This is a genomic window from Lentzea sp. CC55 (genome assembly GCF_021056325.1).
In the GTDB taxonomy this organism is placed as follows: domain Bacteria; phylum Actinomycetota; class Actinomycetes; order Mycobacteriales; family Pseudonocardiaceae; genus Lentzea; species Lentzea jiangxiensis.
Window position 1 is genome coordinate 145,262 of record NZ_JAJCXE010000046.1, and the last position, 53,795, is coordinate 199,056.

Here is a 53,795-nt window from a genome sequence, read left to right on the forward strand (position 1 = left end):
TCCGGTAGGAGAGGAAATACGCCACCGGCGGCAGCACCAGCATGCCGATACGGCCCATCCACGTCGTCAAGTTCAACGAAATGTCGAACTGGTAGGCGAAGATGTCGTTCGCACCCATCAACAGCAGCACCATGAAGTACGTGATCGCCATCCAGCCCAGCGACGTGCGCACCGGCACATCACGCGGACGCTGCAACAGGTTGTGATGCGCGTAGTCCTTGGTCATCCTGCGCTCGATCCACGGATACGCCGCCGCGATACCGGTCAGCAACGGCAACCCCAGGATGAACGGCAAAAACGGCGCCGGAATCGTGTAGTTGCCCAGGTAGAACTCCCACGCCGGCCAGATCCGCACCAAACCGTCGGTCCAGCCCATGTACCAGTCCGGCTGCGAACCCGCCGACACCTGCGCGGGGTTGTACGGGCCGATGTTCCAGATCGGGTTGATCTGGAACACCCCACCCATGACCGCGATCACCCCCACCACGATCGCGAAGAACCCGCCACCCTTGGCCGCGAACACCGGCATGATCCGCACACCGACCACGTTGGTCTCCTTGCGGCCCACCCCCGGGAACTGCGTGTGCTTCTGATACCACACCAACGCCAAGTGCGCCGCGATCAACCCCAGGATGATCGCCGGAATGATCAGGATGTGCGCCGTGTACAGCATCGGGATGATGTCCGTGCCCGGGAACTCCCCGCCGAACATCAACCAGTTCAACCACGTACCGATCACCGGGAACGAGATCAGCAACGCCGCCATCACCCGCAGACCCGTACCCGAGAGCAGGTCATCGGGCAGCGAGTAACCCAGGAAACCCTCGATCGCACCCAGCATGAACAACACGATGCCGATGACCCAGTTGATCTCACGCGGCTTGCGGAACGCACCGGTGAAGAAGATCCGGAACATGTGCACCACGATCGCCGCCATGAACAGCAACGCCGCCCAGTGGTGCACCTGACGCACGAACAACCCACCACGGGTCTCGAACGAGATGTCCAACGTGGACGCGAACGCCCGCGACATCTCGATCCCGCGCAGATTCTCGAACGCACCGTTGTAGGTGACCTCCGTCATCGACGGATCGAAGAACAACGCCAGATACGTACCCGACAACAACAACACGATGAAGCTGTACAACGCGATCTCACCGAGCAAGAACGACCAATGCGTCGGAAAGACCTTGTTCAACTGCTTGCGCAACCCCGAGGCCGCGTGCAAGCGCTCGTCGGCAGCGTTGGCCGCCGCCCCTGCGACGCGCGCGGCCGCGTTGGCCGGCTTCGTCGGCGTGGTGATGGCACTCATGACTTCCGCTCCCAGAACGCCGGTCCCACAGCCTCGATGAAGTCGCTGCGGGCTACCAAGTATCCGTCTTCGTCCACAGTGATCGGAAGCTGCGGCAGAGGACGGGTTGCCGGACCGAACCGCGGCTTGGCGTATTCGAAGACGTCGAACTGCGACTGGTGGCACGGGCAGAGCAGCAGACCGGTCTGCTGCTCGAACAGCGACGTGGGGCACCCGAGGTGCGTGCAGATCTTCGAGTACGCGTAGAGGTCGCCGTAGTTGAAGTCCTCCTGGCCCGCGCGCTTGGTGATCGCCTGGTTCGGGCGCATGCGGATGAGCATGACCGGGGCGTCGGCCCGCTTGAGGGCCGCGACCAGGGCGTGCTCGTCGTCGCGCTCGGACTCGCGGAACGGGAAGACGGTCTCGAAGCCGCCGGGCTCGACGTCCTCGGGACGCACGAGGGAGACCTCGTGGAAGTTGCCGGTGTGGCGGCGCAGGTAGACCTTCTCGCCCTTTTCGGCCTTCCAGCCGGTGTGCCACAGCGAGTTCTTGGTCTCGCTGTCCGAGTGCGGGTTCTTGACGAGCGCGCCCAGCGGAACGGCGGCGACGCCCAGACCCAGCACGCCGGCGCCGAGGCCCGCGGTGCGCTTGATCAGGCTGCGGCGCGCGATGCCGCTGCGGTCACCCGCGTCGGCGAGCTCCGCGACGAGGGTGGCGCGGTCGACCTGGGTCGACGGGCCGTCGTGGCGCTGCTGCACCGCGAGCTCGTCCGGCAGGAACTTCTTCGTGTAGAGCAGCGCGCCGACGCCCAGCCCCAGCACCGACAGGCCGAGGAACAGGCCGATCAGCGGGTTGTAGAGGTTGTGCAGGAAGTGCGCGGTCTCGTTCGACGGGGACTCGTACTCCCACGGCCAGAAGAGGAAAACGCCGAGGAAGGCGATGCCCGACAGCGCGGAGACGAGGAACCACGCGGCCACCGAACGCTGAGCGCGACGCTCCGCGCGGGTGCCGGCGACCGGGAACTTCTCCTCGTAGTGGACGAGCTCGACGCCGTCCATCTTCGTGCCGAGCCTGACCAGCTCGTCCCGGCTCATCTCCGCGAGCTCTGCCTCGCTGGGCAGCTCGACCGGCTTGTCGCCGCTCATGCCTTGGCTCCGATCCAGAGGGTCACGCCGATGAGCGCGGCGATGCCCACGATGAACGCGATCAAGCCCTCGGACACGGGTCCGAACCCGCCCAGGGCGTTTCCGCCGGAGTTGTTCTTTCCGTCGGTGACCGACTTGACGTACGCGATGATGTCTTTCTTCTCTTCCGGCGTGAGCTGCCGCTCGCCGAACTTCGGCATGTTCTGCGGGCCGCTCAGCATCGCCGTGTAGATCTGCTCCTCGCTCACCCCGTCGAGGGCAGGGGCGAACTTGCCGGAGGACAGCGCGCCACCACGACCCGTGAAGTTGTGGCAGCTGGCGCAGTTGAGGCGGAAGAGCTCGCCACCACGGGCGGGGTTGTCGCCGCGCAGGGCCTCACCGGACTCGGAGGGCTTCTTCGGGCCCTCGCCACCGTTCGCGGTGATGTAGGCCATCAGCGCGTTGACCTGCTCGGGGGAGAGCTTCGCGGGCTTGCGGATGGCCTGCGCCTCCTGCCGCGCCATGGGCATGCGGCCGGAGGAAGTCTGGAAGTAGACCGCGGCGTCACCGACGCCGACGAGGCTCGGCCCGCGGCCCTCGACACCCTCCAGGGAGCTGCCGTGGCAGCTCAGGCAGGTGTTCAGGTAGATCTGCTCACCCTGGCGGACCAGGGCGTCCTGCTGCTGCGCCTGGGCGGTCTGCGCCTGGGGCGCGAAGGCGGCGAACAGCATGCCGGCGCTCAGCAGGCCGAAGCCCAGCGCGAGCAGTCCGGCGACCCGGCGGCGCAGCTTGGTGCGGGCGCCGCGGGGGCGTTTCGTCGTGGTGGTCATGGTGTGCGGCAACCCTTGCTGTCAGTTCGGGAGCTCGTGGCTTGGCTTCGTGCTGACCCAGGTCAGGGCACGATGTAGATGATGGCGAACAGGCCGATCCACACGACGTCGACGAAGTGCCAGTAGTACGACACGACGATCGCGGAGGTGGCCTGTGCCGGCGTGAACTTGCTGAGCTTCGTCCGGATCAACAGGTAGACGAACGCGATCAGGCCGCCGATGACGTGCAGGCCGTGGAAGCCGGTCGTCAGGTAGAAGACCGTGCCGTAGGCCGAGGACGGGATCGTCGTCCCGGCGTGGACCAGCTCGACGTACTCACCGGCCTGACCACCCACGAAGATCGCGCCCATGATCAGCGTCACGATGTACCAGCGACGCAGACCGAAGACATCACCCCGCTCCGCCGCGAAGACGCCCCACTGACAGGTGAAGGACGACGCGACCAGGATGATCGTGAAGACCGACGCGTAGGGGATGTTCAGGTGGGTGGGAGGCGGGGGCCAAGGTCCCTCGTTCTGGGCCTTCACCGTGAAGAACATGGCGAAGAGGCCAGCGAAGAACATGAGCTCGCTGGACAGCCAGACGATCGTGCCGACGCTGACCATGTTCGGGCGGTTCAGCGAGTGCACGCGCTGGCCGATTGAAGGCGCTGCCGTGGTCACGAGCAGCATTATTGCTTGCGCTATTTCCGTCCGCCCATCGGGTCCTGGGCAGATCATGGGTCGGCTGGGTCACACGCAGCTATCGCGAGGAGATGGACGAATGGGTTTGCTGAGCCGGTTGCGGGACGCGCTGCGGCGGGAGGCCGTGCCCGCGCTCTCGATGGACGACCCGTCGCTCGTCGTCGTGGTGGAGGCGTTCGACATCGCGGAGGCCGATTCGGCGGCTCTGGCGCGCTCCCCGCGGTGGCGCGCCGACGAGCCCGCCGTGCTCCGCCACCACGTGCGCATCCCCGCTGAGCAGGTAGAACGCGCGCGCGAACTGCTGGAGCCGGACGGCTGGGTCGTCGAGCCGGGCGAGGTGTCGCACATCAGCCGGGTGCAGAAGCTGGACGCGTTGCACTGCGCCCAGGAGCGGTCGCGGATGGCGTCGCTGGCGCAACGGCTCGGCGGCGACGCCCTGGGGTGGGACGCCCTGCAACCGGCCCGATAGCATCGCGGCGACCTTGGTCACTTTCTTCAGGACCGCAGTCGGCAGTCGCAGCGGAGGATCCAGAGATGAGCACGCAGACCACGAAGATCCTGGTGTTCAGCCACCGGCCCGAGGTGCGTGAGACGATCATCACTGCGGTCGGCCGCCGTCCCGCGCCGGACCTGCCGCGGGTCGACTTCGTCGAGGTGGGCACGATCGCGGACGTTCTCTACGAGGTGGACAACGGCACCGTCGACCTGCTGATCCTCGACGGCGAGGCGCAGCCGACCGGGGGCATGGGCCTGTCCCGCCAGCTCAAGGACGAGATCACCGACTGCCCGCCGATCGTCGTGGCGGTGCGCCGCAAGGACGACCGGTGGCTCGCGACCTGGTCGCAGGCGGACGCGGTGCTGGTGCACCCGCTCGACCCGCTGGCCGCCGCCGAGACCGTGGCCGAGGTGCTGCGGGGCTCGGCTGTTCCCGTCGTCAAGGGCTGATCGCCATGAGCCAGCGCACCTGGCCCTCGCTGCTCAACCGCCTGATCGACGGCGTCGACCTGACCGCCGACGACACCGCCTGGGGCATGGACCGGGTGATGTCGGGCGAGGCGTCCCCGGCGCAGATCGCGGCGTTCGTCGTCGCGTTGCGCGCGAAGGGCGAGACGCCGGAGGAGGTCGACGGCCTCGCGACGATGATGCTGAACCACGCCCGCCGTTTCACGGTGGACGTGCGGGCGGCCGACATCGTGGGCACCGGCGGCGATCATTCCGGTTCGGTGAACATCTCGACGATGGCCGCGATCGTCACGGCCGCGGCGGGTGTTCCGGTGGTCAAGCACGGCAACCGGGCGGCGTCGTCGCAGTGCGGCACGGCGGACGTGCTGGAGGCCTTGGGCGTCGCGATCGACCTGCCGCCGGAGGGCGTGCAGGCGACCGTGCGGGAGCTGGGCATCGGCTTCTGCTTCGCCCCGGTCTTCCACCCCGGCTTCCGGCACGCGGGTCCCGTGCGGCGCGAGATCGGCATCCCCACGTCGTTCAACCTGCTCGGCCCGCTGACGAACCCGGCGCAGCCCTCCGTCGGCCTGATCGGCTGCGCGCGGGCGTCCGCGGCGCCGCTGATCGCCGGCGTGTTCGCGCGGCGCCGCAACACCGCGCTGGTGGTGCGGGGTGACGACGGCCTCGACGAGATCACCACCACCACGACGACGTCCGCCTGGCTCGCGCAGGACGGCGTGGTGCGCACGGAGACGATCGACCCCGCGGTGCTCGGCGTGAAGCCGGCGCGCGAGGAGGACTTGAAGGGCGGCGACGCGTCCGTCAACGCCCAGGTGGTCCGCGACCTCGTGGGCGGCAGGACGGGGTCGGTGCGCGACGCGGTGCTCGTGAACGCGGCGGGTGCCATCGCGGCGCACGGCGGGTTCTCCGACGACCTGCACGCCGACCTGACGGCCTCGCTGAGCCGTGCGGCCGACGCCATCGACTCGGGCAAGGCGGCGACCCTGCTGAGCCGCTGGGTGGAGCTCTCAGCGTCGTTGAAGGGCTAGTCCTCGTCCCGGAGGCGGGCGGGCGCACAACCCGTGCGGCCGCCCGCCTCCGGTGTCACAGGGCGAGTTTCGTCACGCCTCGTCGCCGGTGCGTGACCCTGATCGCACGACCGCCGCACCGGCGTAGTCCGAGCGAGTGACGGGGCCGAGATGCGCGCCACGTGGTAACGCCGCGGCAACCCCCACCTGGAATGCTGGGGGTCATGGCCCTCCTCTACCCGGTGATGAAGCACGTCGTCGCGCGCACAGCCCGTCTTGTCTACCGCCCGGTGGTGGACGGTCTGGAGAACATCCCCACCGACGGCCCCGTCATCCTGGCGGCCAACCACCTCAGCTTCATCGACAGCGTCGTGATCCCGATGGTCGTCCCGCGCCGCGTGTCGTTCCTCGCGAAGGCGGAGTACTTCACGGGCACCGGCCTCAAGGGCTCGCTGTCGCGCTGGTTCTTCTCCTCGCTCGGCCACGTGCCGGTGCACCGCGGCAAGGGCCGCGACGCGCGAGCGGCGCTCGACACGGCCGCCGAGATCCTCGCCCGCGGCGACGCGTTCGCCATCTACCCGGAGGGCACCCGCTCGCTCGACGGCATGCTGCACCGCGGCCGCACGGGCGTGGCGCGCATGGCGCTCGAGTCCGGCGCCCCGGTCGTCCCGGTCGGCATCATCGGCACGGACAAGGTCCAGCCGGTCGGCAGCCGGTTCCCGAAGATCGTGCCGGTGACGGTCCGCTTCGGCGAGCCCCTCGACTTCAGCCGCTACGACGGCATGCAGGACTCGCTGCCGGTGCTGCGCAGCGTCACCGACGAGATCATCTACCGCATCCTGGACCTGAGCGGCCAGGAGTACGTGGACGCGTACCAGAAGACGCCGGTGCCCGTCGCCGCGTAGCCCTGAACGCACGAAAAGAGCCCTCCCGCCGGCAAATCGGCGGGAGGGCTCTTTTCGTGCGATATGCGATGTATCACATATGGGATATCAGCGCTGGAAACGACAGAGGCCCCCTCCGCGCACGGAGAGGGCCTCGGCGAAATCCGGTGTGTCGGAGGTCAGTCGTGGTTCGGGCCGGTGTGGTACTCGAACACCAGGCCGCCGACCGCGATCAGCACCATGACGATGGCGATCACGAGCAGCCACACGTGCCAGAACGCCACCGCGACACCCGTGGTCGCCGCCGCGGCGGCGAGACCGATCGGCCAGTACGAGCCGGGGCTGAAGAAGCCCAGCTCACCGGCACCGTCGGAGACCTCGGCGTCCGGGTTGTCCTCGGGCCGCACCTCGATGCGGCGGGCGACGAACCGGAAGTAGGTGCCGGTGATGAGGGCCAGGCCACCGGTCAGCGCGAGCGCCACCGTGCCGGTGGGCTCGACGTGGCCGGTCGCCAGGTGCGTCCAGTAGCCGTAGACGACGGCCATCAGGAACGAGAAGGCCATCACCAGGTCGAATACGCGAGCTTCGATCTTCATCGCGGAGCGTCCCTACTTCTGACCCGCGCCGGAGGCCTCGCGGGCCGTCCGGTCGGTGTTGAACGGGGTGGTCGTCGTGGCCAGCGGCGCGCACAGCTCACCGCAGTTGACCTGCGAGAGCGCCTCGGCCGTGGTGTACGGCTTGCCCGTCTTCTCGTTGACCTGCTTGCGCAGCTCGATGTACTTCTCGAAGTCGTCCTGCTCCAGGGCGCGGACCTCGAAGTTCATCACGGCGTGGTAGGAGCCGCAGAGCTCGGCGCACCGGCCGACGAACGCGCCGGGACGGTCGATCTGGTCGATCTGGAAGACGTTGTCCTGGTTGTTCTTCTCCGGCTGCGGGAAGACGTCCCGCTTGAAGTGGAACTCCGGCACGAAGAACGAGTGGATGACGTCCGTCGAGCGCAACGTGAACTGGATGCGCTTGCCGGCCGGCAGCACCATGACCGGGACCTCGCCCGAGGTGCCGACCGTGCTGACGACGCTGCCCTCTTCGGTCTTGTGGTCCGGGTACTGGAACTCCCAGTTCCACTGGAACGCGATGACGTCGACGTTCACGTCGGGCTTGCCCGACTTGTCCGTGACGTAGTTCTGCGTCACGGCGGTGAAGTAGAACAACACCGCCACGATCACCGTCGGCACGACGATGAGCACGATCTCCAGCGGGAGGTTGTACGCCGTCTGACGGGGCAGTTCCTCCGACTTCTTGCGGTGGAACACCACCGACCACGCGATCAGACCCCACACGATGACGCCGACGACGAGCGCGGCGATCACGGACCAGGTCCAGAGCTCCCGCATCGCTTCGGCCTGCGGCGTGACGGCCACCGGCCATCCGAAGCGCAGCACCTCGTCCGTGGAGCAACCGGTGGCCCCGATACCGACCAGGCCTACCAGCCCAGCGGTCTTCGCCAGCCGGGATGCCCTGGTGCCCTCCTTCAGGCCCACTGCTCGCCCGCCTCCTCGTTCCATGCCAACGGATCAAGCGGGAGCGTAGCCCAGCGCAACCGCGCTCACCCCTTGGGGGCACCGCCGCTGCGGTGCAGTTTCGGTCACACAGAGCCCCTTCGGCATACTGGGGACTTCCCCGTGGTCTTCCCCTTCATGTTTCTTGAGAGGTGCGAGAGCCTTGTGCGGCCTGGCAGGACTTGTTTGCCCCAGCGAGAACGAGGCCGAGAGCGCCCGCCCGGCGGTGGAGGCGGCGCTGCGCTGCATGCGGCACCGCGGGCCGGACGAGAGCGGCACCAGGCGGGTCGACGAGGTCGTGTTCGGCTTCAACCGCCTCTCCATCATCGACATCGAGCACTCGCACCAGCCCCTGACCTGGGGCCCGCCGGAGTCGCCGGGCCGGTACACGATCAACTTCAACGGTGAGATCTACAACTACCTGGAGCTGAGGGCGGAGCTGACCGAGTCGTTCGGCGCGGTCTTCCACACCGACGGCGACACCGAGACGATCGTCGCCGCGTACCACTACTACGGTCCCGCGGCGATCACGAAGCTGCGCGGCATGTTCGCGTTCATGATCTGGGACTCCGAGCGCGAGGTCGTCTTCGGCGGGCGCGACCCGTTCGGCATCAAGCCGCTGTACTGGGCGCAGGGCCAGGCGGGCGTCGCGTTCTCCAGCGAGAAGAAGATCCTGCTGGAGATCGCCTCCTCGATCGGCATCGTGCCGAAGATGAACGTCAAGGGCCTGCAGCACTACCTCACGCTGCAGTACGTGCCGGAGCCCGCCTCGCTGCACGACCACATCTTCCGCGTGGAGTCCGGGCACTCGTTCACGCTGGTCCCGGGCGAGTCGCCGAAGTTCGAGCGGTACTTCCCCGCGCACTTCAAGGTGCGCACGGTGCGCAGCGAGGGGGAGGCGAACGCCCTCTACGACGAGATCACGGCGGCGCTGCGCGACTCGGTCGCCAAGCACATGCGCGCGGACGTGACGGTCGGGTCGTTCCTGTCCGGCGGCATCGACTCGACGGTGGTCGCGGCGCTCGCCAAGGAGCACAACCCGGACCTGATCACGTTCACGACGGGCTTCGAGCGCCAGGGCTTCTCCGAGGTCGACGTGGCCGCGGAGTCGGCGGCGCTGATCGGCGTGAAGCACGTGGTCCGCACGGTCAGCGCGCAGGAGATGATGGACTCGCTGCCGCTGATCACGTGGTACCTCGACGACCCGGTGGCCGACCCGGCGCTGGTCCCGCTGTGGTTCATCGCCCGCGAGGCGCGCCGGCACGTGAAGGTCGTGCTGTCCGGTGAGGGCGCGGACGAGCTGTTCGGCGGGTACACGATCTACCGCGAGCCGTTGTCGCTGGCGGGCTTCGAGAAGGTGCCGGGCGCGCTGCGCAAGGCCATGGGCGTGGTCTCCACGAAGATCCCGCACGGCGTGCGCGGCAAGGACCTGCTGCGTCGCGGCGCCCTGACGCTGGAGGAGCGCTACTACGGCAACGCGCGCATCTTCCTCGACGACCACCTGCGCCAGGTGCTGAAGACGTACGACCCGTCGGTGTCGCACATGGACGTGACGGCCCAGCCGTACCGCGAGTCGCGCGACTGGGACCCGGTCACGCGCATGCAGCACGTCGACCTGTTCACGTGGCTGCGCGGCGACATTCTGGTCAAGGCCGACAAGATGACCATGGCGAACTCGCTGGAGCTGCGCGTCCCGTTCCTCGACCCCGAGGTCTTCAAGATCGCGTCGCAGATCCCCAGCGAGCTGAAGATCACCAAGGACACGACGAAGTTCGCGCTGCGCAAGGCGATCCGCGACATCGTGCCGGCGCACGTGCTCAACCGCCGCAAGCTGGGCTTCCCGGTGCCGATCCGGCACTGGCTCAAGGACGAGATGCACGACTGGGCCGTCGACGTCGTGCGTTCGTCGCAGACGGACCGGTACATCGACAAGAACGCGGTGCTGCGCCTGATCGAGGAGCACCGCTCCGGCGTGCTCGACCACAGCCGCCGCATCTGGGCGCTGCTGGTGTTCATGATCTGGCACGGCATCTTCGTCGAGGACCGCATCAAGCCGGTGGTGCCGGAACCGCAGTACCCGGTCAAGCTCTAGCGTCGAGGGCCCCTCCGCGGAGGGGCCCTCCCGCGTCAGCGGCGTCCCTGGGCGCTGCACATCGCATACGAGCTGACGACGGTCTCGGGCAAGGACATCAGCTCCAGGTAGCGGTCGAACTCGTCGTCGGTGAGCGGCAGCCTCGCGCGCACCAGGCGGGCGGTCGCGGCGAGCAGGCGGCAGCCGGCGGACCCGCCCTGCCACTCCCGCACCTCGCGGGAGCCGCTGACGTCGTGCAGGCCGGCGTCGAGGAGCGCCCTTTCGATGCGCGCGCCCCACGCCAGTTCGGCGCCCGCGTGTTCGAGCAGCGTCAGCAGGGCGTTCTTCACCCGCATGATCAGCTTCGCGTCGTCGGGGGCGGCGGAGAGGACCTCGAGCGGGAGGCAGTCGAACTCGTCGAGCACGAGCCAGCCGCCGGGGCGCAACGAGTCGCGCAGCTTGCGCAGGACGGCGTCGCGCTGGGGCAGGTGGAAGAGCACCAGGCGGGCGTGGACCAGGTCGAAGGCGTTGCCCGGCAAGACGTTGGACGCGACGTCGTGCTCGAGCACGGTGACGTTGTCGCGCTCCTCGAGCCGTGTGATGTCGATGTCGGTGACCGTCACGTGGCCGGACGGGGCGACGACGTCGGCGAGCCAGTTCGCGACCGAGCCACCCCCACCCCCGACCTCGAGGCAGCGCCAGCCGTCTGCGACGCCGAGCTGCTCGACGCGGGCGAACGTGCCCGCGTCGAGCAGGGAGCTCAGCGCGTCGAACTTCGGGTCGAGCGACTCACCGGAGTCGCCGAACAGGTACTTCCCCATTGTCCGATCATGGCAGGACGGGGGCGATCTCCTCAGCTGCTTCTTCGCCGAATGCACCGCGGATGCGGGCGAGGGCCGGGTCGCGCTCGAGGACCCACTCCTGCGTGCCGACGGTCTCGAGGACCTCGACGGCGATGAACGACCCCAGCTGAGCTGCGCGTTCGAGGCTCAGGCCGGACACCGTGCCGGCGAGGAAGCCCGCGCGGAAGCCGTCGCCGACGCCGGTGGGGTCGGTCTTCGCGATCTCGGGGACGGCGGGGACGTGCAGCGCGAAACCGTCGCGGTCGACGATCTCGACGCCCTTGGCGCCGAGCGTGGTGACGCGCCGGCCTACGCGGGCGAGGACGTCCGCCTCGGTCCAGCCGGTCTTCTGCAGCAGCAGTTCCCACTCGTAGTCGTTGCTGAACAGGTACTCGGCGCCCTCGACGAACGCGCGCGCCTGCTCCCCGTCCATGCGGGCGAGCTGCTGCGAGGGGTCGACGGCGAACCGGTAGCCGCGCTGACGGCACTCCTCGGCGTGGCGGAGCATGGCCGCGGGGTCGTCCGGGCTGATGACGACGAGCTCGAGGTTCTCGACGCGGCCGGCGATCGGCGAGAGCTCGATGTTGCGGGCCTCGGCCATCGCGCCGGCGTAGAAGGACGCGATCTGGCACATGTCGTCGTCCGTCGTGCAGACGAACCGCGCGGTGTGCGCGACCTCGGACACGTACACGCCGGACGTGTCGACGCCGTGCCGCTCGAGCCACGAGCGGTAGTCGTCGAAGTCCTTGCCGACGGCACCCACGAGCACCGGCCGCACCCCGAGCACGCCGAGCCCGAACGCGATGTTCGCGCCGATGCCACCGCGGCGGACCACGAGGTCGTCGACCAGGAAGCTCAGCGACACGCGGTCGAGACGCTCCGCGACCAACTGGTCCGCGAAACGACCCGGGAAGTGCATCAGGTGGTCGGTCGCGATGCTGCCGCACACGGCTAGGGGCACGTCGAGTCCTCATTTCTTGTTGCACTGGGTGACAGCTCACCCGGACGAGTGCAGCTGTGAAGACTACCGTTTGGTAGGGCTATCCCAGGTCAAGCCGTCCCAATACGGTCAGGGCGTGACGATCCCTGAGGCGACCACGATGAGTGAGCTGATCGAGGACTGCGCGCAGCTCCCCTTCGCTCTGACCCACCCCGAGCACCCCCTCCCCGCCCCGCGCGCGGCCGCGCCGTGGCAGGTCGACGAGCGGTGCGCCCACCAGGTCGAAGGTCTCGCCGAGTACGGCGTCTGATTCCTGGCCCACACACGCGTGAGGCCGCGTTCCCGTCGATGCGGGAACGCGGCCTCACGCGTTGTTCGCCTTAGTGGAACGAGTCGCCGCAGGCGCACGACCCGCCGGCGTTCGGGTTGTCGATCGTGAAGCCCTGCTTCTCGATCGTGTCCACGAAGTCGATGACAGCGCCTTCGACGTAGGGCGCGCTCATGCGGTCAACGGCGACCTTCATGCCGTTGAAGTCGACCAGCGCGTCACCGTCGAGCGAACGCTCGTCGAAGAACAGCTGGTAGCGCAGGCCCGCGCACCCGCCGGGCTGGACGGCGATGCGCAGGTGCATGTCGTCGCGGCCCTCCTGGTCGAGCAGCGCCTTGGCCTTGACGGCGGCCGCATCGGTCAGCGTCACGCCGTGGCTCGGCGCCTGGGAGGTCGAAGCGGCATCCTGAGCGGTCGTCATGGCTCTCCTAAGAGGTCCTCTGCGGGCGGTTCACCCATCAACAACACGGGCGTTCCCCGCCTTGTTCCGCCTCCCATGGTCCCACAACGGCACCCTTTGCCGCCCCGGGTGTCGACTGTCACGTAGACCACGCTCCGGCCAACCGATATATCAGTCGGTTCCCGCACTCAGCGCGACCACTGCCGCGCGACGTGCCCGGCCGTTGCAACGAGACTTTTGCGCGCGTCCGCAATCGACTTGTGCACGGAGCCGACGTGCTCGGAGACGGAGTAGGCGTCCTGGACGCCGGCGGCGCCCATCTCGCGGCGGCCGACGCTCACCTGGCCCGCGATGGCGATGCAGGGGATGCCGCGGTCGGCGGCGCCCGAGGCGACGGCGGTGATGAGCTTGCCGCGCAGCGACTGCCAGTCGAAGCTGCCCTCGCCGGTGATGACCAGGTCGGCGTCGTCGAGGGCGGCGTCGAGGCCGGTGAGCTCGCGGACCAGTCCCGCGCCCGACGTCACCGCCGCGCCCAGGGAGAGCAGTGCGGCGCCCAGGCCGCCCGCCGCCCCGGCGCCGGGCACGTCGGCGACGGCGTGGAGGACCTCCATGGCGGCGAGCTTCGCTTCGAGGCGTTCGACGGCTTCCGGCGAGGCGCCTTTCTGCGGACCGAACGTGCGCGCGGCGCCGTGCGGCCCGAGGAGCGGGTTCTCGACGTCGGAGGCCGCCACGAGCGATATATCAGTCAGGTCGACGCCCGCGTCGGCGAGTGCGGCGAGCATGCCGGCGCCACCGTCGGTCGTGCCGGAGCCGCCGAGACCGACCGTTATGACATCGTTGTCGGCCACGGCTGCCGCGATCAGCTCGCCGACGCCTCGCGTGGTGGCCGTCTCGCAGGACTCCGGGCGGACCTCGGCCGGGATGAGGTGGAGACCGCACGCTTCGGCGGACTCGATGTACGCGACGCGGCGGCCGTCGGTGCGCACGCTGCTGAGCCAGCGCGCTTCGACGGCGTCGCCGAGCGGGCCGGTGACGGTGATGTGCCGGACGTCGCCCTCCGTCGCGGCCCGCAGGACGTCGACGAAACCGGGGCCCCCGTCGGCGAGCGGGCGTTGGACGACGACGTCGCCGGGCTTGGCCTCGTGCCAGCCGGTGGCGATGGCGTCGGCGGCCTCGCGGGCGGTCCGGGTGCCGCCGAAGCAGTCCGGGGCGATGAGTACGCGCACCTCGCGAAAGGTACAGAAGGACCGCTGTCCTACCCTGTTGCCGTGAGGTTCCTGCGCCGCAACGCCGCCGACACCGAAGCCCCGGCCCCCGAGCCGGCCACCGAGGCCGAGTCCTCCCCCTCCGTGGGCAAGGGCCGGCCCACGCCCAAGCGGCGTGAGGCCCAGGCCAGGCGTTCCGGTCCCGTTCCGCCGCCTCCTCGCACGCAGCGCGAGGCGTTCAAGCGCATGCGCGGCAACAAGGTGAGCAAGGAAGAGCGCCGTGCCGCGGCCACCGAGCGCCGTCAGCGCATGATGGCGGGCGAGGACAAGTACCTGCTGCCGCGCGACCGCGGTCCGGTGAAGGCGTACATCCGCGACCTGGTCGACTCGCGCCGCAACCTCATGGGCCTGTTCATGCCGCTCGCGATCCTGGTGTTCGTGGCGCTGCTGACCCCGTCGCTGGCCGTGCAGCGGTACGCGACGCTGGCGACGACGTTCATGCTGATCGCGATGGTCATCGAGGGCCTCGTGCTCGGCAGGCTCGTCACGCGCAAGGTGCGGGCGAAGTTCCCGACCGAGCCGATCAAGGGCATCTCCATCGGCTGGTACTCGTTCATCCGCGCGAGCCAGCTGCGCCGCCTCCGCGTGCCCAAGCCGCGGGTGAAGCCGGGCGAGGCCGTCAAGTAGGTGCGCGGGAAGCCGCGCAAGTTCCAGCTGCTGGAGAGGCTGCGGTGGAACCACAACGAGTGGTACCGCCGCCGACTCCTCCGGCGGTTGCCGTCCGGGGCCGGGTCGGCGCTGGACGTCGGGTGCGGTCTCGGTGACCTGGCGCGGTCGATCAGGGCGGACGAGGTCACCGCGATCGACGCCAGCGCGCGCATGATCGAGCGCGCGAGCGCGACGAGCGACCGCGTGCGGTGGATCCACGGCGACGTGCTCACGCACGACCTTGGGCGGTACGACGTGGTCACCGCGGAGGCGAGCCTGCACGACCTGCCGTTGCGTGAAGGCCTCGCCAGGCTCGCGGCGCTGACGAAGCCGGGCGGCACGCTGGTCGTCGTCGGGTTGTACCTGACCGCCACGTGGGCGGACCGGGCGGTGGAGCTCGTGGCGTTGCCCGCGAACGCGGCCGTCGGCCTCGCGAAGGCCGTGCGGGGCACCGGCGGCTCGCCGCACGACCCCGAGATGCCGGTCGTGACGACAGCTCCGACGTTGCCGGAGATCCGCGCGGCGGCAGCGGAGATCGTGCCCGGCGCGCGGATCCGCAGGCACGTGTTCTGGCGGTATTCGCTGGTCTGGCGGGCACCCGAAGTTCATTAGCAGCACGAACGACTTCGGCTAAGCTCGGACGTATGAAGTTCCGTCGACTCGGCCGCAGCGGCCTGTCCATCAGTGAGATCTCGTACGGCAACTGGCTCACCCACGGGTCCCAGGTCGAGGAGGAGCAGGCCCACGCGTGCGTGAAGGCGGCGCTGGAGTCGGGGATCACGACCTTCGACACCGCCGACGTCTACGCCAACACCGCCGCGGAGTCGGTGCTCGGCCGCGCGCTCAAGGGTGAGCGGCGCGAGTCGCTCGAGATCCTCACCAAAATGTGCCGATTTGGCTAACCTGAGAAGGTCCAGCTAAGCGGGTCCAGGCGGTGCTGCGAACACCGGCCCTGGACCCTTGATCGGGAAAGGCCCCCGACCCATGCGAGAGCCTACTTTGGCGTGCCCAGACACGCCCACACCCACGCGCACGGAGCGCATCGAGCGCGGCGCGCAGGTCCTCATCCTCGGCGCGGTCGGCTGCGCCGCGGGCGCGGTCAGCTTCACGCACGTGCACGAGTGGTCGATGATCCACCTGCCGGCGGGCACGCCCAGCGCGTTCGGCTGGGTCAACGCCGCGGTGTCCGAGCTGGTGCCCATCGCGGCCCTGCTCACGATCAGGCAGCGGCGACGCAGTGGCCGCAGCGTGACGTACCCGCTCGCCATCCTCGTGGGCGCGAGCCTGCTCTCCCTCGCCGCTCAGCTCGCCGTCGCCACGCCGAGCCCTTCCGGGTGGCTGCTCTCCTCGGTGCCCACGCTCGCGTTCATGGCACTGACCAAGCTCGTCCTGTCCGAACTTCCGGCGACTCCTCGGGCCTCCAGTGTGGAACCTGAGATGAACGAGTTGCCGGAAGTTCCGGAGCCGTCTAAGGTTCGCCATGTTCCGGTGTCGCAAGTTCCACACAAGCGGGCACCGGAAGTTCCGGTCGTCGAGGCCGAGGCGGAAGTTCCGCCCCAGGTGCCGGCGACGGAAGCGGAGCGAGCAGAGCCGGAACTTCCGGCCGCGGACGTCGTGCCGATCAAGCAGGGCCAGGAGAGCAAGCGGAAGCGCGTGTCCTCCGACGTTCTGCGCGCGAGGGCGATGGAACTCCTCGACTCCCCGAGCAAGCCCACCAAGGCGGCCGTGGCCGCCGAGCTTGGCGTGTCCGACCGCAGGCTGCGCCAGGTCCTGAACGCGACGACTGGAGAGGAGAGCGTCGGTGCCTGAGCTGAACGCCCCTACGGCCCACGGACCCTCCCCGGTGGGGATCAAGCGGGCGGTCGTGTACTGCCGCGCCTCGCTCGACATCACGGGCGAGCAGAACTCGGTGACGCGCCAGGAGGAGGCTTGCCGAGCCCTGATCGTCGCCCGCGGCTGGTCGCTGGTCGACGTCGTGATCGACAACTCGGTCTCCGCCTACGGCAAGAAGGTCCGCAAGGGCTGGATGCAGATCAACCAGATGATCACGTCCGGCGCGGTCGATGTCGTGGTCGCCTGGCACCTGGACCGCATTACGCGGAACATGAACGACCTGGAGCAGTTGATCCTGCTCAGCGACAGGCACGGCGTGGGCGTGGCTACGGCCACGGGCGACATCGACCTCACCACGGACGTGGGCCGCATGGTCGCCCGCATCCTGGCGGCCGTCGCCCGCGCCGAGGTCGAGCGCAAGGGCGAGCGGCAGCGCTCCGGCAATCAGCAGCGAGCCGCGCGAGGAGGGCGCACGGTCGGCATGAGGCCGTTCGGGTACACGAGCGACCAGACCGACGTTGTGCCCGACGAGGCCGAGGCCATCCGCAAGGCGGCCGACGACCTGCTCAACGGGAACGCCTCGCTGGCGGGGATCGCGCGTGAGTGGGCGGCGAAGGGCTTCACCACCTCCCAGCGCCGGAACGGGAAGGTCACGACGTGGTCCTCCTCGGGCGTGAAGGTGGTGCTGACCAATCCGCGCTACATGGGCAAGCGGGTCTACCGCGGCGAGATCGTCGCCGACGCGAAGTGGCCGGCGATCCTCACCGAGGACGTGTTCAACTCCCTTCAGCACCTGCTGAAGATGCGGGGCAAGGACATGCGCCCGGCCGGGTTGCTCGCCAGCGGCATGAAGCCGCTGAACCTGCTGACCAAGATCGCGCTGTGCGGAGACTGCGGGGCGCCGATGCGAGCCACCACCCGCAAGGCGCGCAAGGACGCCGGGTGCACGACCAAGGTCTACGAGTGCAGCGCGTCGACCAAGTGCACGGTGATCGAGCGCCGCGACGTCGACACCTTCATCGAGCGCGTGGCGCTGCGTCGCCTCATGCAGGCCGACGCGCCGAGCCTGCTCGGCAAGAAGGAGGGCGGACGTCTGGAGGCGCTCCGCGATGAGCAGCTCGCCGCCAGCACGCGCCTCAAGGAGCTGAGCGAGGCGTTTGCCGGCGGGCTGATCACGCTCGCGCAGCTCACGTCCGGCTCGTCCGCGCTGAAGGCCCGCCTGGAGGTCATCCAGGGCGAGCTGGAGCAGATGAGCAGGTCGCAGGCGCTTGTCGAGCTGGCCGGCCGCGATGACGTCGAGCAGCGCTGGTACGGCACGGACGAGGACGACCAGCCGCTCCTGTCGATCGGGCGCAAGCGCGAGATCGTCAAGGCGCTGATGCAGGAGATCCGGGTCAAGACGCCGGGCCGGGGCCTCAAGCCCTTCCTCGGCATCGAGAACGTCGAGATCACCTGGGCCAACGCACCGAAGTAGCCCGGAAACGCAAAAAGCCCCTCCCGGATTCGGGAGGGGCTTTCTCGTGTCGCGAGGGCGACCTTGCCCGGCTGGACCAGGCAGCGCGTAACCGGCACATGGAGAAAGGCGGGACACCCGAGTCTGGATGCCCGCCTTCGCGTTCGGTGTTCGTTCAGGCCGAGGTCAGCTTGGCGACGTTGCCCGAGTAGGGGTGGATGACCAGCCCCCACGGGCCGCGCACCCAGACGACGTCGTGCTCCAACCAGACCTCGATGTACTTGCCGTCCGGCGCGTTCGGCCGGAACTTGACCCGAGGTTCCTTGCCCAGGCCGATCGGCACCTCGTCGCTGGCCGCGGTCAGGATCGCGTCGGACTCCGCGGGGAGGGTGGCGAGCCTGGCCTCCTCCGCCCGCCGGTCGGCGTACTCGACCTCGCGAGCTGCGATCCGGGCCGAGTCGCGCAGGCGCTCCAGCTTGTTCTGGACCCAGCGGGGCAGGCCGGCCTCGCGCGGGTCGGGCTCCAGTGCGCTGTCGAGCTGGCTCACGCGGCCATCCTCTCTTGCCCCGCTGGGCGGGGCGGCTCGGCGCTGAACAGGCGGCGCAGGTGCGCGACCTGGAGGTCATTCAGGGGCGGGGGCGGGTGCTCGGCGAGGTAGTCCTGCGCGAGCTGGTCCAGCTCGGCGAGTGTCACGCCTCGAACGCCCTGCCCTGGCGCAGTGCGCGCAGGAGATCCCGGTACCGGTCCTCCGCTTCCGCTTCGAGCGCCTTGTCCGCGTCCGCGAGGCGACCGTAGGCGTCCACGTGCACGACCATCTCGCCGAGACCGCGGGCGACCAGCTCGTGCAGCATGTCCTCAACGCGGTCGAAGCCGCGGAGGTTCTGCGCGTTGCTGGTGAAGTAGGCGCGGCGGAACCGCATGCCGCGCAGGCGGAACAGCAGGGGCGTCGAGGCCGCCATGACCTGCTGGTGACGGAACTGCGGGTAGTGGCGTCGCTCCTCGGGGAAGGCGACGATCAGGAGGTCGCCCTCGTGGGCAAGCTCGGGGGCCTTGCGGGTGATGGGGCCGGTGTTCACTGAGCTGTACCGTCCTTAATGGAGGGGGCAGTGCTGGTGGATTGGGGGTCGATCAGCTCCAGCGACCTCGCGATGACGAGGTGGAGCTCCAGGGCGAGGGCTTGCCCCACGAACGTCGAGCCGAAGGGGGTGGCCGCCATCTCGGCGGCCCAGTCGAGGACTTCACGGATCACGCGGGAGAACCGCAGCGTCGAGCCGTCCGGGTCGTCAGGCCACGGCGACAGCGCGGGCTCGCACGCCTCGTAGTGCGCGGCGGCGTGACGCTGGAGGGCGCCGATGACGTGCCGGCCGAGGTCCTCGAAGTCGGGTTCGGAACCAATCGGGCAGGTGCAGCGGATGGCCTCGAACCAGCCGTCCTCGGCGACGCCGGGCGACAACCAGGCCGCCCGGCACCCCTTGCAGTAGAGGATCACTGGCTGTGTTCCTCGGCGACCTGACGCTCGATCTCGTCTGCGGTGTCGCGCAGGATCGAGACCAGTGCGGCGTCCGTGTCGCGCGCCAGCTCGCGTTGGTCGACGTAGCCCACGAGCTGGGCGGGCGTGTCGCCGAGCGCGACGTAGAACGGCACGCGGCGGTGGGGCGGGATGCTCACCAGCCACGCTCGCGGAAGTCGACGTTCTCGAGAACCGCGCCCGGCGCGAAGCCGTCCGGCGGAAGTCCGCGGAGTTGCGCGTTCTGCCGGCGCAGGCTGTCGACCCCGTCCACGACCCGGCGCATGTTCGCCGGGCTCCAGGTCTGGCCGTCTGGCTGGTCCCTCGTGAGGTCGACCCCGACCAGGCGGCCGATCTCCATCAGGAGTCCGCGGGCCTCACCGCCGCGCTCGTTCTCGTCGTAGACGGCGTGCTCGACCGCCGCCAGGGCCGCCTGGAGGGCGCGACTCACGCGACCACCTCGCAGTACGCCTCGTGCTCGGCGAGCGTGTTCTTGGCGTCCTCGACCTTGGCCTGTGCGGCGGCGACGAGCGCGAGGTTGCGCGGGGACTCGTTGCGGACCGCCATGCGGACGAGGCGGCGCAGGCTGGAGTACTCGTGGCCGACGTTCAGGCGTCGGCTCTGGCAGGTCCGGCAGCTCACGCCGCCACCTCCGACCAGCGCTCAGCGCGGGAGTTGTGGACCCGGCGCGACTGCTCGGTGAGGTGGAGCAGACCCTCGGGGCACTCGTAGATGCGGTTCTCCCGCTTCATGCCTCGTCGAGAAGCCGGGTTGTTCTGGTCGGCCCAGCGCTCCCGACGAGCGCGTGCGCGGCCGAGGGCCTTCTCGGCGTCGTGCTCGTCCTCGAAGCCGCGCTTGTTGCAGGGCTCGCACCACACGTGGGAAACCGTCTTGAAGCTCACAACGTCACATCCAGAGGGGTTCTGCTCGGGCCGTCTCCGAAGCGGCCCGAGCGAGGGGGAGGGGGGAGGTGAACTACTGCTCGTCGTGTCCGCAGGCGCACCCGCGGGCCAGGCACTTGCCGCCGTAGCGGGGAAGTTCGTGGGCGCTCATGAGGTGGAAGCACTGGTCGCACGACGCGACCGGGACGCCCTTGTTCTTCTTCACGCGCTCGGTCATGGCGCCCGTGCTGCACAGGCGCAGCGACATGGACTCGCCGCCGAGCTTCGCCTGAGTGGCGAACTTGACGACCTCGTTGTCCGAGGTGAACGGCCCCCAGGCGAGTTGCAGCTCGCCGGGTCCGAATCGGTGCACCCAGGCGTAGAACTCGCGATCCGCGAGCACCTCGCCTACGCGCTTGATCACGGCTTTCGCGAGGGCTTCCGCGGAGTCGTGGCTGCCGTCTTCCAGCACTTCCACGATCGCCGCGACCTCGTGCTTGCGAGGGGTGATCCTCACCGGATGACCCGACCACTCAAGTTACCCACTCGGCCATGCCACCGCGTGGTGTGAATGACCTGAATGTCCTTGGGGTCAAAGGGGATGACGTGAGCCGACTCGGTCATGCGGACGTAGACCACGCCGCGGAAGATGTCGCTCACGGTGCCCGTCGATCCGACCGGCGCCCAGCCGGGGAACTTGGTGGACAGGATGAGCACCGCGTCCCCCGAGACGAGCAGGGGGGTGGGCTCCTCGGGCGTCGGTGCGGGCATGATGTCGGTCGCGCGGAGCAGGACCACGCCTCCACTCTCGGAGCGGCCGAAGTAGTGCTCCCCTGCAACGCTGGGGATCTCGGCTTTCCCGATGATGGAGAAGAGTTGGGACTCGGGGTGCGCGCGAAGGACGACGTCGTCCCCGTCCTCGAACTGCGGCCCCTGCGGGTCGGCGCCGGCCGCGCTCGCCGTGCTCTCGTTGATCACTGTTGCAGCTCCCTTGGTTCGTCTCTCAGGTTACACAATCGGGCAAGGATCGTGCAACCTGATTGACTAGGGTTACACATCGCCACGTCGGCGGACTCAGCCGAAGTTGTGGATCATTCCGTCTGCCTCGGCGACGATCTCGCCGAGGACCGCACGGAAGTCGAAGTCGGCGGCGGGAATCGAGGTGCACCAGGTGCCCCCGTTCTCGTCCTGACCCCAAATCTGCACCTGCGCCCGCGGGCTCTCGGCCTGCGAGCAGTAGCACAGCGAGTCGCGCTGACCGGGAGGGCAGCACTGCACGCCCTCGCTGAAGTCCATGTCGACCGACACCGTCTCCGGCGAGATCACGACCTCATAGCGGGTGTTGGCACGCTCGATCCGCCGAGCACCCCACGCCTTCAGGGCGTCCTCGTACTGCATCAGGTGCGACCAGGCGAGTCGAACCTGTCGTCCTCGCCGATGCCGCGGAGCTGGAAGCTCAGCAGCGCCAGGCAGTGCCAGGCGGCGTGCGCCAGGTGCGGCAGGCCGCTCTCCGGGTCCAGCTCCTCGCCGGCCCAGTGCGCCAGCAGGTGGCGCTGGCAGGCGTCGAAGCTCAAGCTCCAGGCGTAGCCGCGCAGGTAGTTGTGCTGCGAGTACTTCGCCGCACCGAATCCGGACGCCTCGGCGAGCACGAGCAGGGCCTTGGGGTCGAGGCTGCCCACCGAGGCCAGCTTCTTGCCCTTCTCCCCGCCGGTCGCCGACACCACGCGGACCTCCTCGCCACGCCTGAGCGGCGCGGCCGGCATGGGCGATTCGCCCGTGGCCGCCATCAGGCGGCCCTCAGCTCGCGCAGCTCGATGTACGGCGCCCACTCGGGGTGCCGGTTCACCAGCTCGCGGGCGTAGCGCGAGGTGTAGGCGTCGTTCAGGGCGAACGTGCCGGGCGCGGCGAGCTTGCTGCGCTCCCAGCGCATCGTCTCCCAGAGCATCTTCACCCCAAGCTTGCGCATCCCCGCCGAGAACCACTCGGCCGCGAGGCGCTCCAGCGTCTCGAAGACGTCGGGGTTGTCCATGTGGAACTGCTGGAAACGCGCCTGGATCGTGCCGTTCTGCACTCAAACCTCCTGGTGGCAGGCTCATCAGCGCAGGGATGCCAGCCCTGCGGACCCGGCGCCGGCCGGGTTTCGCCTCACTGCTTCGACTCGTTGAAGTGCCGAGCCCAGAAGTTCGTGATCGTCGCGTCGATCACCAGGTGCGGCACCTCGACGATGCGCGCAACGAGGTCGCGCACCAGCGCCCCGTCCCCCGCCGCACGCGCCAGGCGCGCAAAGTCCTGGTATGCGCGCTCCTTGCGCTCCAGTAGGGGTGCCGCGCGCTCGCGCAGCTCGTCGTAGGGCAGCGCCGCGACCTGGCGCACGTGGGCGCTCATCGCCTCGTCGTCCACCAGCCGCAGACGCCACACCTCCTGCGGAATGGCCGGGATCAGGATGTCGAGCGCGTTGAGGCACCCCTTGCACCGGTTGCGCTCGTTGCCCGCGTCGTAGATCGAGGACCCCATCGCCTCGGTCTCCGGGCAGCCCGGCGTGTAGCACAGGCCGCCGAAGTAGCCCCTCTTCTCGTTGGTCGTCGTCATCGCGCTCTCCTCTGTCGTGGCAGGCTCATCAGCGCAGGGATGCCAGCCCTGCGGACGCCTCACGGCGTTTCGCCTCGGTCATGCAAGGTGGTGAAGCGAGACCGCGTGCGGCTGCACCCGCCCGTTCGCGTAGTGCACGAAGACGTGCGCGCCCCTCAGTTCGTCGTCGCTCGCGTCGGGGACGAGTTCCCGAGCCGGCATGCAGCCGTCCTCGACGATCGGCTCGTCGTAGCCGCCGCTGCCGTCGTGGTCCTCTGCCAGAACCCACCGCCGACCGCAGCAGGCGTCCTCGTCGTCGAAGTCCAAGCCGATCTCGCGAGCCCGGTTGTTGGCTTCCTTCGCGGTCGCCGCCTCGATCACCACGTGCTTGGTGATCCCGCGCTCCGAGTCGTACACGAATCGACCGCGCACGTTGCACTGCCGAAACTCATAGAACTGCATCGGGATTCCTCCTGCTGGCAGGCTCATCAGCGCAGGGATGCCAGCCCCACGAACGCCTCACGGCGTTTCGCCTCGATCACCGGCTCGCGCCGACCGGCTTTCGCTCGGGCAGCTCGTCGAAGTGCTTGTCCCCCAGGTGCAGCGTCTCCGCGCGCCACCCGGAGCCGTAGTGCTCTCTCGCGTGCAGCGCGCAGATCGGCGTCAGCGCCCCCCGCTCCAGTCGCGTCGCGAGGCCGTCGCAGTAGTCACAGGTCGGCCGGCAGCCCCGCACCTCCGCGTCCGCGGTCCCGCCCCAGGTCCCCACGACCAGCCGGGCCAGCAGCTCGGCCTGCTCCGCGTCGTACGCGAGCGGGCGGATCGTCGTTCCGTTCTCGCCATCCCAAAGCCTGACGGCGAACTCCCTCAGTTGGCTCATTGTCCGCATTTCCTTTCGTGGCAGGCTCATCAGCGGCGGGACGCCAGCCCGCCGGACCGTCCGGACTGGACGGTTTCGCCTTCGGGTTCAGCGCGAGAGCGCCCGGCGCTCGCGCTCGATCCGCTTCTCGCCGACGTCGGCCTGCTCGCCGGCCTGACGTCCGGCCTGCAAGCCCTCGGCGGTCACCTGGGTCTTGACTCTGCGCGACTTGCCGACCTTGATCGTCCGATGCACGTGGAGCTCCACCCTCTTGGCCCGGTCGAGCAACACCAGCTCCGCTCCGCTTTCGGCTGCCTGGAGCGCCTCCTGCTGGCTGCGTCCCATGCGCTGGGCCGCGCCCAAGCCGAAGCCCACGAGGAAGGACTTGCGCTGCGCCGTCTTCTCCGCAGTCCCCCACCAGGACGGCTTGTAGAGGTCCCTCCACCACGTCGACATCGCGGAGATGGCCTGCATGTGCAGGCTGCGCACCAGCAGCTCGGCCTGCTCGACGTCGGAGCGGTAGCCCCAGAGGATCAGGGTCGAGTCCTTGCCCTTGAGCTGGAGCACGGTCAGGTTGCCGTAGGCCCGCGCGATGGAGATCCCCATCCGCAGCAGGCTCCGGCCGTAGGTTCCGGTGAAGATGATGTGCCGCTCCTCGATCGGCTCCTCCGCCTGGCGGCCACCGCGCGCAGCGAGCATGGCCCGGTCGATCCGGTACTTCTGCATCAGCCGCTCGGCGTGCGCGGTGAGCGCCTCGGCCTCCTCGGGCGTCGTGCTCTCGGCCTTGGCGAGCAGGCCCGCGATCTTGCCCTTGATCTTGTCGTTGGCGTCGTCCATCGGTGCACTCCCTTTCGCGGCAGGCTCATCAGCGGCGGAATGCCAGTCCGCCGGACCCCGTCAGGGGTTTCGCCGGCGGATTCAGTCCGCCATCTCGGGCGCGGCGGTCATCACCGCACCTGGCCGGGGAGCTTGCGCACGGTCGCGCTGACCGGCTCGCCGTCCTTGAACTGCACCAGGATCACGACGTCCGGATCGGACGGGTGCGGCAAGCCGCACACCTGGTTGCGGTGCGTCCGGCAGTTGAAGCCGGGGTCGTCCTCCGCAGGCTCGCCAGGGGTAAACAGGGCCAGGATCAGTGCGCCCGCCCCCAGGAACAGCCACCAGGCGGTGATGACTCCGGTCGCGCTCTTGAACATGGCGCTCTCCTCTTGTTCGGCAGGCTCGTCAGCCGAGGGATGCCAGCCCTCGGGACCGACCCCGCGATCAGCGGGGCACGGTTTCGCCGGTCATCTGAAAAACCACTGGTCTTGCCGAGGGGGGAGCATCAGTACTTGATCTCCCCGAAGAACGCGAACTGCGCGATCAGGTCACCCGAGACCGTGTCCAGGTACTGCGACTGGATTCCGTCCGCGTCCCTGTGCTCCCATGCCTTCTGGAAGTAGTGGGCCGAGCGGTCGTGGCCCATCTGCTGGTCGGGGTCCGCGAACACCAGGAAGGCTCGGCGGATCTCGTCGTGGTGCAGGTGGACGTTCCGGCCACTCACTCTGTCCAGCACGGTGAAGGCGGTCCGCTCCGGGTCCTCCGAGGCTTCCCATAGGTCCAGCGGGTCCATCCAGTGGTCGGCCCCGTCGTCCATTAGCCTCATGATGTCGCGGACGTTCTCGTTCGAGATCGCGCTGAGATCCTGGGCGAGCACCCACTCGCTCACCGTCCGAACCCGCAGGCGCCAGACGTCCGCGTAGCTCTCGGTCTCCCGACCGTTCAGGTCGCGGACCGACACCTTGGCGGTGCCGTTGTGCTCGACACCCCTCGTGACGCCCACGAAGACGCCGGGCTCGCCGCGGAAGTTGTCGATCAGGTCGTCCTTGCTGACCGTGAAGCCGTTCACGTTCGTCACCACGTACGGCATTTCGTTCCCCCTCTGTTTGGCAGGCTCATCAGCACGGGCATGCCAATCCCGTGGACCGTCCAGTCGGGACGGTTTCGCCTCAGATCGCCTCGAACTCGAGAATCAGCGCCTGCGCCGCGCGCAGGAACTCCTCGTAGCTCTGCGGGACCTCGGCCATGAAGCGCTGAGGGTTGCCGACGCGGACCGTCGACCACGCCCCCGTTTCGTCCGTGCGGGCGCCGAAGTCGAACCCCAGCTCGCCGACTTGGGTCGTGAGCCGGAACTGTGTCCGGCCGTCCCGCGACCACCACTCGACCGCGTACGCGCCCTCACTGCTCGCGTTGGTCATCACGGGGACGTAGGGCTCGCGACCCTCGTTGTTCTTGTCCATGCGCAATCCCTTGACTCTCGGCAGGCTCATCAGCGCAGGGATGCCACCCCCACGGACCCGGCGCCGGCCGGGTTTCGCCTCATCTCGGTTCGGACTCACGGCCCTGCGCGGCGTCGATCTCGCGCACCATGCGCACGGTGAGCCGGACGACCTCGTTGATCACGTTGCCGACATCCCAGGCCGAGTTGGTGCTCTCCACTGCGGCCACGACGCGCCGCAGGCTGGCGGGACCGGACGCGACCGCGTTCCACACCTCATCGGGCACCTCGTCGGGCACCTCGTCGTCGTCGCGCGCCTCGGCTTCCGCCATGTCGGAGATCAGGGCGTCGAGCGCCTGCTGCCCCTCCTCTTGGGCTTCCTTCTCGTCGTAGAAGCCCCAGGAGGCGTCGACCTGCTCCCAGGTCGCCCGCTCTCCACACTCGGGGTTGGTCCACGTGACCCGCTTCTCGATCACGTAGCCGACCACCTCACCGCGCGCCCACGTGCGGTACTCGGCGCGCTCGGCCTCCAGGACCTTCAGCCCGTACTCCTCGCGCCCTTCCGGCGCGTAGGCCAGGTTCAGGGCCTCCGGCATCGCGTACCAGATCGCGCGGGAGCCGTCCGGCGACGGGTAGTCGAGCAGCACGGCCGCGCCGTGAATGGTCCGCGCGTAGCGCTCGAAGATCCGCATCGCCATGCGCTTGTCGTAGCGGCTGTCGAGTCGCCGCCACTGGCCGCCAAGCGGGCCGGGCTTCTCGTCGATCGGGATGTACTGGCGCAGGTCGACCGTGATCACGTTCGCGGTCTGCTCGTACGTGGTGCGCGGGTTCGGCGCGTGGTCGTCCTGCTCGATCCTCACTCGGTAGGTCGGGGTCAAGGTGCTCGTCATGGGTCTCCCCTTCTCGTGGCGGGCTCATCAGCACAGGCATGCCAGTCCCGTGGACGGGAGCGGACTCCCGTTTCGCCGTTGTCAGTCAGAGCTGGCCGATCGCTTTCGCCAGCAGCGCCGCCAGTTCGGGATGGACCTCGACCTTGAACGTCACCGTGCCGCCGCGCGGGTCCACCTCGGCGCGCACGCGCTCGCTGCGCCAGGACCCGAAGGTCACCTCGTGGGGGTCTCGCGCGCTCTGGCTCACTCTCGCGTCGCCGCCGAAGGCCGCGCGGATCTCCTCCGCGAGTGCCGCGTGGCGGGCCTCGCGTTCGTCGTGTGCCCGCTTGCGCTCCTGTGTCGCCGCGAACACCAGAGCCGCCTTGGGCAGCAGACGGCTCTTGATGTCACCCGCGATCTGCTTGGGGGTCTTCTTGATGGAGACGTTGATGTTGTTCGAGACGGCGTCGTACGGCTTGAACTGGTGCAGCTCTCCCAGGTCGTCAGAGATCGCCATCTGGGTCTTGCTGGCGTAGGCGTTGAACCTCACGTGCAGGCGGAGACCGTCCGGCCCGTGCAGGTGGGCGTCCTCCCTGCTCTCCCAGTACCCCTTGGAGGCGGTCCAGCCCTCGCCCAGCTCCGCCGCGACACCCTCAGCGATTGCACGGACGTCGAGGCGAACTTCGGTCATCGTCATTTGGATCACTCCTATGCGGCAGGCTCATCAGCACGGACATGCCAGGTCCGTGGACCGTCCAGTCAGGACGGTTTCGCCATTCAGGCCGCGTACAGCGCGGCGTACTCGCGTCGCCAGTGCACCCACGTGGTCGCCTGCACTACTGCGGGCGACAGGTCGGTGCCGAACTCCCGCGACAGGATTCGAGCTGCGCGGCGGTAGGCGTCGCACACCTCGTCGTAGACGCCAGCGCGACCCAGGAGGACACCGCGCACCTTGTCGCCGAGCACGCGGCCTGTCGCGATGTCGATCGCGTGCCGGTCGATCACGACCGCACGGGGGTCGGTCGGGTCTGCGATGGTGCGCCAGAAGGCGCGCACCTTGGGGCCGCTCACGACGTCCTCGGGGTTCTCCCCCGCGAGGATTCGTCTCGCCTTCTCCGCGTTCAGCCCAAGGGTCTTGATTGGGCGTCCGGCGTAGGCGTTCTGCGCCTCGATCACGTTGCGCCGCCACGAAAGTTGCGGGGACAGCACCGCGATCACGGCCGCCGCCCGCACGGGGTCCTGAGGGTCCAGGCTTTCGGCGATCTCTCGTGCGGTTGCGTACCAGCCGCGCCCTTCCACCCGGTCATCCGTGGTGGCAGCGCGGTAAATCCGAGTGATGTTGCGGACGGACACCTTCACGTCGGGCATGGATGTTCCTTGGCTGTGCGCGGGGGGAGGGGGTCGTGCGATGCCTGGCGCGCTCGGATAGACCGGCGACAGCTCAGGTCGTGGCAGGCTCATCAGCACGGACATGCCAGGTCCGTGGACCGTCCAGACAGGACGGTTTCGCCGGTCAGGCCGCGTAGGCCCGTGCCGCTTCGAGGAAGTCCCCGAAGGTCTCGGGTGTCGCCCTCAGGAATCGGTCGGGGGCGATGACCGGTGTTGTCGACCAGGTCTTTGACCCCGACACCATCACCCCAAACAGCAGGGACGACGTACCCTTGGGGTTGACGAGCTGGTAGCGGGAGCCGTGGTTCCCGGCGGTCCACTCGACCCCGAACGCGGCCGGGTTCGAGACGTTCTTGAAGTTCGGTTCGCTCATGTCGTCAGCTCCAGTTGTTCCACCACGACAGGACCACGCTCGGGTCCAGTTGGTAGTTCTCTTCGATGGCCGAATCGAGGTCCGTATTCGGGTCCTCCAGCACGGACATGACCGCGTTCACGACCAGGTTCAGGAGGTCGTCGTCCCGGTCTCCCAGGTCGAGGGCAGTCCGCACGAGGTCCGATCCGTTGTTCACGGCGTCGCGGACCTGGTCTAGCGTGTAGGACATTCGTTCACCAATCCCTTGTGATGGCAGGCTCATCAGCACGGGCATGCCAATCCCGTGGACCGTCCACGTAGGACGGTTTCGCCGGTGTCTACAGGAAGTTCTCGTCCACGTACTCGGACGCCTTGCTCTCGGCGAGATCGCGGGATTCCTTCGATTCGTCGAAGTCCGCTACGCGCAGCTCCCCGTGGAGGTCGTACTCGTCCGTGTCGTTCTTGGCGTGCCCGAGCAGCCACGTCTCCGCCGCCTCCCGGAATCCGAGCAACACCAGTCCTCTTGCGATGGCGTCCGCCTCACGACAGGTGAAGCCCGAACCGCACTCGAAGGAGGTCGCGCCGTCGCCGAACACGGCGGCCATCTCTGCCAGCGCGCCAGGGTGAGTCGTCGTCGCAGTCACGTGCATTTCCTCTCTCACGGCAGGCTCATCAGCACGGGCATGCCAGTCCCGTGGACCCCTCGCGGGGGGTTTCGCCGGTTGGTCAGACGGGCAGGGGCAGGGCGAGCTGCGCAGGGTCGTAGACCCGCTTCCGCCACGCGGCCAGCACGGTGTGCTGGATGTGCTCGGTGATCTCGCCGAAGCTGGTGTTCGTGATGGACGTCGCGCTCTGGAACTCCCAGCAGGCAGGGATGTAGCCGTAGAACATCTCGCGCAGTTCGTCGTCGGAGACGCCGAAGTCCTCCCAGCCGTCCCCACCGGCCCACTTGTTCAATTCGCGGGTCAGGTCGCTGCACAGCCACTCGCCCCACGCGGCCTCACGCAGTTCCCGCTCGTACTCGTAGAGCTTTTCGTGGTCCAAGATCGGGTAATCGGCGATCCTGTCGACGCACTCGACGATGTGCGCCAACCACTCCAGGCACGTGTCGATGTCCTCGCCCAGGTCGCCCGGCAGTTCGCCGAGCTGGACCTGTGCGTGCCCCTCGCCCCCGCGCCCCTCGGTTTTGGTCTGCACGCCAGGGGTGTCTTCCAGGGCAAGCACGTTCGCCGCGTCGAACTCGCTCCCGTGGTGGTCGCTGTAGCTGACCAGGGTCACGGTCACGGCCTCGTAGTCGTACGTCTCCGCGCCGTCGCTCATGATGAGCTGGTGCAGGTGGTCGGGCTCGATCTTCTCGATGCCTCTCCCCCACTTGTCCCCGCTCAAGCTGACCACGTGGGAGTCCAGCAGGTTGCCCCACAACTCCACGGCCCGCTCGTACTGCGCCGGGGTGTAGGTCCGGTAGAAGCGCATGGTGGTGCCCATGAGTCCCCTTGTGTTGGATGGCAGGCTCGTCAGCGCGGGGATGCCGGCCCCGCGGACAGGGGTCTCCCCCTGTTTCGCCCGTTGGTTGGTCAGCTCTTGGCGTCCTGCCGAGCCCACTCCTGGCGCTTCTCGTCCAGGAAGTCGGAGATCCACCAGCCCTTTTGCTGGGCCTCGGCGATCAGCTCTGCCGACCGGGAGAAATCACCCCCGACCAGGGGTGCCAGTTCGTGCAGGAGGTCGTATCTGAAGCGGTCGGCCTGGTGGTCTTCCGCGTCCTTTGCGGCGACGTAGGCCGACAGGAGGCTGTCAGCGCGGCTGACGCGCTCCATTTCCTCGCGGTGCGCCCACTCCTGGCGCATTGCGGCCAGGTTGTAGGCGACGTCTTCCCCGTTGTCGCACAGGTGGTGGTGAATCCACTCCACCTGTTCCTCGTCGCCACGGCACAGCTCCCGCAGGGAGACCTGAAGGGCGTGCTGCACTGCCGCGTAGGGCTTCAGCACACGCCATCCGTGGGAGTCCGCCTGGTGCGAGTTGTCCCCGGCGTAGAAGCGGTTCACTGACTCGTTCGCCATGTTCAGCTCACGCAGGGTGGTCCAGAGCATCTCCGCCATGCGGATGTGCTCCGCCTCAGCGGCGGCGGAAAGCTGCGGACCGGTGGTGGTCGTGCTCATACTCGTCCTATCTCTCAGGTTACACATTCGGTCCGAAAAGATGGCCCACCAGTCCGATGGGCCTCCGACCTTGCGTCTGCCGCCGCTTCCGAGGCGTGACCATCCCGAAGATGGGTAGCGGCAGACTGGCCCCTCAGGTTACCCATTGAGGCCGAAGAATTCGGCAGCATCCTTCCTGCCTGGGCTCCGCACGTGATGTGTCGTCCACGCACTTCCCAGGGGTATCGGCTGGCCCATCCACGTGCCCCCCGAAGGGGGCTAACGGGCTGCCCGTATGCGATGCCGCATTACCGGTTACACGCTGTTGAGTTCTCAAGGAGCAAGCCTTTAGCGGCTAGCTGAGGGGCGTTCCGGACTTAGCAGCCCTTTCGGGCGACCAGTATCCGGCCCTCTCTGTCGTGCTGTGTCAAACCTTAGCAGGTCCGACCTGAATTCGCAAGTTACACACTCGGTAGTGCTTTACCTCAGTTGTCCCACCTATCGCGGGTGCCACGATGTTCGGACCGTTCCGCTTGTCTTTCCAGGTCAGCCGGTCAACCTAACCCCCGCCCGTTGCGGGGTGATCCAACCGACTTCACGACGGTCGCCCGTCGCGCTGGTCTAACTCGCGTCCCGTTCGCTCCCGTTGTGGCGGTCGCTTTCGGTGTTGGTGCAACCTTAGCAGTCGCCCGCCAGGTGTGCAACTTGCGTTTTCAGTTCTTAAGGACCAGGTGTGCAGGGAGTCCGTCCCCCGGTGTCCCGGTGGCCTTTCTCTCTGACACCGCAAACATTACTCAGGTTGCCCACCTGAGTCAAATCGGATGTGTTTCCGCAGGTAGGGCGTGGTTTAGGGCCGCCAACGGGCCTTCGGACAGGGCTCCAGTGGGCAACCTGGGATAGCGCCGTAATGGCCCCTCATTCGCCCGTAGCCGCGTTTTCTCGCCGGTCAGGTATAGCCACCTAGGGGCGTTCGCGATAGGCGCTCTGAGACATTTCCGCAGGTTACACACCCCGAAAATCGGCCCATTTCAAGCTTTCAAGATCCACTAGGGCACGGCCTGCCGCGCGCTGCCTGCCGTGCGCCTTGCCCGCTGTGACCTGGGTCACGCGATGACATGTCGCGTGCTGCCTGAAAAGGAATCGGGCGAGCGAGCGCGCGATCGTACACCATCCGTCAGCGCTGGGTACCCCCTGGGGGTATGGCCCCTTGCGAGCCCGAGCCGGCACCGCCATGTCTTAGCGCCTGAGGTTCTGCCACGGTTCCAAGGTCGATCGCAAGCTTACGAGCGGAGGCCACGCTCTGTGTCGCCGCTGCTCAGGGCTGAGATCGAGCCGACCTTGCCGGCCTCGGCGGCGGACAGAATCTGGGGATTTCCGGCTGGTGGGGCTGTCGCCCCGGCGGCGGTATGAACAAGCCTCCGCGCAGGCCCTCACCTGGTCAGACCTTGCCGGCAGGTGGAGCTCCAGCCCTGACCGCAGCTTGCCGGCCTCCGCGGAATCTGGCGTTTTCCGGCGCCGTCGACTGGCCGGCGATGGCTCCGTGGACCCCGGAGGGGTCCCAGCCTGACGCCTCGCTGGAGCTGTCTCAGGGTGCCCCTGCGGGGCACCAGCCTTCAGGCTGACGCCTTCGGGCGGAGCCCCATCATCTTGCCGCCGCTGCGTGCCCGGCAGGGCACCCGGCCTCCCCAGCGCCTCGCCGCTGCACAGCCTGACGGGTGTGACTCAGGTTACACACAGACCTGGTTCTACGACCATGATCAACAGCCGTATTACTAGTACAAGCCTGATGGGCTGGATAAAGCCTGAAGGCTTCAGCCTCTATCGAGGCTGACGGAGACAGCCCTTAGACAGAAGGCTTAGGCCCCTATCGGGGCCTCCTGGTCAAAGCCATCAGGCAAATCCGAAGCCTTCAGGCTTTATCCCTTCAGACCGCCTCGGGTCGGCAGCAGGTCCTCCTCTCCCTGCATTACGTCGTCGAGGCTTTTTTCTTCCACGTCGCGAAGGCGGTATTTCGCCATGCCCCAGTGGTCCGGTTCTGACCGGCGTAGTCGCCTCCCGGCCGACTGGGTTCGCATCCGCGCTCGCATCTTGAAGCGCGACGGTTATCGCTGCACGCACCTCGACGACCTCGGGGAGCGGTGCGCGGAACCGGCGAGCGACGTGGACCACGTTCTGCGCGGTGACGACCACCGAGACGTCAACCTCACCTCGCTCTGCGGGTGGCATCACCGACAGAAGTCCTCCAGGGAAGGCGCGGCGGCCAAGGCCGCCAACTGGAGGCGGAACAACAACAAGTTCCGGCGCACGGAGGAGCACCCCGGCCTCCTCTGAATCCGCGGGCGAGGTCATTCGGCCTCGCCCGCACTTGGGCGTGTAGCTCAGTGGCCAGAGCAGCGGTCTCCAAAGCCGTGTTGCGCAGGTTCGAATCCTGCCGCGCCTGCCACCTCGACTCCCACCAAAACCGATTGGAGTGGTGGCGTGGCAATTTGCCCATTCGCCCGATGGCGCCCCCTGCCTGAAGCATGGAGCCAGCCGGGTCGTTCCGGCCGCTTGGTGATCGCCCACGAGGCGGTTTCTCGAGCAGCCTCGCTGTTCGACTACTTCGCCCGCGGTGACGTGGTCGTCGAGTCGCACTTCTACGTCGCGTCGGACGGGTCGCTCGACCAGTACATCGACACCGACCGCACGGCGGACGCCAACATGGCCGCCAACCCCCGCGCGATCTCGATCGAGACGTGGGACAACGGCGGCGACATCCACGGGCGCTGGAACGAGGCGCAGCTCGTCACGCTGCGGCGGCTGTTCGCCTGGCTGCGCGACGTGCACGGCGTTCCCGCACAGGTTCCGCCCGGTCCGTACGCGGACGGCTTCGGCTGGCACAACCTGTTCTGGCGGGAGTGGGCGGGCGCCTACCGCGACTGCCCCGGCCCCAACCGGGCCGCGCAGGTCCGCGACGACCTGATCCCGTACGTCGGTCGCGGTGGCGGCTGGCGCGACGGAGCTGGCTCCCCCGGCCCGGTCCCGGCTCCGCAGCCGGCGGGCGAGTGGCCGCTTCCGGCGGGCCACTACTTCGGCGACATCAGCGGCCCCAACGAGTCGCGCGGCGGCATCTCGGCGCAGGAGCGCGTCTGGGTGCGCCAGATCCAAGAGGCCCTCCAGCGCGCCGGTAAGGCGCCTGGCGGCTCGGGCTGGGCTGACGGCGTGTGGGAGGCCCCGACCACCACGGCCGTGCGCGCCTGGCAGGCGTCGGTGGGTCGCGCCCAGACTGGCCGCGTTGAGCGCGCCGACTGGGACCGGCTGGTGCTCGGTCGCGGCGCTCCCGCTCCCGCTCCGGCCCCGGCGCCCGCGCCGGCCGCGCCCCCGTTCCCGATCTCGCGGAACGAGTGCTTCGGCCTGCGCAGTGACCCGCGCGCCTCGGTGCACGGCGGCTACCACGCCTGGGAGCGCCCGCACGTGCTGCGCATCCAGCAGGCGCTCCAGCGCTGGGGCTACGCCCCGAACGTGCCCGGCTGGGCTGACGGGCTGTACGACCAGCCCACGGTCGACGCCGTGGCGCGCTGGCAGCGCGACCACATGCCCGGAACCACGCTGTGGGGCCAGGTGTGGTGGGACGACTGGGCGAAGCTGCTCAGCCGGTAGTCCACCCGCAAAGCCACGCCCGCCCCGTCCCCTCTCCACGGGGCGGGCGTCCCCTACTTCGCGAGGAGGTGATCGAGATGCCCGGCCCCGTTCCCGAGCGTGAGGACAACCTCGCCCGGCCGCGCGAGCGGAAGGGTGGCGATGCCACGCCGGTTACCCGCGGAGTCCTGCGCTCGGTCACCGTCCCGCACCCGGACAAGAACTGGCACCCGATCGCGCTCCGCCTCTACAAGGCGTTGAAGACGTCGGGCCAAGCCGACTTCTACCAGGACAGCGACTGGGCCTTCGCCTACTCGCTGTGCGAGGACCTCTCGTACTACAAGAACGCGCCGGGCGGGAAGCGGTCGGGGCAGATGCTCCAGACCATCTACTCCGCGTTCGAGCGGCTGTTGGTCTCCGAAGGTGATCGCCGCCGCGTTCGCATCGAGCTGCACGAGCCGGAAGAGGAATCGACCCCGGCGTCCGTTACGGCCATCGCCGACTACCGCAAGGATCTTGGCCTCGTCTGAGCCCGATCTGCCTCCTCGCGGTCCCCCGCCCGAGGAGGCACACCGTGGCGTCTACGCCCTTGACCGCCGAGGAGATCGACGAGCTTGAGCCGTCGTTCCTCGGCCCCACCTGGATGCGCAATCCCCTTGGGGCGTGGCTGCTTCCGGACTTCACGCTCGGCTGGCAGATCGCCGGCTGGTGCGCGGAGTACCTGCGCGCCGAGGACGGCGGCCCCTGGAAGTTCACGCCGGAGCAGCTCCGGTTCGTCCTGTGGTGGTACGCGGTCGACAAGAACGGCCGCTTCATCTACCGCAAGGGCGTCCTCCAGCGCATGAAGGGCTGGGGCAAGGACCCCTTGCTCGCGGTGCTCTGCCTCGTCGAGCTGGTCGGCCCGTCGCGGTTCTCCCACTGGGACGCGAAGACGGGCGAGCCGGTCGGCGTTCCCCACCCGCAGGCGTGGGTGCAGGTGACCGCGGTCAACCAGTCGCAGACCACGAACACGATGGCGCTCATCCCTTCGCTGATGAGCGACCGCTTCAAGCAGGTCTACCGCATCAAGGACGGCGCGGAGCTGATCCGCGCCAACGGTGGCAAGGCCCGCCTTGAGGCCGTCACCTCGTCCTACCGCGCGATCGAGGGCAAGCGGACCACGTTCGTCCTGCTCAACGAGACGCACCACTGGGTGGCCGGCAACAACGGCCACAAGATGTACGAGACGATCGACGGCAACGCGACCAAGAAGGACTCGCGCTACCTCGCGATCACCAACGCCTACCTGCCCGGCGAGAACTCCGTCGCCGAGAAGATGCGCGCCGCGTTCGAGCAGGTTCTCGAAGGCCGTGCCGCGAAGATCAGCTACCTCTACGACTCGATCGAGGCTCACCCGAAGACCCCGCTGACGCCCGAGGCGCTGCGCATCGTCATCCCGAAGATCCGGGGCGACGCGGTGTGGCTCAACGTCGAGGCGATCATCGAGTCGGTCCTCGACCTGACGATCTCGGCCAGCCGGTCCCGCCGGATGTGGCTCAACCAGATCGTCGCCGAGGAAGACGCGCTGTACGGGCCTGCCGAGTGGAAAGCCTGCGAGCGCAACGACTTGGTGCTGCGTCCCGGCGACGAGATCGTCCTCGGGTTCGACGGCGGCAAGACCGACGACTCGACCGCCCTCGTGGCGATTCGGGTCGCGGACATGGCGGCGTTCGTGATCGACCTCTGGGAGAAGCCGGACGGCCCGCAGGGCGAGAACTGGGAGGTCAACCGCGAGCTGGTCGACAGCCGCGTGCACGAGACCTTCCAGCTCTACGACGTGAAGGCGTTCTACGCCGACGTCGCGCTGTGGGAGTCCTACATCACCGACTGGGCCGCTGCGTACGGCGAGGGTCTGGCCGTGAAGGCGCCTGGCACCAACGCCATCGCCTGGGACATGCGCGGTTCGGTCCAGCGCTCGACGCTGGCGCACGAGCGGCTCATGCGGTCGATCCTCGACGTGAAGCTGGTCCACAACGGGGACCTGGCGCTCAAGCGGCACGCCCTCAACGCGCGGCGCCGCACCAACAACTACGGCCTGTCCTTTGGCAAGGAGTCGGCCGATTCCCCGCGCAAGGTCGACCTCTACGCGGCGCTGATGCTCGCGCACGAGGCGCTCTACGACCTGCGCACCCGCGGCAAGAAGACCAAGAAGCGCACCGGGCGCGGCTACTTCATGTGAGGTGATTTCCCTTGTCCAGCACGAGTCCCGTGTCCCTCGCGAAGCAGCTCCTCGGCATCCTCTACAAGGACAAGCCGCGGCTGGAGCGGATCGACGACTACCTGCACGGTCGGCACGACGACCCGTACATGCCGGAGACGGCGGACGCGGAGTACAAGCTGCTGGCCCGGCGGTCGGTGTCCAACTGGATGCCGCTGCTCGTCGGCACTCCGGCGCAGGCGCTGTGCGTGGACGGGTTCCGGCGCGGTCGCCCCGGCGAGCTGCCCAAGGGCAACGACGGGGCCGCCCTGCCCGAGTGGGACCACTGGGAGCGCTCACGGCTGGGCGGCCGGCAGTCCGCGATCTACCGCGGCGCGCTGAGCTACGGCCACGCCTTCGCCCTGACCGAGAAGGTCAAGGGTCGCGTCCGCTCGAAGGGCCTGTCGGCCATGAAGACCGCGGCCCTGTTCGAGGACCCGGCCAACGACGAGGTCCCGTTCGCCGCGCTGACGATCGTCCAGTTCCCGCGCGGAGACGAGCGGGGCGTCGCCCGGCTGTGGGACTCGCGCAACGAGTACCGCGTGACCTTCAAGTCCCTGTCCGACCTGGACAGCGTGAAGGTCCAGAACGGCCGCCGTCACGGCGCGTCGGAGTGCCCGGTCACGAGGTTCGCCGCCCTGGTGGACCTGGAGGGCCGGACCATCGGCGTGATCGAGCCGATGATCGAGTTGCAGGACCGGATCAACCAGACGGTCTTCGACCTGCTCATCGCGCAGACGGGCGGCTCGTTCAAGGTCCGCTACGCCTCGGGCATGGCCCCGCCGGTCAAGCGGGACCCGGAGACGGGCGAGCCGATCCTCGACGAGAACGGCGCCCCGCAGCCGTTGCCGGTCAACCTCAACGCCAAGCGGTTCCTGTTCAGCGACGACGCGGACGTCAAGTTCGGGACGCTGGATGAGACCCCGCTCGGCGGGTTCATCGAGTCGATCGACATGAGCATCCGCCACCTGGCGGCCGTGTCGCAGACTCCCCCGCATCACCTGCTCGGGCAGATCGCGAACCTGTCGGCCGAAGCCCTGTTGGCCGCGGAGACCGCGCTGTCGCGCAAGATCGAGGAGTTCCGCAGGGTCTTCTCCGAGGCGTGGGAGCGGGTCTTCCGTCTCGCCGCCGAGCTGGCCGGCGACACCGTCTCGGCCGAGGACTGGCACGGCGAGGTGCTCTGGCGCGACATGGAGCAGCGCTCGCTGGCGCAGTCCGCGGACGCTCTCGGCAAGCTCGCCGATCAGCTCCACGTCCCCAAGCGCGGCCTGTGGCGGCGCATCCCCGGCGTCACGCAGAACGAGATCGACGACTGGGAGGACCTCCGCGAGCAGGAGGACGCCGAGCTGGTGCTCGCCGCCTCCGTCCGGCGCGCGACAGCTCCCCCGGCCCCGGTCGAGTTCTCCGACGTCCCGGCCGCCTGACTGAACGGGGGGTGACCCACTGACTGCCCCAGCGCAGCAGGCGTCGGAAGCCGACGCCGCAGCCATCGCCTACCACCTGGCCCTCAACCAGCTCGGTGTCGCCACGATCCAGGAGGCCCTGGAGCTGTGGTCGAGGGTTCCGCCGGCCAGGACTACCGCGCTCAGTGCGGCCTGGCTGGCGCGGGCGGTCCGGCTGGTGATGACCCGCAGGGGTCAGGCGCGCGACCTTGCGCTGGCCTACTACCGGCTCAGCCGCGCGCTGCGCACCGGCACCACCGTGGCCGACCCGCGACGCCCTGATCCGCCCTACGTCACCCTGTCCATGCTGCGCGCTGAGTTCGCCGCGCTGGCAGGCCCTCAGCCGTCCCAGGAGGACGTCGAGGAGCCCGCCGGCACAGCGAGCCGCCCGGCGCCGGACAGGGCCACAGAGGACGACTCAGGGGCGCGGGAGCGGCCCGCTGACCCCATCGAGGGTGACCGAGTCCCCGTCGAGACGATCGACGGCCTCGACCGCGAGCTGGAGCGCCTGGAGCGCGAGGCTGAGGCTGAGGCCCGCCTCGTGCTCGAAGCGCTGGGACTGGACAACCTCGACCGCAAGCTCGATGAGATCGACGACGAGCAGCCCGCGTCCACTGTGGACGTGCAGCGGGCGGAAGCACACCGCCAGGCCGGAGCCCGACAGGCAGCCGCAGCCGAGCGCGTCGCCATGAACGGTGCCAGGAGCACTGTCTGGGCGGCCGGTCAGCGCGACAGGCGAGTCCTGGGCTACGTCCGGCTCTCCCGCACAGGGACGCCGTGCGGCTGGTGCGCGATGCTCATCTCCCGTGGCGCCGTCTACAAGTCGGCCGAGGGGTCCAGCTCGGACGTCACGTTCGGCGATCTGGACAAGTACCACGACAACTGCCACTGCTACGCCGAGCCGATCTACGGCTTCGAGCAGTTCGAGCAGTCATCCCTGACCGCCCTGAATCGCCGCTACAAGGCCGAGTGGAAGACCCACATCGCCGACAAGGGGCTGAAGGGCAAGGCGGCGCTCACGGCGTGGCGTCGTCGCATCCGCCAGGAGCAGCGCGAAGCGCGCCTGGCAGCCCGCTCGCGTCCAGGTGACGCGGCGTGATCCATCCCGAGAGCGTCCAGGAGGCGTCCCGTGCAGCCCGAGTCCACCACCACGACCACCGAGGAGCCGAAGGCCGATGACCAGCAGGCCACGGGGAGCGCAACGACCCCCGAGGGCGGCGCGGTATCCGGCGACGGTTCAGCGGCCACCGAGGTAGACGGCGACGAGGGCCACGAGGGCGACCTGCCGGCCTGGGCGCGCAAGAAGCTCGAGAAGGCCAACGCGCAGGCCGCCAGCTACCGCACCCAGCTCCGCGAGGCCCAGACCTCCCTGGAGAACGCCAAGACCCCCGAGGAGGTCGCCGCCGCAACCGCGGCGCTGACCGAGAAGGTGCAGGAGCTGGAGCACCAGCTCGTGCGCGAGCAGGTCGCACGCAAGTACGAGCTGCCCGACGAACTGGCCGCGCTGCTCACGGGCAAGACGGCCGACGAGCTGGAGGCGGTCGCCAAGACCCTCCAGAAGTACGCCCCCGCGGGCGACCCCCTCGTGCTGGGTGGGGGCCTGACCCCCGACGACGGCGACGACGGCGAGATGGACCCGCGCAAGCTCGCCCGCCGCACCCGGCGCTAGCCCCGCGCTAGCCAGCACCACCCCCACCCACCCGTAGCCCCCGCGCCGATCCGGCCGGGGGCTTTGTCATGCCCGGAGGAGCCACACAGTGCCCACCCCTCAGCACCAGGTCGTCAAGCCGGAGAAGCTGGTCGCGACCGCCATCGGGATGCTGGAGCAGGAACTCGTCGTCCCGAACCTGTTCAAGAAGGAGTCCGTGGACGCCTTCAAGGGCGCCAAGGACGACACGATCTCGGTCAAGGTCGAGGGCGTGCTCCCGTTCCACGAGTACGCCTGGAGGAACGACCGCTCCAGCGGCATCGTCTTCGACGAGTACGCCGAGCGGAAGATCCCCGTCACCTTCGGTGGCAACTTCTACTCGGCGGTCAAGCTGACCGACGAGCAGAACGACTTCGACATCGACCAGTGGGGCAAGCTGCTGCGTCCGCAGGTCAAGGCGGTCGCCCGCGGCCTGGCGCGCAAGTGCGTGACCACGCTGACCGGCGCGGCCTACAACGTCGTGGTCGGCAACACCGCGCAGAACCTGCGCGGCGCGCTGATCGAGGCCCGCCGGGTCCTCAACAAGTTCCAGGTCCCCGAGGGCCAGCGCTACATGCTGGTCGGCTCGGACTTCGAGGCGGCCCTGCTGGGCGACGAGAAGCTCAACCTCGCGCAGTACGTCGGCGACGACACCGCCGAGAGCGCGCTGCGCCTGGCCTCGCTGGGCCAGAAGTTCGGCTTCAACTTCGTGGTCGACCAGACCATCGGCGCGACCGACGCCTACGCCTTCGCCGACACCGCCTTCATCATGGCGACCGCGGCGCCGTCCGTTCCGCAGTCCGTCCCGTACGGCGCGACCACGTCCTTCGAGGGCCTCGCGCTGCGCTGGGTGCGCGACTACGACTCCGAGCACATGCAGGACCGCTCGGTGGTCAACTGCTACGCGGGCGTGCGGGACGTCAAGGACGTCCTGGTCGGCTGGGACGACGTCGAGAAGTCCGAGGTCGTCTCGGCGTCGGAGTACTTCGTGCGCGGCATCAAGCTGACGCTCGACGGCTCCTCGAACTACCCGCCGGCCGCCTCGGAGCTGGCGACCATCACGGGCGTCAGCGACGCCAGCGTCTGGACGCCGACCGGCCGCACGCCGGAAGCCGACCCGGCCAACGCCTGATCCACCCCTGAGCACGGCGGCACGTCCACCACGGGCGTGCCGCCTGCCCCCGTGCGCATCGAGGAGGCATGAGCATGGAGCCCTTCGCCACGCTGGAGCAGCTCAAGGCCCGCCTGGACTGGACGCTCGACGAGGACGAGGAGCGCTCAGGCGCTGCCGCGCTCGAAGACCTGTCCGGCTGGGCCAGGTACTACGGCCGCCCCTGGCCTGACCCCCTGACTGCCCCGCAGCTCGTCCGCACGATGGTCCTGGGGGCCGCGGTGCGCTACATGCGCAACCCGGAGGGCTACACCCAGTCCCGCGCGGGCGACGAGACGCTGACGTGGAGCGAGCTTGGCGACCGCGCCGGGTCCGTCCACTTCAACCATGACGAGATCCGGGCGCTGACGTCGATGTCGGGCAAGACCTCGCTGCTGACCGCGGCCATCTCGACCTGGAACTCCCGGCCCAGGCCGGACGCCGGGTACGTCCCGGTAGCCGGCGGCGGCAAGCCGTTCCCGATGTTCTCCGACCCGGAGAGCCCCTGGTGAGCCACCAGCGCAAGCGCGGACAACCCGCCCGCATCTGGAAGACGGCCCAGGCCACCGACCGACGCGGCAACCACGTCGTCCGCGCCGAGCCGACCGGCCCGCACGAGGTGCGCGCCGCGTTCATCCCGCAGCGCTCCGCCCGCGCGGAAGTGCCCGGCCAGCAACAGATCAACGTGACCCGCATGATCGTGGACGCCGACCTGCCCGACGTGAATCTCTGGTCCCGCGTCGAGTGGAAGGGGCGGCAGTGGGACATCGTCTCGCCGCCGCAGTACCACCACGGCACGCGCCGCACCCGGCACTGGTCACTCGACATCCGAGAGAGGCCGTAGTGGCTGAGGTGTACCGGCGCGTTGGGCGCCACAAGATCGAGAAGCTCATCGCTCTGCATCGGACCGTGCAGGACGGCCTGGACGACGTCGCCCTGGAACGCGCTGGGCACGCCGAGGCCGCCCTCTCCGCGCACCGCCACGACGGCCACGCGCGCATCGACGTGGAGCAGGGCGACATCGACCGCTACGTGGTCCTCGACGACGAGCGCGGCCTCATGGCCGCCTTGAGCATCGAGTTCGGCCGCGCCCCGGTCCCGCCGACCGAGGACAACCCGGATGGCCGCGCCGGCATGGAGGGCCTCGGGGTCCTCCGCGACGCGATGAGCGTGCAGCGCAAGCCCCGCAGGGGCCGGCGATGATCGACCTCCCCGCCAGCGTCCTGGCCCTGGTCGAACTCACGCCGATCGAGGACATCTGCCTGCGCATCCTGCGCGAGGGCCTGCCGGACGTGCCGGTCGTCAGCCTCATCGCCGACGACGCGCCCGGCCTGTTCATCCTCGTGCGCCGCCTCCCGGCGCTGGGCGAGTGGAGGGGCGACCCGCGCTTCACCGACCAGGCCCGGTTCTCGATCAACGTCTTCACGCAGGACCCGGACGGCGACGAGAAGGGCGCGCTCGTGAGCGAGGCCGTGCGCGTGGTCATGCGCAACGCCTGGCTCGCACACGTCAACTACCCCAACCTGGGGTCGGTCATCTCGATCAGGATGCGCGGCGAGCCCTCCCGCAAGCCCGACTGGGCGACCTCCTCCGGCCCGGTCCAGTACGCCGACCTGCCCACCGGCATGTGGCGCTACGAGAGCACCTACGACCTGGAGATCCGCAAGCCGCGCAGGCGCTGATCCCCCTTCTCCCTCACCCCGCCCTCGTCGAGGAGCGGGGTCCTTGCTGACCCCTCGATCCCTTGGGAGGGAACGACTTTGGCACTCGACGACGGCGCCACTCTCGTCATCGACACCGGCAACTACCTGCTGGCCCCGACCGGCACGGAGATGCCCTCCGACCTGACCTCGCCCCCGGCCCCGTGGGACAACGTCGGCCACACCTCCTTGGAGGAGCTGCTCAGCATCACCTCCGAGGGCGGCGAGGCCACGGTGCTGGCGACGCTCCAGAACAAGACGCTGCGCACCCGCTACTCGGCGCGCACCGAGAGGATGTTGTTCACCCTCCAGCAGTTCGACGTCAAGGGCCTGCGCCTGTTCTACGGCGCGAACGCGCCCCTTCTGGCCAACGGCACGCTGGGCGTCCCGACCGACCCGAAGCCGACCGTGTGCGCGGTGCTGGTCGTGTTCGTGGACGGCGACAACCTCTTCGCCTTCTACGCGCCCAAGGCGGAAATCTACCGCGCGGACGACATGTCGCTTTCGGACACGGAGTCGCTCGCCGGCATGCCGATCGGTATCACCCCACTGGTGCACGGCACGAACACGTGGACCTACGCGGTGACCCCACTGGCGAGCACCCCGACCTCCGTGGTCGCCACAGGCGCGACGGCGGGCACGCCCGGCGCCTTCACCCCGACCGGGGCGGCGCTGCCCGCCGACCTCGCGGCGCTGCGCGCAGGCTCGATCACCGCCTCCCCGACCACCGCGTGGACCACCGGCCAGCACGTCGTGCTCGGCGACTCCTCGCAGGCCCACTGGGACGGCGACTCCTGGGAGTCCGGCGCGGCGGCCTGACCCGCGCGCTCCTCCTGACGTCCGGCGTGCACGTGCCTTGCGGACCCGCGTGCACGCCGGGCCACCCCTCGTGGTGGCACTTCCTCGGTCCGCTTCCCCTTGTCCTGCCCCGCTTCTGGAGGTCCGCAAACCGTGTCCAGCTTCTCCCTCGACGACATCCGCGCCGCCGCCGACCGCAAGTACGGCTCCACCGACATCACCGTGGGCGAGACGACCGTGCGCCTGCTCAACCCGCTGCGGATGAAGAAGGAGCAGCGCGACAGGCTCATCGGCATCCAGAAGCAGATGGAGGCCGAGGCGGGCGAGGACGAGGACGTCGACCAGACGGCGATCTTCCAGGAGGCGTTGCGCATCGTCGCCCAGACCCCCGCGCAGGCCAAGCTGCTCATCTCCGCGATCGGCGACGACCTCGGTGTGCTGGCCGAGGTGTTCGAGCGCTACACGGAGGGCCAGTCGGTGGGGGAAGCCTCGTCCTCTGTCGCCTGATCGACGACTACGGCCGGGGCCTGTACGCGGACCTGCGCTTCCACTACGGCATCGACCTGGTGGACGTGATCGAGTGCCGCGGACCGGCTCCGGCCCTTGTCCTCGCTCTGGTGCAGAGGCTTCCCGACACCTCCATGACCGCTGCCCTCGCCAACGGCGGGTTGCAGCACTTCGGCTGGGGCGTCGACCGGCACATGCGGGCCGACACCTACGACGCCATCAACCTGCAAACCCGCGCGACCGGCAACTGGGGCAAGAAGCCCCCGAGGTTCCCGGAGTGGCCGCGCCCCAACGACAAGCCGAAGGCCGCCGAGCCCGCGCCCAAGAAGCGCGTGAGCGTCGCGGATCTGCACGCGCGGTTCTCCCGGAGGTAGCCCATGCCCGGTACTCAGATCATCGGCCGCGTGGCGGTCAAGGTCCTGCCGAACACGGACGACTTCCGGCCCGACGCCGAGCGCCAGCTCAACGCCATCGAGAAGGCCCTGCGGGACGTCAAGGTCGTCATCAAGCCGAACCTCGACACGAGCGGCATGAAGGCGCAGGCGCGCAAGGTGCGCGAGACCGCGGCCAAGCAGCTCGACGCGATCACGCTGCGCGTGAAGATGGACGACCAGAGTTCGGTGCAGCGGGCCATCGCGCGCCTGCGCGCCGAGCTGGACGCGCTGGACGAGAAGGAAATCAAGGTCAAGCTCGACCGCGCTGACCTGACGAGCAAGCTGGGCGCGCTGGAGAAGCAGCTCGCGAACATCGCCACGCTGAACCTGAAGGTCCGGCCCGGCAGCGCGTCCTCCCTTCAGCGCGCCATCGCCAAGATCGACGCCGAGCTGGAGAAGCTCGAAGAGGTCGACCTCAAGGTCAAGATGGACAAGGCGTCGCTGGACAAGGCCCGCAAGGACCTCAAGGCCCAGCTCGACGCGACGTCCACTGTGGACATCCGGGTCAACGCGGGCAGCGCCTCCTCGCTCAAGTCCGCCATCTCGAAGATCGACGCCGAGCTGGAGAAGCTCCGCGAGGTCGAGATCAAGGTCAAGCCCGACCGCGCCTCCCTGGAGAAGGCCAAGGCCGACCTGGAGCGCAACCTCAAGATCCACTCGGATCTGGAGCTGGCGGTCAACTACGCCAAGGCGGACGAGATCCGCAAGCGCGTGCAGCAGCGCCTCGACGGCGTGAAGATCGCGCCGACCCTCGACCAGGCCGTGGTGCAGCGCACCATGCGCCAGATCGAGGCGCACGCCGAGAAGATCGAGCAGCTCAAGGCCCAGATCAAGCCCGAGCTGGACCCGGTCGCCCGGCGCAAGCTGGAACGCGAGATCGAGGAGATTGAGGACCGGATCGACGGCCTGACCGCCGAGATCCACACCGACGTCAACGCGCTCGCGCAGAAGGCGACCCAGGCCAAGCTGGCGGCGCTGACCCGTGCCCGCCGGGTGCAGATTTTCGTCGACATCAACAAGGCGTCGGCCGCGCGAGTGAGCGCCGTGCTCGCCTCGCTGTCCGGCGCCCGCGTCGCGGCGAACTGGATTCGCCAGCTCGGCGAGTCACTGTCCAACCTGGACAAGAACGTCCCGATCATCGGCTCGATCGCACTCGCCATCGCGGGCCTCGCCGGCTGGGCGCTCACTGCCGTGAGCAACCTCTTCACCCTGTCGGCGTCGCTGGCGCAGATCGGCGGAGCGGCACTCGCACTGCCCGGCATCTTCGGCGGCATCGCGGTCGGAGTGGGCATCGCCATCGCGGTGCTCAAGGACTTCAATGAGGTCCTCCCCGAGGTCAAGACGCGCCTGTCCAGCTTGCAGGACCAGCTCTCCGAGCGGTTCTGGAAGGTGGCCGAGGCGCCGATCCGCCGCCTGGTCAACGACCTCTTCCCCTCCCTGGAGAAGGGCGCCGGCCGAACCGCTGACGCGCTCGGCGGGTTCTTCGCCAACCTCTCGAACTCCCTGCGCAAGTCGCTCGGCCCCAGCGTCCTGGCCGGCATGTTCGACTCGCTGGTTGAGTCGATCAACCGCGCGGGCAAGGGCACCGACGCCTACGCCGGAATCCTCGCCAAGCTCGGCACGGTCGGCTCGTCCTACCTGCCCCGCCTGGCGCAGTGGTTCGTCGACATCTCCCGGCGCCTGGACGACTTCCTCGGGCAGGCGTCCGCGGACGGCCGACTCCAGACCTGGATCGACAACGGCATCCAGGCGCTCGCCGACCTCGGCACGATCATCGTCCAAATCGGACGGATCTTCAACGGGATGTTCAAGGCGGCCGAGGCCGCGGGTGGCTCCACGCTGGGATCGCTGGCCGACGCGCTGACCCGCATCGCGGACATCGTCAACGGCGAGCGCTTCCAGAGCGGCATGACCGACGTCTTCCGCGCGGCGCACCAGGCGATGGACCTCATCGCCTCGATCTCGGGTCCCGCGGTCGCGCGCCTGATGGAGACGCTGGGCCGGACCCTCACCGCCATCCTCCCGATGGTCGGCGAGGCCCTCGGCACGCTGCTCAACGACGTCGCTACGGCCCTGAGCCACCCCGCCTTCCAGGGCGGCCTGGTGCTCATGTTCGAGGCGCTGCGCGACGCCCTGGCCGCACTGGGACCCGCCTTCGGGCCGGTCGCTGTCGCCCTGGGCAAGCTCGCCATCCTCGTGGGCGAGTTCGCTCGCGTCCTCGGCCCGCTGGCGGCCGAGATCCTCGGGACCCTGGCCGAGGTCGTGATCCGGCTCGCGCCGAGCATCACTCGACTGGTCGGCGTCCTGGGCGACGGCCTGCTGCGCGTGGCCGAGGCGCTGTCCCCGGTCCTGCTGCGTGTCGCCGACGCGCTCGCGCGAGCGGCCGACACGGCACTGGTGCCGGCACTCACGACCGCGATCAACGGCTTGCTGCCGGTGCTGGAGCGCCTGCTCCCGCTCATCGGCGACGCGCTCGTCACCGCCCTTGACTCGCTGGTCACCAGCGGCCTGCTCCCCAAGCTGGCCGAGCTATTCGTGCAGATGGTCGGCGTGTGGGGTGGCATGGTCGAGCGCCTGCTGCCCGAGCTGGTCAAGCTGATCCCGCTCGTCGCCGACGCGCTCGCCCGGATCACCGAGGCGGTGACTCCGCTCCTGCCGAGCTTCGCCGAGCTGGCGACGCTGGCGAGCGAGACCCTCGTCCCGGCCTTCGTCGCTTTCGCGGAGGAGGCCCTGCCCCGCCTGGTCGACATGATCGTCAAGCTGGCCGAGGTCTTCGGCCCGATGATCACCGAGGCCGGCAAGGCGGCGGCCGTGTTCCGCGAGGACGTCCTCCCCGCGGCACGCCTGCTGGCGTCCTACCTCGGCGAGAACTTCGCGGAAGTCCTCAGTGGACTGGCCTCGGCCTTCTCGGGCGCTTTCGCTGCCATGAAGGGCTACTGGGACGTCTTCGCCGGGTTCTTCACGGCGGACTGGGGCCGAGTCTGGCGCGGGGTCAAGGAAATCGCCTCGGGAATCTGGTCCATGATCAGCGGCGCCTTCAGCATCTTCCTCGGCTCGAACATGGTGGCACCGCTGACGGAAAGCCTCGGGCAGATGCGCGAGCGCTGGTCGGCCGGATGGCAGGACTTGCAGTCGAAGTCCCGCAGCGCCATGCAGTTCATGTCCGACGCCGTCCGCGACGGCGTGAACGACGTCATCAACTGGGTCCGCGGCATCCCCGGCCGCATCGTCTCGTCGCTCGGCCCGCTGGGTCAGCTCCTCGTCGACGCTGGACGCCAGGTGATCGACGGGTTCCTCGCGGGAATCCGCAGCGCCTTCGGGCGGGTGCAGGCCGCGCTCTCCGAGCTGACCGCACTCCTGCCCGACTGGAAGGGACCGGCCCCTCGCGACCGGACCATCCTGCGCGGCGCCGGCCAGCTCGTCATCGACGGCTTCATCGACGGCCTCGAATCGCGCTACGACGCGGTGCGGAAGTCGTTGCGGGGCCTCACCGATGACGTTGCCGACACCGACTTCGCCCTCCCCGGAGTGGACGCTCCCAGCGTCACGCGGCGGGCGGCGGGGATGGCGGACGGCGCGCTGGCGAGCGGCAGGGACGGCACCCAGAAGGTTCTCAACTACTACGCGGCACCCGGTAGCAGCATCTCCTCCGAGGAGGACCTGTTTGCAGCCGCAGGCCGCGCAAGGATGGTGGGCTGGTAAGTGCCACGACTGCAACTCGAATCCGCGACCGACACCTTCGATCTCGACGACGTCCTGAAAAAGGGAAGGGGGGTGCAGGCCCTGTCCGGTGCAACCGGGCTCGGCCTGCCCCCCGTGTCGGTGCAGTGGCTCAGCGGCGCCGGAGACGGCGCTCGATACCGCGGCCGGCGAGTCCTTCCGCGCGACATCGACCTGCCCCTGCTGATCCAGGCGTCTGGCCGCGACGACCTTCAGCGCACGCTGTCCCGGCTGGCGATCATGCTGGCCGGGCCGTGCACCCTGCGGTTCGTCGAGGACGACGGAACCTCCTGGACTACCGAGGTGGTCCGCGTCGGCGGCGGCGACTACGTCTTCGGCGCGGACACCACGGGCGAGGACGACCTGCTCCTGATCCTCACCCTGCGGGCCGGGGACCCGTTCTTCACCGGCTCGGTGCCCACTCGCAAGGTCGTCGGCGAGCAGACCGGCGTCCGCGGCCTGCTGCCCAACCTGGCGAAGATGCCGGTTGTCAGCTCGCAGGCGATCGGACAAATCCAACTCGAGAACCTGGGCAACGCCGACGCCTTCCCGACCTGGGAAGTCACCGGCCCCGGCAGGGACTTCGAGGCGGTCTCGCCCGGCGGCGAACGGCTGCACTGGCGCGGCACCCTGGCCGCAGGCGAGCGCCTGATCATCGACACGCAGCGGGGAACGGTCGTCGACCACAACGGCGCCAACCGCTACGCCGAACTCGCTGCCGCGCCGCGCTTCTGGGCGATCCCGCCGGGCCTCAGCTCGGCGACCGCGGCCCTGTACGACATCTCACCCGGCACCATCGCCCCCGGCGCGGTGCAGCGCACCAACCTGTGCCCCAATCCGGTGCCGGCGACGCTGACCAACTGGCAGGCCACCGGCACGGAGACCCTCGTGGATGCCCCCTGGGGCGGCAAGGCGGTGCGCGCGGTGTCCTCGTCGGGCAACAGCCCCTTCATCTTCTCGGCCAGCTCGACCGCGGCCTTCGCGGCGGGGCAGACGGTGTCGGCGCGCTGCAAGGTGGCTTTCTCTGATGGTGCCACCCACTTCCGCGTGGCGATGCGGCAGCGCGACACGTCGACCTACCACTTCTTCGGACCGGTCCTGCCCGTGCCCACCGCGGCCTGGGCCGACGTCGCGGTGTCAGGTACGACAATCAACGCCGTCCCGGCCAACAACCTCGACGTGGTGGTGCTCTGGTACGGCAGCTCCGCTCGCGCCGCGCCCCCCGTGGGGTCGGTGGCGATGTGCGGCGACGTCCTGATCGAGGCGGCCGGCTCTGCGGGCGCCTACTTCGACGGCGGCCTGCCTGACTCGCAGATCAACATCTTCGAGTGGACGGGCGAGCCGCACGCCTCGGCGTCGGTGCAGCGCGGCGTCATCACGGTCGGCCGCTCGTCGATCATCTGCTCGTGGCGTCCCCGGAAGTGGCTGGTGGTCTGATGCGGCTCTCCGATCTCACGGTCGAGGTACGCGACCGTGACCTCAAGCGCCTGGGGCTGATCCGGCCCGACGAACTCAACCTGCACCTGAAGGGTGAGCACAACGGCGTCGGGTCTTGGAAGCTGGAGCTGGCCGCAGAGCATCCCCTCGCGGACGCCCTGCGCCAGCCCGGCTCCGGGGTCATCGTCACCGGCCCGCAGGACATCCTCATGTCCGGCCCCACAATCAGCCCGGTCGTGGTCACCTCCGCCAACGACACCGCCGGCATGGTCAGCTTCGAGGGCGTCTCGGACTCCGTCGTGCTGGCCGACATGCTGGCCTGGCCGCAACCGTCCAATCCGGACCCGACCACGCAGGCCGCCTCGCACGACGTGCGCCAGGGCGACGCCGAGAGCGTTATCCACGGCTTCGTCAACGCCAACTGCGGTCCGGGTGCACCGGCCGCACGCCGCAAGGCGAGGCTGCGCATGGGCACCAACCTGGCCCGTGGTCCGGTGGTCAAGAAGTCGGCCCGGTTCCCCGTGCTGGGCAGCCTGATTGCCGACGTCGCCGTGATGGCCGACCTCGGCTTCCGCGTGGTGCAGCGCAGCGACGAGCTGGTGTTCGAGACCTACCAGGTCCTCGACCGCTCGCTGGAGATCCGGCTCGACGTGCTGACCGGCACCCTGGCCTCCCAGTCCGTCGCCGTCGCCGCTCCTGGCGTCACGCGCGTCATCGTGGGCGGCCAGGGTGAGCTGGAGAACCGCGACTTCCTCGCGGCCACCACGCCCGAAGCTGTCGAGGCGGAACAGGACTGGGGTCGGCGGATCGAGCGGTTCGTCGACCAGCGCCAGACCGACGACCCCGAGGAGTACCAGCAGGCCGCGGACGAGGTCCTCGCCGAGGAGGGCTTCACGGCTGTCGCCATGCGCGCGGTCCCCACCGACGACAGCGCGATGCGCTTCGGCATCGACTGGTACCTGGGCGACCGCGTCTCGGCCGTCGTCGGCTCCGGTGAGCTGTCGGCCGTCGCAACCGGCTACGTGCTCACGGTCGGCGCGACCGGCGTGCAGCTCGGCGTCGTCCTCGGCGACCCGCGCCAGTTCGACCGCAGCGAGACGCTGAACCGGCGACTGGAGAACGCGCGCAAGCGCATCAGCGCCCTGGAGCGCAACGCAGAGATCGGAACGACGGCCGCGGACGACGCGGCGGTCATGAGCTTGATGGGGGCGTGGTAGCTCGTGGCGATGACGCCGAAGACCTTTGTCCGCACGGAACTCGGGAGCACGTACGGCGAGGTCGTCGCAACGGTGCCGGCGGGCAAGCGATGGGTGGTGACCAGCCTGCTCCTCTCCAACTACAGGACCGGGAGCGACTCCGAGAGCGCGAACTTCCTGAAGCTGGACGACGTGTTCGTGCTCCACGACGTCAAGCTCAGCCCCGGCGGCGTCTTCACGCTCGACTGCGCCCAGGTGCTCGAAGCGGGCCAGACCATTCAAGCCTGGGCTGACGGAACCTACGGCGCGGCGCTGCACGCCTGCGGCGTGGAGATGGAGGCTTGATGGGACACCAGTTCCTCAACAACGGCCCGGACCCAGCGCTGCACGCCATCAGGGTCCAATTCGGAATGACCGGCGGCGGCACCAAGACGGTGGCCTGGGACCGCAGTGTCCAGTGGTCGCACGACTTCCGGGTCTACGCCCACGGCTACCACCCGATGCTCGTGACCGACACGTCGTGGTGGATTCGAATGCCACCGGACGGCACGGTGATCCCCAACCCGGTTCCGGGCGGCGACAGCGTCACCGTGACCGGTGGCCGAATCCCGATGGGGTCCTACTCCACGCTCTGGTACGTGCTCCCCATCGGCACGAACGGCGACACCTACCCCAACAACTTCCGCATCACCAGCGCCGACGACAACGACGACATCCCGTGGGAGATCCCGTCCCACTGGGTCATGATCGTCACCCGCAACGACTCCGCCGGAGGAGCCCCTCGCGTCCGCTGGGGCACTGGCGAAGTCGACGACTGCTGGGAACCCCTCACGCTGCTGAACGGGTGGTCCAACTACGGCGAGGAGTGGGCGACCGCGCAGTGCCGCAAAGGCCCCAGCTCCCTGGTGGAGGTGCGCGGCCTTGTCCGTTTCGGCAGCGCCGGCCACATCACGACCCTCCCGGTCGGCTACCGCCCCGCGCAGACTCTCCTGACCGTTCAGAACATGGCCGACACCTTCAACCGTGTCGACTTCCGCGCCAACGGCGAGATCCACCGCATGGGCGGCGGAGACGCCTACCTGACGATCAACGCGACGTTCTTCGCCGACAAGTAGGAGGCGCTGGTGACCACCCCGAACGCGAGCGCCATCCTTGGCGTGTCGCTGCGGCTGCTCGGTTGGGAGTACGACGAGGCCGCGGACATGATCCTTGGCGTCTTCACCGACGCGCCCGCGCCGGACGACCCCAACCCGGCCGCCTTCCGGCCCGCACTGCGCTACGTCGTGGCTCTGGAGGTCATCGCCAGCGAGGTCCAGCCGATCGGCGGGCAGCCTCCTGAGCCCACGCCTGAGCCGACGCCCGAGCCCACGCCCGAGCCCACGCCTGAGCCCACGCCTGAGCCCACGCCTGAGCCCACGCCTGAGCCGACGCCCGAGCCCGAGCCCGAGCCCGAGCCCGCCTAGCCTCCCCGTTCCCCTGAAGCCCTCTGCGCCACGACCGCGCGGAGGGCTTCCCCATGCCCGCAGGAGGGCACCTTCGTGGCAGTCAGCTCCTACCCCTTTGACGACCAGTCCACCACCGAATCCCAGTACAGCGCGCTGTTCCGCGAGCTTCAGGACTCCGGCGTCGTGGACAGCGCGAGCGGCACGGCCTTCTCGGTCAGCGCCGACGCGGGCGGCATGTACGTGGACGTCCAGCCGGGCCTGGCAATCGTCCGCGGCCACGTCGTGCAGTCCACCGCCGTGGAACGGCTACCCATCCCGGCGGCCGAATCGCTCGCCCGCACTGACCGCGTCGTCCTGCGCCTGGACCCCTCGCAGAACAAGATCAGCCTGGAGGTGGTGAAGGGCGAGCCCGGCGCGGGCCTTCCGCCGCTCACCCAAACCGACTCCGGCATCTTCGAGACCCCACTCGGCAAGGTTCCCGTCCCGGTCGGCACGACCAACATCGGCACCGCAGCCCCGCAGGACGATCGCCGGTTCGTGGGTGGCCGCGTCCGCGTGTGGCGCACCGAGACCCGTCCGTCCACGCCTCGCGTGGGCGCACTGGGCCTGAACCTGTCCACTGGGCGCTGGGAGTGGTTCAACGGCACGGCCTGGGTTGACCTGGCCCCGGTCATCGTGTGGAACACGATCGAGGGCAAGCCGGCGACCTTCGCCCCGGCCCCGCACCGCCACCACTGGAACGACCTCGACGGCGTGCCCAGCTCGTTCACTCCGTCCGCGCACTCCCACACCTGGGACAGCGTCACCGGCAAGCCCAGCTCGTTCCCGCCCGCCGGCCACACGCACGGCAAGGGCGACATCTCCGGCCTTCAGGCCGACCTGGACTACCTGGTCAACCACAAGTCCTGGGCTGACCACGGACACGGCGACTACGCCGTCTGGGGTCACCGGCACGCCGGACACGAGATCGACGGCCACGTCAACCGCGCCTGGGGCACCGACCGCGTCCACACCAACGGTCCCGGCCCCGGCCCGTGGTACGCGGCGTGGGTCGACGGCAACCGCAACTTCTGCCAGAACACCTCGGCCCGGCGGTTCAAGGAGAACATCCGCGACTACTGGATCGAGCCGGAGCGCGTGCTCGCGCTGCGCCCGCGGGTCTACGACCGCAAGAACACCGACCACAAGGACGAGCTCGGCCTCATCGCCGAGGAGGTCGACCAGACGCTGCCGGAGATCGTCCAGCGCAACGAGGACGGCGTGATCATGTCCCTGCGCTACGACCTGCTCGGCGTCGCCCTCCTCCCGGTCGTCCAGGACCAGCAGAGCCGGATCGAGCGCCTGGAGCGGCTCGTCCACGACCTCATGGAGCGTGGCGCGTGAGCGACCCCGTACTCATCGCCCTGATCACCTCGGGCCTGGGCTTCCTCGGCGGCGTCCTCGGGCTGCTCAAGCGGCAGGACCGCAAGCTGTCCGAGGTCAAGGAGAAC

At 69.0% G+C, this 53,795-nt stretch carries 70 protein-coding genes, 1 tRNA gene, 8 other RNA genes and 1 pseudogene (1 of these 80 cut by a window edge); 35 read left to right on the top strand and 45 right to left on the bottom strand.

What is annotated here, in order from left to right:
* The 4 genes from L6E10_RS29710 to L6E10_RS29725 form a co-directional block, all read right to left on the bottom strand.
* Positions 1-1,312: cytochrome bc complex cytochrome b subunit (locus tag L6E10_RS29710; RefSeq protein WP_236223755.1), on the bottom strand; the 1,312-nt coding region annotated here is incomplete at its 3' end.
* Positions 1,309-2,436 (bottom strand): ubiquinol-cytochrome c reductase iron-sulfur subunit, encoded by a 1,128-nt coding sequence (locus tag L6E10_RS29715; RefSeq protein WP_236223464.1) that lies wholly within the window; start codon positions 2,434-2,436, stop codon positions 1,309-1,311. The genes L6E10_RS29710 and L6E10_RS29715, both read right to left, overlap by 4 nt.
* Positions 2,433-3,245 (bottom strand): c-type cytochrome, encoded by an 813-nt coding sequence (locus L6E10_RS29720; protein ID WP_090100804.1) that lies wholly within the window; start codon positions 3,243-3,245, stop codon positions 2,433-2,435. Before L6E10_RS29720 ends, L6E10_RS29715 begins: the two co-directional genes overlap by 4 nt.
* 62 nt (positions 3,246-3,307) lie before the next feature.
* Positions 3,308-3,916, bottom strand: coding sequence for a heme-copper oxidase subunit III (locus L6E10_RS29725; protein WP_236223465.1), 609 nt, complete (start codon positions 3,914-3,916; stop codon positions 3,308-3,310).
* 91 nt (positions 3,917-4,007) lie between these two features.
* Between L6E10_RS29725 and L6E10_RS29730 the strand changes: the two genes are divergently transcribed.
* From L6E10_RS29730 to L6E10_RS29745, 4 genes are all read left to right on the top strand, one after another.
* Positions 4,008-4,397, top strand: a complete 390-nt coding sequence (locus tag L6E10_RS29730) for a hypothetical protein (protein WP_236223466.1) — start codon at positions 4,008-4,010, stop codon at positions 4,395-4,397.
* A gap of 65 nt (positions 4,398-4,462) precedes the next feature.
* Complete coding sequence (locus L6E10_RS29735; protein WP_236223467.1) at positions 4,463-4,873, top strand: hypothetical protein; 411 nt, start codon at positions 4,463-4,465, stop codon at positions 4,871-4,873.
* 5 nt (positions 4,874-4,878) lie between these two features.
* Complete coding sequence (gene trpD / locus L6E10_RS29740; protein ID WP_236223468.1) at positions 4,879-5,919, top strand: anthranilate phosphoribosyltransferase; 1,041 nt, start codon at positions 4,879-4,881, stop codon at positions 5,917-5,919.
* Between the two features lie 203 nt (positions 5,920-6,122).
* Positions 6,123-6,803: a 1-acyl-sn-glycerol-3-phosphate acyltransferase gene (locus L6E10_RS29745; RefSeq protein ID WP_236223469.1), complete on the top strand. Its 681-nt coding sequence runs from the start codon at positions 6,123-6,125 to the stop codon at positions 6,801-6,803.
* A 158-nt stretch (positions 6,804-6,961) separates the two neighbouring features.
* Here L6E10_RS29745 and L6E10_RS29750 read toward each other — a convergent pair whose 3' ends face one another.
* Both L6E10_RS29750 and coxB read right to left on the bottom strand, forming a co-directional pair.
* Complete coding sequence (locus L6E10_RS29750; protein ID WP_236223470.1) at positions 6,962-7,378, bottom strand: cytochrome c oxidase subunit 4; 417 nt, start codon at positions 7,376-7,378, stop codon at positions 6,962-6,964.
* 12 nt (positions 7,379-7,390) lie between these two features.
* Positions 7,391-8,323 (bottom strand): cytochrome c oxidase subunit II, encoded by a 933-nt coding sequence (gene coxB, locus L6E10_RS29755; protein ID WP_236223471.1) that lies wholly within the window; start codon positions 8,321-8,323, stop codon positions 7,391-7,393.
* Between the two features lie 181 nt (positions 8,324-8,504).
* Between coxB and asnB the strand changes: the two genes are divergently transcribed.
* Complete coding sequence (gene asnB, locus L6E10_RS29760) at positions 8,505-10,433, top strand: asparagine synthase (glutamine-hydrolyzing) (RefSeq protein ID WP_236223472.1); 1,929 nt, start codon at positions 8,505-8,507, stop codon at positions 10,431-10,433.
* A 35-nt stretch (positions 10,434-10,468) separates the two neighbouring features.
* Here asnB and L6E10_RS29765 read toward each other — a convergent pair whose 3' ends face one another.
* Positions 10,469-11,233, bottom strand: coding sequence for a class I SAM-dependent methyltransferase (locus L6E10_RS29765; protein WP_236223473.1), 765 nt, complete (start codon positions 11,231-11,233; stop codon positions 10,469-10,471).
* Between the two features lie 7 nt (positions 11,234-11,240).
* Positions 11,241-12,173 (bottom strand): carbohydrate kinase family protein, encoded by a 933-nt coding sequence (locus tag L6E10_RS29770; RefSeq protein ID WP_236223756.1) that lies wholly within the window; start codon positions 12,171-12,173, stop codon positions 11,241-11,243.
* 157 nt (positions 12,174-12,330) lie between these two features.
* Between L6E10_RS29770 and L6E10_RS29775 the strand changes: the two genes are divergently transcribed.
* Positions 12,331-12,504: a hypothetical protein gene (locus L6E10_RS29775; RefSeq protein ID WP_157512842.1), complete on the top strand. Its 174-nt coding sequence runs from the start codon at positions 12,331-12,333 to the stop codon at positions 12,502-12,504.
* Between the two features lie 70 nt (positions 12,505-12,574).
* Here L6E10_RS29775 and L6E10_RS29780 read toward each other — a convergent pair whose 3' ends face one another.
* Together L6E10_RS29780 and L6E10_RS29785 are read right to left on the bottom strand one after the other, a co-directional pair.
* Complete coding sequence (locus tag L6E10_RS29780) at positions 12,575-12,943, bottom strand: iron-sulfur cluster assembly accessory protein (protein WP_236223474.1); 369 nt, start codon at positions 12,941-12,943, stop codon at positions 12,575-12,577.
* 167 nt (positions 12,944-13,110) lie between these two features.
* Positions 13,111-14,148 carry a glycerate kinase gene (locus tag L6E10_RS29785; protein WP_236223475.1) on the bottom strand — a complete coding sequence of 346 codons (1,038 nt, stop codon included), beginning with the start codon at positions 14,146-14,148 and terminating at the stop codon, positions 13,111-13,113.
* Between the two features lie 42 nt (positions 14,149-14,190).
* Here L6E10_RS29785 and L6E10_RS29790 point away from each other — a divergent pair, with 42 nt between their 5' ends.
* The 5 genes and pseudogenes from L6E10_RS29790 to L6E10_RS29810 all read left to right on the top strand — a co-directional run bounded on the left by L6E10_RS29790 (position 14,191) and on the right by L6E10_RS29810 (position 18,142).
* On the top strand, positions 14,191-14,814 hold the full coding sequence (locus L6E10_RS29790; RefSeq protein ID WP_236223476.1) for a DUF3043 domain-containing protein: 624 nt from the start codon (positions 14,191-14,193) through the stop codon (positions 14,812-14,814).
* Complete coding sequence (locus L6E10_RS29795; RefSeq protein WP_236223477.1) at positions 14,815-15,447, top strand: trans-aconitate 2-methyltransferase; 633 nt, start codon at positions 14,815-14,817, stop codon at positions 15,445-15,447.
* A gap of 32 nt (positions 15,448-15,479) precedes the next feature.
* A pseudogene (locus L6E10_RS29800) lies at positions 15,480-15,722 on the top strand (aldo/keto reductase); the annotation flags it as partial.
* Between the two features lie 112 nt (positions 15,723-15,834).
* Complete coding sequence (locus L6E10_RS29805) at positions 15,835-16,644, top strand: hypothetical protein (RefSeq protein ID WP_236223478.1); 810 nt, start codon at positions 15,835-15,837, stop codon at positions 16,642-16,644.
* Positions 16,645-16,678: 34 nt separating this feature from the next.
* Positions 16,679-18,142 carry a recombinase family protein gene (locus L6E10_RS29810; protein WP_236223479.1) on the top strand — a complete coding sequence of 488 codons (1,464 nt, stop codon included), beginning with the start codon at positions 16,679-16,681 and terminating at the stop codon, positions 18,140-18,142.
* A gap of 154 nt (positions 18,143-18,296) precedes the next feature.
* Here the strand turns inward: L6E10_RS29810 and L6E10_RS29815 are convergent, their stop codons facing one another.
* The 35 genes from L6E10_RS29815 to L6E10_RS29985 form a co-directional block, all read right to left on the bottom strand.
* The gene (locus L6E10_RS29815; protein ID WP_236223480.1) at positions 18,297-18,668 is read right to left on the bottom strand and encodes a hypothetical protein; all 372 of its coding nucleotides are present in this window, start codon (positions 18,666-18,668) and stop codon (positions 18,297-18,299) included.
* A 142-nt stretch (positions 18,669-18,810) separates the two neighbouring features.
* Positions 18,811-19,197 carry a hypothetical protein gene (locus L6E10_RS29820; RefSeq protein ID WP_236223481.1) on the bottom strand — a complete coding sequence of 129 codons (387 nt, stop codon included), beginning with the start codon at positions 19,195-19,197 and terminating at the stop codon, positions 18,811-18,813.
* Entirely contained in the window at positions 19,194-19,610 is a 417-nt protein-coding gene (locus L6E10_RS29825; protein WP_236223482.1) for a hypothetical protein, read from the bottom strand. Before L6E10_RS29825 ends, L6E10_RS29820 begins: the two co-directional genes overlap by 4 nt.
* The gene (locus L6E10_RS29830; protein ID WP_236223483.1) at positions 19,607-19,789 is read right to left on the bottom strand and encodes a hypothetical protein; all 183 of its coding nucleotides are present in this window, start codon (positions 19,787-19,789) and stop codon (positions 19,607-19,609) included. The genes L6E10_RS29825 and L6E10_RS29830 overlap by 4 nt, the downstream gene beginning before the upstream one ends.
* Entirely contained in the window at positions 19,786-20,079 is a 294-nt protein-coding gene (locus L6E10_RS29835; RefSeq protein ID WP_236223484.1) for a hypothetical protein, read from the bottom strand. The genes L6E10_RS29830 and L6E10_RS29835 overlap by 4 nt, the downstream gene beginning before the upstream one ends.
* Positions 20,076-20,270, bottom strand: a complete 195-nt coding sequence (locus L6E10_RS29840) for a hypothetical protein (RefSeq protein WP_236223485.1) — start codon at positions 20,268-20,270, stop codon at positions 20,076-20,078. The genes L6E10_RS29835 and L6E10_RS29840 overlap by 4 nt, the downstream gene beginning before the upstream one ends.
* Positions 20,267-20,530, bottom strand: coding sequence for a hypothetical protein (locus L6E10_RS29845; RefSeq protein ID WP_236223486.1), 264 nt, complete (start codon positions 20,528-20,530; stop codon positions 20,267-20,269). The genes L6E10_RS29840 and L6E10_RS29845 overlap by 4 nt, the downstream gene beginning before the upstream one ends.
* Positions 20,531-20,603: 73 nt before the next feature.
* On the bottom strand, positions 20,604-21,026 hold the full coding sequence (locus L6E10_RS29850; RefSeq protein ID WP_236223487.1) for a hypothetical protein: 423 nt from the start codon (positions 21,024-21,026) through the stop codon (positions 20,604-20,606).
* Positions 21,023-21,487 (bottom strand): hypothetical protein, encoded by a 465-nt coding sequence (locus tag L6E10_RS29855; protein WP_236223488.1) that lies wholly within the window; start codon positions 21,485-21,487, stop codon positions 21,023-21,025. The genes L6E10_RS29850 and L6E10_RS29855 overlap by 4 nt, the downstream gene beginning before the upstream one ends.
* 96 nt (positions 21,488-21,583) lie before the next feature.
* On the bottom strand, positions 21,584-21,907 hold the full coding sequence (locus L6E10_RS29860) for a hypothetical protein (protein WP_236223489.1): 324 nt from the start codon (positions 21,905-21,907) through the stop codon (positions 21,584-21,586).
* Positions 21,907-22,233: a dATP/dGTP diphosphohydrolase domain-containing protein gene (locus L6E10_RS29865; protein WP_236223490.1), complete on the bottom strand. Its 327-nt coding sequence runs from the start codon at positions 22,231-22,233 to the stop codon at positions 21,907-21,909. Before L6E10_RS29865 ends, L6E10_RS29860 begins: the two co-directional genes overlap by 1 nt.
* Positions 22,234-22,295: 62 nt before the next feature.
* A complete protein-coding gene (locus tag L6E10_RS29870; RefSeq protein WP_236223491.1) occupies positions 22,296-22,580 on the bottom strand; it encodes a hypothetical protein in 285 nt (94 codons plus the stop codon).
* Between the two features lie 10 nt (positions 22,581-22,590).
* Positions 22,591-22,655, bottom strand: an RNA gene (locus L6E10_RS29875) — hammerhead ribozyme type II.
* Positions 22,655-23,098, bottom strand: coding sequence for a hypothetical protein (locus L6E10_RS29880; protein ID WP_236223492.1), 444 nt, complete (start codon positions 23,096-23,098; stop codon positions 22,655-22,657). Before L6E10_RS29880 ends, L6E10_RS29875 begins: the two co-directional genes overlap by 1 nt.
* Before the next feature lie 14 nt (positions 23,099-23,112).
* Positions 23,113-23,173, bottom strand: an RNA gene (locus tag L6E10_RS29885) — hammerhead ribozyme type II.
* Between the two features lie 3 nt (positions 23,174-23,176).
* Entirely contained in the window at positions 23,177-23,539 is a 363-nt protein-coding gene (locus tag L6E10_RS29890; RefSeq protein WP_236223493.1) for a hypothetical protein, read from the bottom strand.
* Between the two features lie 76 nt (positions 23,540-23,615).
* A complete protein-coding gene (locus L6E10_RS29895) occupies positions 23,616-23,954 on the bottom strand; it encodes a hypothetical protein (protein ID WP_236223494.1) in 339 nt (112 codons plus the stop codon).
* A 15-nt stretch (positions 23,955-23,969) separates the two neighbouring features.
* Positions 23,970-24,035, bottom strand: an RNA gene (locus tag L6E10_RS29900) — hammerhead ribozyme type II.
* A 6-nt stretch (positions 24,036-24,041) separates the two neighbouring features.
* A complete protein-coding gene (locus L6E10_RS29905; RefSeq protein WP_236223495.1) occupies positions 24,042-24,770 on the bottom strand; it encodes a DUF2786 domain-containing protein in 729 nt (242 codons plus the stop codon).
* A 110-nt stretch (positions 24,771-24,880) separates the two neighbouring features.
* The gene (locus tag L6E10_RS29910) at positions 24,881-25,129 is read right to left on the bottom strand and encodes a hypothetical protein (RefSeq protein WP_236223496.1); all 249 of its coding nucleotides are present in this window, start codon (positions 25,127-25,129) and stop codon (positions 24,881-24,883) included.
* A 128-nt stretch (positions 25,130-25,257) separates the two neighbouring features.
* Positions 25,258-25,842, bottom strand: a complete 585-nt coding sequence (locus L6E10_RS29915; protein ID WP_236223497.1) for a hypothetical protein — start codon at positions 25,840-25,842, stop codon at positions 25,258-25,260.
* A gap of 14 nt (positions 25,843-25,856) precedes the next feature.
* Positions 25,857-25,922: hammerhead ribozyme type II (locus L6E10_RS29920), an RNA gene on the bottom strand.
* Positions 25,922-26,242, bottom strand: coding sequence for a hypothetical protein (locus L6E10_RS29925; protein ID WP_236223498.1), 321 nt, complete (start codon positions 26,240-26,242; stop codon positions 25,922-25,924). Before L6E10_RS29925 ends, L6E10_RS29920 begins: the two co-directional genes overlap by 1 nt.
* Positions 26,228-26,292: hammerhead ribozyme type II (locus L6E10_RS29930), an RNA gene on the bottom strand. Before L6E10_RS29930 ends, L6E10_RS29925 begins: the two co-directional genes overlap by 15 nt.
* The gene (locus L6E10_RS29935; RefSeq protein ID WP_236223499.1) at positions 26,292-27,080 is read right to left on the bottom strand and encodes a hypothetical protein; all 789 of its coding nucleotides are present in this window, start codon (positions 27,078-27,080) and stop codon (positions 26,292-26,294) included. Before L6E10_RS29935 ends, L6E10_RS29930 begins: the two co-directional genes overlap by 1 nt.
* 85 nt (positions 27,081-27,165) lie before the next feature.
* A complete protein-coding gene (locus L6E10_RS29940; RefSeq protein ID WP_236223500.1) occupies positions 27,166-27,756 on the bottom strand; it encodes a hypothetical protein in 591 nt (196 codons plus the stop codon).
* A gap of 10 nt (positions 27,757-27,766) precedes the next feature.
* An RNA gene (locus L6E10_RS29945) (hammerhead ribozyme type II) lies at positions 27,767-27,835 on the bottom strand.
* A 1-nt stretch (position 27,836) separates the two neighbouring features.
* Positions 27,837-28,427 carry a hypothetical protein gene (locus L6E10_RS29950; protein ID WP_236223501.1) on the bottom strand — a complete coding sequence of 197 codons (591 nt, stop codon included), beginning with the start codon at positions 28,425-28,427 and terminating at the stop codon, positions 27,837-27,839.
* Positions 28,428-28,505: 78 nt separating this feature from the next.
* An RNA gene (locus L6E10_RS29955) (hammerhead ribozyme type II) lies at positions 28,506-28,571 on the bottom strand.
* Position 28,572: 1 nt separating this feature from the next.
* The gene (locus L6E10_RS29960) at positions 28,573-28,821 is read right to left on the bottom strand and encodes a hypothetical protein (protein ID WP_236223502.1); all 249 of its coding nucleotides are present in this window, start codon (positions 28,819-28,821) and stop codon (positions 28,573-28,575) included.
* Positions 28,822-28,825: 4 nt separating this feature from the next.
* A complete protein-coding gene (locus L6E10_RS29965) occupies positions 28,826-29,050 on the bottom strand; it encodes a hypothetical protein (RefSeq protein WP_236223503.1) in 225 nt (74 codons plus the stop codon).
* Positions 29,051-29,068: 18 nt separating this feature from the next.
* Positions 29,069-29,134, bottom strand: an RNA gene (locus L6E10_RS29970) — hammerhead ribozyme type II.
* Between the two features lie 4 nt (positions 29,135-29,138).
* Positions 29,139-29,405, bottom strand: coding sequence for a hypothetical protein (locus tag L6E10_RS29975; protein ID WP_236223504.1), 267 nt, complete (start codon positions 29,403-29,405; stop codon positions 29,139-29,141).
* Positions 29,406-29,526: 121 nt separating this feature from the next.
* On the bottom strand, positions 29,527-30,285 hold the full coding sequence (locus L6E10_RS29980) for a hypothetical protein (RefSeq protein ID WP_236223505.1): 759 nt from the start codon (positions 30,283-30,285) through the stop codon (positions 29,527-29,529).
* Between the two features lie 89 nt (positions 30,286-30,374).
* Positions 30,375-30,956: a hypothetical protein gene (locus L6E10_RS29985; RefSeq protein ID WP_236223506.1), complete on the bottom strand. Its 582-nt coding sequence runs from the start codon at positions 30,954-30,956 to the stop codon at positions 30,375-30,377.
* A gap of 2,067 nt (positions 30,957-33,023) precedes the next feature.
* Here L6E10_RS29985 and L6E10_RS29990 point away from each other — a divergent pair.
* The 24 genes from L6E10_RS29990 to L6E10_RS30105 all read left to right on the top strand — a co-directional run.
* On the top strand, positions 33,024-33,266 hold the full coding sequence (locus L6E10_RS29990; RefSeq protein ID WP_236223507.1) for a hypothetical protein: 243 nt from the start codon (positions 33,024-33,026) through the stop codon (positions 33,264-33,266).
* A 36-nt stretch (positions 33,267-33,302) separates the two neighbouring features.
* A tRNA-Trp gene (locus L6E10_RS29995) sits at positions 33,303-33,378 on the top strand.
* A gap of 110 nt (positions 33,379-33,488) precedes the next feature.
* Positions 33,489-34,574 carry a peptidoglycan-binding protein gene (locus L6E10_RS30000; protein ID WP_236223508.1) on the top strand — a complete coding sequence of 362 codons (1,086 nt, stop codon included), beginning with the start codon at positions 33,489-33,491 and terminating at the stop codon, positions 34,572-34,574.
* A gap of 77 nt (positions 34,575-34,651) precedes the next feature.
* A complete protein-coding gene (locus L6E10_RS30005; RefSeq protein WP_236223509.1) occupies positions 34,652-35,083 on the top strand; it encodes a hypothetical protein in 432 nt (143 codons plus the stop codon).
* A 44-nt stretch (positions 35,084-35,127) separates the two neighbouring features.
* A complete protein-coding gene (locus L6E10_RS30010; protein ID WP_236223510.1) occupies positions 35,128-36,771 on the top strand; it encodes a hypothetical protein in 1,644 nt (547 codons plus the stop codon).
* Between the two features lie 11 nt (positions 36,772-36,782).
* Positions 36,783-38,213, top strand: a complete 1,431-nt coding sequence (locus L6E10_RS30015) for a phage portal protein (RefSeq protein ID WP_236223511.1) — start codon at positions 36,783-36,785, stop codon at positions 38,211-38,213.
* 199 nt (positions 38,214-38,412) lie between these two features.
* Positions 38,413-39,330 (top strand): hypothetical protein, encoded by a 918-nt coding sequence (locus L6E10_RS30020; protein ID WP_236223512.1) that lies wholly within the window; start codon positions 38,413-38,415, stop codon positions 39,328-39,330.
* 30 nt (positions 39,331-39,360) lie between these two features.
* Positions 39,361-39,900, top strand: coding sequence for a hypothetical protein (locus tag L6E10_RS30025; protein ID WP_236223513.1), 540 nt, complete (start codon positions 39,361-39,363; stop codon positions 39,898-39,900).
* Between the two features lie 88 nt (positions 39,901-39,988).
* A complete protein-coding gene (locus L6E10_RS30030; RefSeq protein ID WP_236223514.1) occupies positions 39,989-41,050 on the top strand; it encodes a P22 phage major capsid protein family protein in 1,062 nt (353 codons plus the stop codon).
* A gap of 68 nt (positions 41,051-41,118) precedes the next feature.
* Positions 41,119-41,580 (top strand): hypothetical protein, encoded by a 462-nt coding sequence (locus L6E10_RS30035; RefSeq protein WP_236223515.1) that lies wholly within the window; start codon positions 41,119-41,121, stop codon positions 41,578-41,580.
* Positions 41,577-41,912: a hypothetical protein gene (locus L6E10_RS30040; RefSeq protein WP_236223516.1), complete on the top strand. Its 336-nt coding sequence runs from the start codon at positions 41,577-41,579 to the stop codon at positions 41,910-41,912. The genes L6E10_RS30035 and L6E10_RS30040 overlap by 4 nt, the downstream gene beginning before the upstream one ends.
* The gene (locus tag L6E10_RS30045; protein ID WP_236223517.1) at positions 41,912-42,271 is read left to right on the top strand and encodes a DUF5403 family protein; all 360 of its coding nucleotides are present in this window, start codon (positions 41,912-41,914) and stop codon (positions 42,269-42,271) included. The genes L6E10_RS30040 and L6E10_RS30045 overlap by 1 nt, the downstream gene beginning before the upstream one ends.
* Positions 42,268-42,750 carry a hypothetical protein gene (locus L6E10_RS30050; RefSeq protein WP_236223518.1) on the top strand — a complete coding sequence of 161 codons (483 nt, stop codon included), beginning with the start codon at positions 42,268-42,270 and terminating at the stop codon, positions 42,748-42,750. The genes L6E10_RS30045 and L6E10_RS30050 overlap by 4 nt, the downstream gene beginning before the upstream one ends.
* A gap of 78 nt (positions 42,751-42,828) precedes the next feature.
* The gene (locus L6E10_RS30055; protein WP_236223519.1) at positions 42,829-43,587 is read left to right on the top strand and encodes a hypothetical protein; all 759 of its coding nucleotides are present in this window, start codon (positions 42,829-42,831) and stop codon (positions 43,585-43,587) included.
* A gap of 132 nt (positions 43,588-43,719) precedes the next feature.
* A complete protein-coding gene (locus tag L6E10_RS30060) occupies positions 43,720-44,073 on the top strand; it encodes a phage tail assembly protein (RefSeq protein WP_236223520.1) in 354 nt (117 codons plus the stop codon).
* A 110-nt stretch (positions 44,074-44,183) separates the two neighbouring features.
* Positions 44,184-44,447, top strand: coding sequence for a hypothetical protein (locus L6E10_RS30065; RefSeq protein ID WP_236223521.1), 264 nt, complete (start codon positions 44,184-44,186; stop codon positions 44,445-44,447).
* Positions 44,448-44,450: 3 nt separating this feature from the next.
* Positions 44,451-48,209 (top strand): hypothetical protein, encoded by a 3,759-nt coding sequence (locus L6E10_RS30070; protein WP_236223522.1) that lies wholly within the window; start codon positions 44,451-44,453, stop codon positions 48,207-48,209.
* Entirely contained in the window at positions 48,210-49,664 is a 1,455-nt protein-coding gene (locus tag L6E10_RS30075) for a phage tail domain-containing protein (RefSeq protein ID WP_236223523.1), read from the top strand.
* Positions 49,664-50,881, top strand: a complete 1,218-nt coding sequence (locus tag L6E10_RS30080; protein ID WP_236223524.1) for a siphovirus ReqiPepy6 Gp37-like family protein — start codon at positions 49,664-49,666, stop codon at positions 50,879-50,881. The genes L6E10_RS30075 and L6E10_RS30080 overlap by 1 nt, the downstream gene beginning before the upstream one ends.
* 3 nt (positions 50,882-50,884) lie before the next feature.
* Positions 50,885-51,205: a hypothetical protein gene (locus L6E10_RS30085; protein WP_236223525.1), complete on the top strand. Its 321-nt coding sequence runs from the start codon at positions 50,885-50,887 to the stop codon at positions 51,203-51,205.
* Complete coding sequence (locus tag L6E10_RS30090) at positions 51,205-51,975, top strand: hypothetical protein (RefSeq protein WP_236223526.1); 771 nt, start codon at positions 51,205-51,207, stop codon at positions 51,973-51,975. Before L6E10_RS30085 ends, L6E10_RS30090 begins: the two co-directional genes overlap by 1 nt.
* 9 nt (positions 51,976-51,984) lie before the next feature.
* On the top strand, positions 51,985-52,323 hold the full coding sequence (locus L6E10_RS30095; protein WP_236223527.1) for a hypothetical protein: 339 nt from the start codon (positions 51,985-51,987) through the stop codon (positions 52,321-52,323).
* A gap of 75 nt (positions 52,324-52,398) precedes the next feature.
* Complete coding sequence (locus tag L6E10_RS30100; protein ID WP_236223528.1) at positions 52,399-53,688, top strand: tail fiber domain-containing protein; 1,290 nt, start codon at positions 52,399-52,401, stop codon at positions 53,686-53,688.
* Positions 53,685-53,795: the beginning of a DUF2746 domain-containing protein gene (locus L6E10_RS30105; RefSeq protein ID WP_236223529.1), read on the top strand. The gene runs 237 nt beyond the window's last position; 111 of the gene's 348 nt are visible here — the first part of the coding sequence; it begins with the start codon at positions 53,685-53,687; its stop codon lies beyond the right edge, outside the window. The genes L6E10_RS30100 and L6E10_RS30105 overlap by 4 nt, the downstream gene beginning before the upstream one ends.

Excerpts from the sequence above, each read along its gene's own strand:
- L6E10_RS29965 (WP_236223503.1), bottom strand. The coding sequence starts at position 29,050 with ATGTCCTACACGCTAGACCAGGTCCGCGACGCCGTGAACAACGGATCG.
- L6E10_RS29715 (WP_236223464.1), bottom strand. The coding sequence starts at position 2,436 with ATGAGCGGCGACAAGCCGGTCGAGCTGCCCAGCGAGGCAGAGCTCGCG.
- L6E10_RS29905 (WP_236223495.1), bottom strand. The coding sequence starts at position 24,770 with ATGGACGACGCCAACGACAAGATCAAGGGCAAGATCGCGGGCCTGCTC.
- L6E10_RS29975 (WP_236223504.1), bottom strand. The coding sequence starts at position 29,405 with ATGGCCGCCGTGTTCGGCGACGGCGCGACCTCCTTCGAGTGCGGTTCG.
- L6E10_RS30005 (WP_236223509.1), top strand. The coding sequence starts at position 34,652 with ATGCCCGGCCCCGTTCCCGAGCGTGAGGACAACCTCGCCCGGCCGCGC.
- L6E10_RS29765 (WP_236223473.1), bottom strand. The coding sequence starts at position 11,233 with ATGGGGAAGTACCTGTTCGGCGACTCCGGTGAGTCGCTCGACCCGAAG.
- L6E10_RS29915 (WP_236223497.1), bottom strand. The coding sequence starts at position 25,842 with ATGCCGTACGTGGTGACGAACGTGAACGGCTTCACGGTCAGCAAGGAC.
- L6E10_RS29770 (WP_236223756.1), bottom strand. The coding sequence starts at position 12,173 with ATGCACTTCCCGGGTCGTTTCGCGGACCAGTTGGTCGCGGAGCGTCTC.
- L6E10_RS29960 (WP_236223502.1), bottom strand. The coding sequence starts at position 28,821 with ATGAGCGAACCGAACTTCAAGAACGTCTCGAACCCGGCCGCGTTCGGG.
- L6E10_RS29935 (WP_236223499.1), bottom strand. The coding sequence starts at position 27,080 with ATGACGAGCACCTTGACCCCGACCTACCGAGTGAGGATCGAGCAGGAC.
- L6E10_RS29725 (WP_236223465.1), bottom strand. The coding sequence starts at position 3,916 with ATGCTGCTCGTGACCACGGCAGCGCCTTCAATCGGCCAGCGCGTGCAC.
- L6E10_RS29895 (WP_236223494.1), bottom strand. The coding sequence starts at position 23,954 with ATGAGCCAACTGAGGGAGTTCGCCGTCAGGCTTTGGGATGGCGAGAAC.
- L6E10_RS30035 (WP_236223515.1), top strand. The coding sequence starts at position 41,119 with ATGAGCATGGAGCCCTTCGCCACGCTGGAGCAGCTCAAGGCCCGCCTG.
- L6E10_RS29980 (WP_236223505.1), bottom strand. The coding sequence starts at position 30,285 with ATGGGCACCACCATGCGCTTCTACCGGACCTACACCCCGGCGCAGTAC.
- L6E10_RS29985 (WP_236223506.1), bottom strand. The coding sequence starts at position 30,956 with ATGAGCACGACCACCACCGGTCCGCAGCTTTCCGCCGCCGCTGAGGCG.
- L6E10_RS29730 (WP_236223466.1), top strand. The coding sequence starts at position 4,008 with ATGGGTTTGCTGAGCCGGTTGCGGGACGCGCTGCGGCGGGAGGCCGTG.
- L6E10_RS29750 (WP_236223470.1), bottom strand. The coding sequence starts at position 7,378 with ATGAAGATCGAAGCTCGCGTATTCGACCTGGTGATGGCCTTCTCGTTC.
- L6E10_RS30090 (WP_236223526.1), top strand. The coding sequence starts at position 51,205 with ATGGGACACCAGTTCCTCAACAACGGCCCGGACCCAGCGCTGCACGCC.
- L6E10_RS30070 (WP_236223522.1), top strand. The coding sequence starts at position 44,451 with ATGCCCGGTACTCAGATCATCGGCCGCGTGGCGGTCAAGGTCCTGCCG.
- trpD (WP_236223468.1), top strand. The coding sequence starts at position 4,879 with ATGAGCCAGCGCACCTGGCCCTCGCTGCTCAACCGCCTGATCGACGGC.
- L6E10_RS29860 (WP_236223489.1), bottom strand. The coding sequence starts at position 21,907 with ATGCAGTACGAGGACGCCCTGAAGGCGTGGGGTGCTCGGCGGATCGAG.
- L6E10_RS30080 (WP_236223524.1), top strand. The coding sequence starts at position 49,664 with ATGCGGCTCTCCGATCTCACGGTCGAGGTACGCGACCGTGACCTCAAG.
- L6E10_RS29880 (WP_236223492.1), bottom strand. The coding sequence starts at position 23,098 with ATGACGACGACCAACGAGAAGAGGGGCTACTTCGGCGGCCTGTGCTAC.
- L6E10_RS29720 (WP_090100804.1), bottom strand. The coding sequence starts at position 3,245 with ATGACCACCACGACGAAACGCCCCCGCGGCGCCCGCACCAAGCTGCGC.
- L6E10_RS30050 (WP_236223518.1), top strand. The coding sequence starts at position 42,268 with ATGATCGACCTCCCCGCCAGCGTCCTGGCCCTGGTCGAACTCACGCCG.
- L6E10_RS29745 (WP_236223469.1), top strand. The coding sequence starts at position 6,123 with ATGGCCCTCCTCTACCCGGTGATGAAGCACGTCGTCGCGCGCACAGCC.
- L6E10_RS29950 (WP_236223501.1), bottom strand. The coding sequence starts at position 28,427 with ATGCCCGACGTGAAGGTGTCCGTCCGCAACATCACTCGGATTTACCGC.
- L6E10_RS29780 (WP_236223474.1), bottom strand. The coding sequence starts at position 12,943 with ATGACGACCGCTCAGGATGCCGCTTCGACCTCCCAGGCGCCGAGCCAC.
- L6E10_RS29940 (WP_236223500.1), bottom strand. The coding sequence starts at position 27,756 with ATGACGATGACCGAAGTTCGCCTCGACGTCCGTGCAATCGCTGAGGGT.
- L6E10_RS29735 (WP_236223467.1), top strand. The coding sequence starts at position 4,463 with ATGAGCACGCAGACCACGAAGATCCTGGTGTTCAGCCACCGGCCCGAG.
- L6E10_RS29910 (WP_236223496.1), bottom strand. The coding sequence starts at position 25,129 with ATGTTCAAGAGCGCGACCGGAGTCATCACCGCCTGGTGGCTGTTCCTG.
- L6E10_RS29890 (WP_236223493.1), bottom strand. The coding sequence starts at position 23,539 with ATGCAGTTCTATGAGTTTCGGCAGTGCAACGTGCGCGGTCGATTCGTG.
- L6E10_RS30020 (WP_236223512.1), top strand. The coding sequence starts at position 38,413 with ATGACCCGCAGGGGTCAGGCGCGCGACCTTGCGCTGGCCTACTACCGG.
- L6E10_RS29925 (WP_236223498.1), bottom strand. The coding sequence starts at position 26,242 with ATGAGCCTGCCGAGAGTCAAGGGATTGCGCATGGACAAGAACAACGAG.